This window comes from Halorubrum coriense DSM 10284 (assembly GCF_000337035.1).
Taxonomy (GTDB): Archaea; Halobacteriota; Halobacteria; order Halobacteriales; family Haloferacaceae; genus Halorubrum; species Halorubrum coriense.
Genome location: NZ_AOJL01000012.1, coordinates 1 through 57,671, shown reverse-complemented (window position 1 = coordinate 57,671; position 57,671 = coordinate 1). Strand labels below are relative to the sequence as shown.

The 57,671-nt window shown below is 71.6% G+C and carries 52 protein-coding genes, 1 tRNA gene and 1 pseudogene (1 of these 54 running past the window's edge); 30 read left to right on the top strand and 24 right to left on the bottom strand.

All coding sequences use genetic code 11. The annotated features are described in order from the left end of the window. On the bottom strand, window positions 1-297 hold the 5' portion of the coding sequence (locus C464_RS02140; RefSeq protein WP_006111856.1) for an Hsp20/alpha crystallin family protein. Its footprint begins 219 nt before the window's first position; the window shows 297 of its 516 coding nt (coding positions 1-297); it begins with the start codon at window positions 295-297; the stop codon falls past the left edge of the window. A 111-nt stretch (window positions 298-408) separates the two neighbouring features. Between C464_RS02140 and C464_RS02135 the strand changes: the two genes are divergently transcribed. The 3 genes from C464_RS02135 (at window position 409) to cysS (ending at window position 5,164) form a co-directional block, all read left to right on the top strand. Then, window positions 409-1,794 carry a cryptochrome/photolyase family protein gene (locus tag C464_RS02135; protein WP_006111855.1) on the top strand — a complete coding sequence of 462 codons (1,386 nt, stop codon included), beginning with the start codon at window positions 409-411 and terminating at the stop codon, window positions 1,792-1,794. Between the two features lie 76 nt (window positions 1,795-1,870). Continuing rightward, on the top strand, window positions 1,871-3,133 hold the full coding sequence (gene ilvA, locus C464_RS02130; RefSeq protein ID WP_006111854.1) for a threonine ammonia-lyase: 1,263 nt from the start codon (window positions 1,871-1,873) through the stop codon (window positions 3,131-3,133). A gap of 486 nt (window positions 3,134-3,619) precedes the next feature. Next, a complete protein-coding gene (cysS, locus tag C464_RS02125; RefSeq protein ID WP_006111853.1) occupies window positions 3,620-5,164 on the top strand; it encodes a cysteine--tRNA ligase in 1,545 nt (514 codons plus the stop codon). 142 nt (window positions 5,165-5,306) lie between these two features. Here cysS and pheA read toward each other — a convergent pair whose 3' ends face one another. The 5 genes from pheA to C464_RS02100 all read right to left on the bottom strand — a co-directional run bounded on the left by pheA (window position 5,307) and on the right by C464_RS02100 (window position 10,686). Continuing rightward, entirely contained in the window at window positions 5,307-6,113 is an 807-nt protein-coding gene (pheA, locus tag C464_RS02120; RefSeq protein WP_006111852.1) for a prephenate dehydratase, read from the bottom strand. Window positions 6,114-6,201: 88 nt separating this feature from the next. After that, the gene (locus C464_RS02115; RefSeq protein ID WP_006111851.1) at window positions 6,202-7,449 is read right to left on the bottom strand and encodes a DR2241 family protein; all 1,248 of its coding nucleotides are present in this window, start codon (window positions 7,447-7,449) and stop codon (window positions 6,202-6,204) included. Between the two features lie 2 nt (window positions 7,450-7,451). Further along, window positions 7,452-8,321, bottom strand: coding sequence for a CbiX/SirB N-terminal domain-containing protein (locus C464_RS02110; protein ID WP_006111850.1), 870 nt, complete (start codon window positions 8,319-8,321; stop codon window positions 7,452-7,454). A 113-nt stretch (window positions 8,322-8,434) separates the two neighbouring features. Then, the gene (locus tag C464_RS02105; protein ID WP_006111849.1) at window positions 8,435-8,962 is read right to left on the bottom strand and encodes a DUF7523 family protein; all 528 of its coding nucleotides are present in this window, start codon (window positions 8,960-8,962) and stop codon (window positions 8,435-8,437) included. A gap of 107 nt (window positions 8,963-9,069) precedes the next feature. Next, complete coding sequence (locus C464_RS02100; protein WP_006111848.1) at window positions 9,070-10,686, bottom strand: BCCT family transporter; 1,617 nt, start codon at window positions 10,684-10,686, stop codon at window positions 9,070-9,072. 184 nt (window positions 10,687-10,870) lie between these two features. Between C464_RS02100 and C464_RS02095 the strand changes: the two genes are divergently transcribed. The 5 genes from C464_RS02095 to C464_RS02075 all read left to right on the top strand — a co-directional run bounded on the left by C464_RS02095 (window position 10,871) and on the right by C464_RS02075 (window position 14,527). Further along, on the top strand, window positions 10,871-11,206 hold the full coding sequence (locus tag C464_RS02095; protein WP_006111847.1) for a hypothetical protein: 336 nt from the start codon (window positions 10,871-10,873) through the stop codon (window positions 11,204-11,206). 66 nt (window positions 11,207-11,272) lie between these two features. Continuing rightward, a complete protein-coding gene (locus C464_RS02090; protein ID WP_049910773.1) occupies window positions 11,273-11,797 on the top strand; it encodes a hypothetical protein in 525 nt (174 codons plus the stop codon). 213 nt (window positions 11,798-12,010) lie between these two features. After that, window positions 12,011-13,657, top strand: coding sequence for a thermosome subunit beta (gene thsB / locus C464_RS02085; protein ID WP_049910776.1), 1,647 nt, complete (start codon window positions 12,011-12,013; stop codon window positions 13,655-13,657). Window positions 13,658-13,866: 209 nt separating this feature from the next. After that, window positions 13,867-14,121, top strand: coding sequence for a glutathione S-transferase N-terminal domain-containing protein (locus C464_RS02080; RefSeq protein ID WP_006111844.1), 255 nt, complete (start codon window positions 13,867-13,869; stop codon window positions 14,119-14,121). A gap of 37 nt (window positions 14,122-14,158) precedes the next feature. Continuing rightward, on the top strand, window positions 14,159-14,527 hold the full coding sequence (locus C464_RS02075) for a DUF192 domain-containing protein (RefSeq protein ID WP_006111843.1): 369 nt from the start codon (window positions 14,159-14,161) through the stop codon (window positions 14,525-14,527). Between the two features lie 13 nt (window positions 14,528-14,540). Here C464_RS02075 and C464_RS02070 read toward each other — a convergent pair whose 3' ends face one another. From C464_RS02070 to C464_RS02045, 7 genes are all read right to left on the bottom strand, one after another. Next, the gene (locus tag C464_RS02070; RefSeq protein WP_006111842.1) at window positions 14,541-16,079 is read right to left on the bottom strand and encodes an ATP-binding protein; all 1,539 of its coding nucleotides are present in this window, start codon (window positions 16,077-16,079) and stop codon (window positions 14,541-14,543) included. Between the two features lie 87 nt (window positions 16,080-16,166). Next, window positions 16,167-18,764, bottom strand: coding sequence for a DNA topoisomerase I (locus C464_RS02065; RefSeq protein ID WP_006111841.1), 2,598 nt, complete (start codon window positions 18,762-18,764; stop codon window positions 16,167-16,169). Window positions 18,765-18,867: 103 nt separating this feature from the next. Then, entirely contained in the window at window positions 18,868-19,035 is a 168-nt protein-coding gene (locus C464_RS19110; RefSeq protein ID WP_006111840.1) for a hypothetical protein, read from the bottom strand. 564 nt (window positions 19,036-19,599) lie between these two features. Then, a protein-coding gene (locus C464_RS17115; protein WP_099046391.1) for an IS630 family transposase occupies window positions 19,600-20,600 on the bottom strand; the annotation gives its coding sequence in 2 pieces (ribosomal slippage) (window positions 19,600-20,108 and window positions 20,108-20,600; 1,002 coding nt in all). 525 nt (window positions 20,601-21,125) lie between these two features. Next, window positions 21,126-21,207 (bottom strand) — tRNA-Ser (locus tag C464_RS02055). Between the two features lie 27 nt (window positions 21,208-21,234). Then, on the bottom strand, window positions 21,235-21,540 hold the full coding sequence (locus tag C464_RS02050; RefSeq protein ID WP_006111837.1) for a hypothetical protein: 306 nt from the start codon (window positions 21,538-21,540) through the stop codon (window positions 21,235-21,237). Further along, on the bottom strand, window positions 21,541-21,921 hold the full coding sequence (locus C464_RS02045; protein ID WP_006111836.1) for a Rid family detoxifying hydrolase: 381 nt from the start codon (window positions 21,919-21,921) through the stop codon (window positions 21,541-21,543). Window positions 21,922-22,032: 111 nt separating this feature from the next. On the opposite strand from C464_RS02045, the gene C464_RS02040 reads away from it, so the two are divergent. Further along, window positions 22,033-22,428 carry a zinc ribbon domain-containing protein gene (locus C464_RS02040; protein ID WP_006111835.1) on the top strand — a complete coding sequence of 132 codons (396 nt, stop codon included), beginning with the start codon at window positions 22,033-22,035 and terminating at the stop codon, window positions 22,426-22,428. Window positions 22,429-22,447: 19 nt separating this feature from the next. On the opposite strand, the gene ubaA is transcribed toward C464_RS02040, so the two are convergent. From ubaA to C464_RS02025, 3 genes are all read right to left on the bottom strand, one after another. Then, window positions 22,448-23,260 (bottom strand): SAMP-activating enzyme E1, encoded by an 813-nt coding sequence (ubaA, locus tag C464_RS02035; protein WP_006111834.1) that lies wholly within the window; start codon window positions 23,258-23,260, stop codon window positions 22,448-22,450. A gap of 70 nt (window positions 23,261-23,330) precedes the next feature. Beyond that, the gene (locus C464_RS02030; protein ID WP_006111833.1) at window positions 23,331-24,647 is read right to left on the bottom strand and encodes a hypothetical protein; all 1,317 of its coding nucleotides are present in this window, start codon (window positions 24,645-24,647) and stop codon (window positions 23,331-23,333) included. Window positions 24,648-24,860: 213 nt separating this feature from the next. Then, window positions 24,861-25,451, bottom strand: a complete 591-nt coding sequence (locus C464_RS02025) for a 50S ribosomal protein L15e (RefSeq protein WP_006111832.1) — start codon at window positions 25,449-25,451, stop codon at window positions 24,861-24,863. A 355-nt stretch (window positions 25,452-25,806) separates the two neighbouring features. On the opposite strand from C464_RS02025, the gene C464_RS02020 reads away from it, so the two are divergent. The 10 genes from C464_RS02020 to trxA all read left to right on the top strand — a co-directional run bounded on the left by C464_RS02020 (window position 25,807) and on the right by trxA (window position 35,686). Continuing rightward, window positions 25,807-26,952 carry a nicotinate-nucleotide--dimethylbenzimidazole phosphoribosyltransferase gene (locus tag C464_RS02020; protein WP_006111831.1) on the top strand — a complete coding sequence of 382 codons (1,146 nt, stop codon included), beginning with the start codon at window positions 25,807-25,809 and terminating at the stop codon, window positions 26,950-26,952. Continuing rightward, the gene (locus C464_RS02015) at window positions 26,949-28,289 is read left to right on the top strand and encodes a cobyrinic acid a,c-diamide synthase (protein WP_006111830.1); all 1,341 of its coding nucleotides are present in this window, start codon (window positions 26,949-26,951) and stop codon (window positions 28,287-28,289) included. The genes C464_RS02020 and C464_RS02015 overlap by 4 nt, the downstream gene beginning before the upstream one ends. 47 nt (window positions 28,290-28,336) lie before the next feature. Continuing rightward, window positions 28,337-29,383, top strand: a complete 1,047-nt coding sequence (locus C464_RS02010; protein ID WP_239640168.1) for a CobD/CbiB family cobalamin biosynthesis protein — start codon at window positions 28,337-28,339, stop codon at window positions 29,381-29,383. Then, window positions 29,380-30,177: an adenosylcobinamide-GDP ribazoletransferase gene (gene cobS, locus C464_RS02005; RefSeq protein WP_049910772.1), complete on the top strand. Its 798-nt coding sequence runs from the start codon at window positions 29,380-29,382 to the stop codon at window positions 30,175-30,177. The genes C464_RS02010 and cobS overlap by 4 nt, the downstream gene beginning before the upstream one ends. After that, window positions 30,177-30,914 carry a GTP--adenosylcobinamide-phosphate guanylyltransferase gene (locus tag C464_RS02000; protein WP_006111827.1) on the top strand — a complete coding sequence of 246 codons (738 nt, stop codon included), beginning with the start codon at window positions 30,177-30,179 and terminating at the stop codon, window positions 30,912-30,914. The genes cobS and C464_RS02000 overlap by 1 nt, the downstream gene beginning before the upstream one ends. Continuing rightward, window positions 30,911-31,975: an aminotransferase class I/II-fold pyridoxal phosphate-dependent enzyme gene (locus C464_RS01995; RefSeq protein ID WP_006111826.1), complete on the top strand. Its 1,065-nt coding sequence runs from the start codon at window positions 30,911-30,913 to the stop codon at window positions 31,973-31,975. Before C464_RS02000 ends, C464_RS01995 begins: the two co-directional genes overlap by 4 nt. After that, on the top strand, window positions 31,968-32,732 hold the full coding sequence (locus C464_RS01990) for an adenosylcobinamide amidohydrolase (protein WP_049910771.1): 765 nt from the start codon (window positions 31,968-31,970) through the stop codon (window positions 32,730-32,732). The genes C464_RS01995 and C464_RS01990 overlap by 8 nt, the downstream gene beginning before the upstream one ends. Next, window positions 32,729-33,463, top strand: coding sequence for a cob(I)yrinic acid a,c-diamide adenosyltransferase (locus C464_RS01985; protein WP_006111824.1), 735 nt, complete (start codon window positions 32,729-32,731; stop codon window positions 33,461-33,463). The genes C464_RS01990 and C464_RS01985 overlap by 4 nt, the downstream gene beginning before the upstream one ends. Window positions 33,464-33,482: 19 nt before the next feature. Further along, on the top strand, window positions 33,483-35,138 hold the full coding sequence (locus C464_RS01980; protein ID WP_006111823.1) for a cobyric acid synthase: 1,656 nt from the start codon (window positions 33,483-33,485) through the stop codon (window positions 35,136-35,138). Window positions 35,139-35,200: 62 nt separating this feature from the next. After that, entirely contained in the window at window positions 35,201-35,686 is a 486-nt protein-coding gene (gene trxA, locus C464_RS01975) for a thioredoxin (protein ID WP_006111822.1), read from the top strand. Between the two features lie 13 nt (window positions 35,687-35,699). Here the strand turns inward: trxA and C464_RS01970 are convergent, their stop codons facing one another. Further along, window positions 35,700-36,395: a helix-turn-helix domain-containing protein gene (locus tag C464_RS01970; RefSeq protein WP_006111821.1), complete on the bottom strand. Its 696-nt coding sequence runs from the start codon at window positions 36,393-36,395 to the stop codon at window positions 35,700-35,702. Between the two features lie 130 nt (window positions 36,396-36,525). On the opposite strand from C464_RS01970, the gene C464_RS01965 reads away from it, so the two are divergent. From C464_RS01965 to C464_RS01955, 3 genes and pseudogenes are all read left to right on the top strand, one after another. Further along, window positions 36,526-37,533: a hypothetical protein gene (locus C464_RS01965; RefSeq protein ID WP_006111820.1), complete on the top strand. Its 1,008-nt coding sequence runs from the start codon at window positions 36,526-36,528 to the stop codon at window positions 37,531-37,533. Window positions 37,534-37,616: 83 nt separating this feature from the next. After that, window positions 37,617-39,731, top strand: coding sequence for a formate dehydrogenase subunit alpha (gene fdhF / locus C464_RS01960; protein WP_006111819.1), 2,115 nt, complete (start codon window positions 37,617-37,619; stop codon window positions 39,729-39,731). 117 nt (window positions 39,732-39,848) lie between these two features. Continuing rightward, window positions 39,849-41,647, top strand: a pseudogene (locus tag C464_RS01955) (methyl-accepting chemotaxis protein). A 67-nt stretch (window positions 41,648-41,714) separates the two neighbouring features. Here C464_RS01955 and C464_RS18865 read toward each other — a convergent pair. Beyond that, on the bottom strand, window positions 41,715-41,885 hold the full coding sequence (locus C464_RS18865) for a hypothetical protein (RefSeq protein ID WP_161781655.1): 171 nt from the start codon (window positions 41,883-41,885) through the stop codon (window positions 41,715-41,717). Window positions 41,886-41,986: 101 nt separating this feature from the next. Between C464_RS18865 and npdG the strand changes: the two genes are divergently transcribed. Further along, complete coding sequence (npdG, locus tag C464_RS01950; RefSeq protein WP_006111818.1) at window positions 41,987-42,655, top strand: NADPH-dependent F420 reductase; 669 nt, start codon at window positions 41,987-41,989, stop codon at window positions 42,653-42,655. A gap of 148 nt (window positions 42,656-42,803) precedes the next feature. Next, window positions 42,804-43,646: a polyprenyl synthetase family protein gene (locus C464_RS01945; RefSeq protein ID WP_006111817.1), complete on the top strand. Its 843-nt coding sequence runs from the start codon at window positions 42,804-42,806 to the stop codon at window positions 43,644-43,646. 33 nt (window positions 43,647-43,679) lie between these two features. Here the strand turns inward: C464_RS01945 and C464_RS01940 are convergent, their stop codons facing one another. The 5 genes from C464_RS01940 to C464_RS01920 are packed head-to-tail and all read right to left on the bottom strand — an operon-like array spanning window position 43,680 to window position 49,738. Then, complete coding sequence (locus tag C464_RS01940) at window positions 43,680-44,750, bottom strand: ABC transporter ATP-binding protein (RefSeq protein WP_006111816.1); 1,071 nt, start codon at window positions 44,748-44,750, stop codon at window positions 43,680-43,682. Next, window positions 44,747-46,063 (bottom strand): ABC transporter ATP-binding protein, encoded by a 1,317-nt coding sequence (locus C464_RS01935; protein ID WP_006111815.1) that lies wholly within the window; start codon window positions 46,061-46,063, stop codon window positions 44,747-44,749. The genes C464_RS01940 and C464_RS01935 overlap by 4 nt, the downstream gene beginning before the upstream one ends. After that, a complete protein-coding gene (locus C464_RS01930) occupies window positions 46,060-47,079 on the bottom strand; it encodes an ABC transporter permease (protein ID WP_006111814.1) in 1,020 nt (339 codons plus the stop codon). Before C464_RS01930 ends, C464_RS01935 begins: the two co-directional genes overlap by 4 nt. 1 nt (window position 47,080) lies before the next feature. Beyond that, complete coding sequence (locus C464_RS01925; RefSeq protein ID WP_006111813.1) at window positions 47,081-48,073, bottom strand: ABC transporter permease; 993 nt, start codon at window positions 48,071-48,073, stop codon at window positions 47,081-47,083. 30 nt (window positions 48,074-48,103) lie between these two features. Continuing rightward, complete coding sequence (locus C464_RS01920; protein ID WP_006111812.1) at window positions 48,104-49,738, bottom strand: ABC transporter substrate-binding protein; 1,635 nt, start codon at window positions 49,736-49,738, stop codon at window positions 48,104-48,106. A gap of 182 nt (window positions 49,739-49,920) precedes the next feature. Between C464_RS01920 and C464_RS01915 the strand changes: the two genes are divergently transcribed. From C464_RS01915 to C464_RS01890, 6 genes are all read left to right on the top strand, one after another. Next, entirely contained in the window at window positions 49,921-50,370 is a 450-nt protein-coding gene (locus C464_RS01915; RefSeq protein WP_006111811.1) for a DUF7529 family protein, read from the top strand. A 182-nt stretch (window positions 50,371-50,552) separates the two neighbouring features. Next, the gene (locus tag C464_RS01910; RefSeq protein ID WP_006111810.1) at window positions 50,553-51,266 is read left to right on the top strand and encodes a phosphoribosyltransferase family protein; all 714 of its coding nucleotides are present in this window, start codon (window positions 50,553-50,555) and stop codon (window positions 51,264-51,266) included. A 127-nt stretch (window positions 51,267-51,393) separates the two neighbouring features. Beyond that, window positions 51,394-52,773: an NCS2 family permease gene (locus C464_RS01905; protein WP_006111809.1), complete on the top strand. Its 1,380-nt coding sequence runs from the start codon at window positions 51,394-51,396 to the stop codon at window positions 52,771-52,773. A 101-nt stretch (window positions 52,774-52,874) separates the two neighbouring features. Continuing rightward, entirely contained in the window at window positions 52,875-54,311 is a 1,437-nt protein-coding gene (locus tag C464_RS01900; RefSeq protein ID WP_006111808.1) for a glycerate kinase type-2 family protein, read from the top strand. 20 nt (window positions 54,312-54,331) lie between these two features. Then, window positions 54,332-55,390 (top strand): alanine dehydrogenase, encoded by a 1,059-nt coding sequence (locus tag C464_RS01895; protein WP_006111807.1) that lies wholly within the window; start codon window positions 54,332-54,334, stop codon window positions 55,388-55,390. 40 nt (window positions 55,391-55,430) lie between these two features. Beyond that, window positions 55,431-55,994, top strand: coding sequence for a dihydrofolate reductase (locus C464_RS01890; protein ID WP_006111806.1), 564 nt, complete (start codon window positions 55,431-55,433; stop codon window positions 55,992-55,994). A gap of 37 nt (window positions 55,995-56,031) precedes the next feature. Here C464_RS01890 and C464_RS01885 read toward each other — a convergent pair. Then, the coding region (locus tag C464_RS01885; protein ID WP_006111805.1) for an extracellular solute-binding protein at window positions 56,032-57,671 on the bottom strand (1,640 nt) is incomplete at its 5' end.

The following is a 57,671-nucleotide window of genomic DNA, read 5'->3' as shown; positions in this document are numbered from 1 at the left end:
GCCCGCGGGCTCCTCGTCCGCGACGTGGAGTCCGGTCGACTCCTCGCGGGAGCCGGTGATCACGAGCGCGTCGTCGCGCAGTTCGACGTCGACGTCGTCGGCGTCGAACCCGGGTAGGTCGGCGAGGACGGTGATCGTCTCGTCGTCCTCGACCACGTCGACGTCGACGTCGCGAGCGCCCGGGAACCGCGGGACGTCGGGGCCGGTCCCCTCGAGCGTCCCGCCGAGTTCCTCGAACTCGCGGCCCATCCGTTCGAGCAGCTCTTCGATCTCGTCGAAGGGATCGAGTCGGGTCATACAGGTCAGGATTCGTGACGGAGCGTCTTGAACGTACTGCCGGAGCGGGCGGCTCGGGACGGTCCGGGGGACGGCCGACAGACACTATCGGCTGGGGGCCGTGGCGATCGTATGCGCCTGTTTTGGCACCGAGGTGACGCGCGAACGCGGGACAACGCCGGGCTGGCCGCCGCGGCTCGGGACGGTGAACTCGTACCGGTCTTCGTGTACGACGCCGACCTGCTCGGAACGGTCGGCGCGCGCCAGCGCGCGTTCTTCCTCCGCCACGTGAAGCGACTTGAGGAGCGGTACCGCGAACTGGGGAGCGACCTGGTCGTCCGCGCCGGCGACCCGGAGGAGGTGGTCGTCGACCTCGCCGCGGCGTACGACGCCGAGACGGTGTTCTACAACGAACACTACAGGCCGGCCCGCCGGAACCGGCAGCGTGCGGTCGAGGACGCGCTCGCGGGTGCGGGCGTCGACACGGACTCGCGGACCGACCTCGTGTTGGTCGACCCCGGGCGGCTGGAGGCGCGTTACCCGAGCCACGGCCAGTTCCACGGCGACTGGGAGGCCGTGCCGAAGCGCGGTCCGTACGCCGAGCCGGACGCGGACGCGCTGGCCGACGTGCGCGACGGGAAGACGGTCCCCGAGCCCGACGCGGACATCGAGCTCCCCGGCGCGGGGTACGGGGCCGCCCGCGAGCGGTTCGACGAGTTCCTCGACTACGGGATCACCTCGTACAACGACACCCGAGACGACCTCCCGAAGGCGGTCGAGGCCCCGACGCACGCGGTCTCGCGAATGTCGCCGTACCTCGCGACGGGGGCGATCGGGATCCGGGAGCTGTGGGCGGGCGCGAGCGACCGCTACGACGCCGTGACCGGCGGGGAGCGCCGCAACGTCGACAAGTACCGGTACGAGCTGTCGTGGCGCGAGCAGATGTACCATCTGCTGTACTACAACCCGGACCTGGCCGTGTCGAACTACAAGTCGTTCCCGAACGAGATCGCGTGGCGCGACGACGACGCGGCCTTCGAGGCGTGGACGCGCGGCGAGACCGGCTACCCGCTTGTCGACGCCGGGATGCGACAGCTGAACGAGGAGGGATACATTCACAACCGCCCGCGGCAGGTGGTCGCGAGCTTCCTGACGAAACACCTCCTGATCGACTGGCGGCGCGGCGCGCGCTACTTCACCAAGCAGCTGATCGACCACGACTACGCCTCGAACCACGGCGCGTGGCAGTGGACCGCTTCCACCGGGACCGACTCCGTCGACGTGCGCATCTTCGACCCGGTGAGCCAGATGTCGAAGTACGACGACGGCGCTCGCTTCGTGAAGGAGTACGTCCCGGAGCTGGCGGACGTGCCGGCCGGGAAGGTCGTCGACTGGCCGACCCTCTCGCGGGCGGAGCGCGAGGAGCTCGCTCCCGACTACGCGCACCCCATCGTCGACCGGAACGAGGGGTACGAGCGGGCCCAGCGCGTCTTCGAGGAGGCGCTCGGGAAGCGATAGCGGTCGCGGGCCGACGCGGGGGTACCGGCGTTCCGTAACCGAGTCCTTTTCGTGGGGCCCCGAGAACGGCTCCGCTATGTCCCCTGTCACGATCGACGACATCGAGGCCGCGGCCGAGCGGCTCGCCGGCACCGACATCGTCCAGCGTACGCCCGTCGAGCGGAGTCGGTCGCTGAGCGAGCGGTGCGGCGCTGACGTCCGGCTGAAGATGGAACACCTCCAGCGCACCGGCTCCTTCAAGACGCGCGGTGCGTACAACGCGATCTCGCGGGCGGGTGACCGCGGCGGGGCGGGACCCGACGAGCCGGCGATCGAGCGCGTCGTGGCCGCGAGCGCGGGCAACCACGCGCAGGGGGTGGCGCTCGCGGCGGCGGACGCCGGGATCGACGCGACGATCGTGATGCCGGAGTCCGCGCCGGCGGCGAAGATCGAGGCGACCCGCAGTTACGGGGCCGAGGTCGTGCTCCGCGGGAACGCGTTCCCCGAGGCGATGGCGCACGCCCGGACGCTGACCGACGACCCCGGGACGCGGTTCGTCCACGCGTTCGACGACCCGAACGTGGTCGCCGGGCAGGGGACGCTCGGGCTGGAGGTGCTCGACCAGGTCTCGGACGTCGACACCGTCCTCGTCCCGGTCGGCGGCGGCGGCCTCGCGGGCGGCGTCGCGACCGCGGTCAAGGCGCGGTCGCCCGAGACGCGGGTCGTCGGCGTTCAGACCGAGGGCGCGTCGACGCTCGCGGAGAGCCTCGCGGCCGGCGAGCTCGTGACGCGCGACGAGCCCGACACCATCGCGGACGGGATCGCGACCGGCGGCCTGAGCGACCTCACGTTCGGCCTCCTGAGCGAGCACCTCGACGGCGTGGTGGTCGTGAGCGACGACGACGTGGCGAGCGCGATCCTCCTGCTCTTGGAGCGCGCGAAGCAGATGGTCGAGGGCGCGGGCGCGACCGCCGCGGCCGCCCTGCTGAACGACGACGCGCTCGACGCTCTCGACCTCGCCGGCGAGACCGTCGTCCCGCTGCTCTGTGGCGGGAACATCGACGTGACGACGCTGAAGGAGGTGGTGACCCACGCCCTCGTCGACCGCGACCAGCTGATCGAGCTCTCCGTCCGGATCGATGACACGCCCGGGACGATGGGCGAGATCAGCACGCTGATCGGCGCGGAGCGCGCGAACATCCGGACCGTGCGCCACGAGCGCAGCCGACCGGACCTCCCCGTCGGCGACGCCGACCTCGTGTTCGAGGTGGAGACGAACGGGCCGGCGCACGTCGACCGCGTCCTGAACGCGGTGCGCGAGGCGGGGTACGCGGTGGAGTGGACGACGCAGGAGGCGTGAGCGGGGAGGTCGGTTTCTCGAAAGAGAACTGCGTGGCGCGCGCCTCCGAGCGTCCGCAGGGCGCGAGGAGCGCGCGCGAGGGAGTCGGCCGACCGGAGCGAAGCGGAGGGAGGCCGACGAGGCTGGGGAGGTGTGAGGTGCTGTGCGTTTGGGGTGGGACTCAAAGGGGCAGTCGCGAGGACGAAGCATACCGACGCAAGGACCGCAGGGAGCGAACGGAGTGAGCGACTGAGGACTACAGCGAGGTGCGCGAGTCCTCGCCGACTGGGGCTTTGGCGGTGTTCACCGGTACTTGGTAGCTACCCGCGTACAGCCGAGCGACTGGGGCTTTGGCGGTGTCCGTCGCCGATCTGCCAACAGCGTTCATAGCCGATCCGACGACGGCGTCCGCGACCGACCCGCCATCCACACCGACTCGTGATCGAATCGGAGGCGATCTGACGTGATCCGACGATTTGAAACGCTCACTCCGGCAACGGCCTCGTAATGAGTCTCGTCGTTACCGACACCCTAGGAGACGAGCGCGTCGAGTTCACGGCCGACGGCGACGTCACGCTGTACGTCTGCGGCCTGACGGTGTCGGACGACCCGCACCTCGGCCACGCCCGCCTGTGGTTCCACGCGGACGTGCTCCACCGGTGGCTCGACCACCTCGGCTACGACGTGCGCCACGTCGAGAACGTCACCGACGTCAACGAGAAGATCACGGCCCGCGTCGGCGAGCGCGAGGGTTGGGCGGCCGAGCGCGACGTGGCCGAGACGTTCACGGCGACCGTCTTCGACGCGATGCGCGGCCTGAACCTCAAGCGCGCCGAGGTGTACCCCCGCGTCACCGAACACGTGCCGGAGATCGTCGACCTCGTCGAGACGCTGATCGAGAAGGGGTACGCATACGAGTCGAACGGCTCCGTCTACTTCGACGTGACCGCCTTCGAGGAGTACGGCAAGCTCTCGAATCAGGAGGTCGACGCGCTCGAAGCGCAGGGCGAACCCGACGAGCGGTCGGAGAAGCGGAACCCGGCCGACTTCGCGCTGTGGAAGGCCGACGGCGTGAGCGAGGCCGCCGCGCGCGAACACGCGAAACACGACCACGGCGCGGAGACGCCCGACGGCGAGACGTGGGAATCGCCGTGGGGCGAGGGCCGTCCCGGGTGGCACGTCGAGTGCTCGGCGATGTCGACGACGCACCTCGGCGACACCCTCGACGTCCACATGGGCGGGCGCGACCTCGTCTTCCCCCATCACGAGAACGAGATCGCGCAGTCGGAGGCGGCCACGGGCGAGGCGTTCGCGCGCCACTGGCTCCACGTCGGCCTGTTGGAGATGGACGGCGAGAAGATGTCCTCGTCGATCGGCAACTTCTGGACCGTGCCGGACGCCTTGGACGAACTCGGCGTCAACGTCGTCCGCACCTTCTACGCCGGCGCGGCCTACCGCTCCGAGCAGGCGCTCACCGAGGAGACGATCGCGGAGGCCGAGGAGCGCTGGGAGCGGCTCTCGCGCACCTACGACCGCGCCGTCGCGGCGCTCGACTCGACCGACGCCCGCGCGAAGGCCGAAGACGACGACCTCCGCGGCGCGGTCGACGAGGCGCGGGACGACTTCGCCGCCGCGATGAACGACGACCTCAACCTCCGGGAGGCGACCGCGGCCCTTCTGGACCTCACCGACGCGGTGAACCGGCACGTGGACGCGGTCGACGAGGCTCGGGACGACGACGCGGGTGGTGACGGGAGCGCGGACGGCGACGGGAGCACGGGCGGCGACGCCGCCTACGACTACCGCGGGCTCCGCGAGGCCGTCGAGGCGTTCGAGGCGCTCGGCGGCGACGTGTTGGGACTCCAGTTCGAGTCGACGAGCGACGGCGACGTCGACCTCGCCGGCGAGCTGGTCGAACTCGTGTTGGACGTGCGCGAGACGGAGCGCGAGGCCGGCAACTACGAGCGCGCGGACGATCTTCGCGACGCGCTCCGCGAGGTCGGCGTCGAGATCGAGGACGGCCCGGACGGCGCGACGTACCGGTTCGAGTAGGACGGAGATACGGCTTTCGCTGAAGTAGCCGAGGAAGCGGTGATAGTACCGAACATTCGGGAGTTTACTAGCGACTCGTCGTCAGCAGGGCCGCGGAGAACATCTCCAAAGCCCTAGCCGCGCAGTACCGGAGTCGAACCGTTCACTCCAGCACGTGTTCGGTGTCGTACGAGCCGAGCACCTTGACCCAGCCCTTGTCGGCGATGGCCTCGACGTCTCCGACCGCCTTCGCCATGTGATCCTCGTAGAGCCCGGCGTCCACGTCGAAGTGGAACAGGTAGTCGCCGAGTCGCTCGCCGCTCGGGCGCGACTCGATCCGCGAGAGGTTGAGGTTGCGGTCGGCGAACGCCTCCAGCAGTTCCAGCAGCAGGCCGGGGTAGTTCGCGTTCGGGTAGACGATCAGCGTGGTCTTCCCGCCGGCGTCGGCCCTGGCGGACGCGGGCGCGACGACGAGGAACCGGGTCGCGTTCGACGTGCGGTCTTGGATGTCCTCGGCGAGGATAGAGAGGTCGCTACCGGCGTTATCGGGGTGGCCGATCCCGGCGACGCGGGCGTCTTCGCGGGCGCGTTCGACGCCGCGGGCCGTGGAGGCGACCGCTTCGAGGCCGGCGTCCGGGTAGCTCGCCTCCAGCCAGTTGCGACACTGCGCGAGCGCCTGCGAGTGGCTCGCGACGACGTCGAACGCGTCGTCCTGCGCGAGGAGGGCGTGGCGGATGGGCGTGACGACCTCGCGGGTGACGGAGACGTCGTACTCCGCGAGCGCGTCGAGGCTCTCCGTGACGGAGCCCTCGATGCTGTTCTCGATGGGGACGACGCCGCGCTCGAACTCGCCGTCGGCGACGGCGTCGACGATGGCGGTGACCGATTCGCGGAACGACACCTCGGCGGCGACGGCGCGCGCGGCGCGGTGCGAGTACGTGCCGGCGGGGCCCAACGTGACGGCGTTCATTGCCCCACCGTTTCAGGGGAGCCGAGAAAAGCCTGCGGGGCGCGGCGATGTTTCCGGGCCCTTCGTCAGGCGCGCCCCTCGTGGCGGGTCACTCCTCGTCCGGCTCGGTCGGCACGCCGCCGAGGTTCCCGTCCTCGTCGAACAACTTGGCGCGGAGGAACCGGGTACGGTACCGGTTCGCGCCCTCCTTCGCGTCCGCCTCGCGGATCTCGTCGGTCCGGCCGTCGGCGACCGCGTCGATGATCGCCTCGACCTGCTCCTTCTCGCTCGGGGTCAGGTCGAACTCGTAGGTCCGCGGCTGCTCGCTCTCCAGCCGCGTCCACTTCCGCGCGGCCGACACCACCACGGAGCAGGGCTCCCGGCAGGGGAACACCCCGTCGCCGCCGTCGACGTCGAGGTCCGTCTCGTCGTCGTACTGCCACTCGCGGCGCTTGAGACACTGCGAGTCGTCGCAGCACGCCTCCGCGACCCAGTTGACGTGCTCGTACCCCTCGCCGCGGTCCCACGTCTTCACGACGCCGTAGATGCCCGACTGGCGCTCCATCGTCTCGCGCCAGTGGGTCACGTCGAGGTCCCCTTCCCGCTCGCGGTGCCAGTTTGCGACGGTCGCCGGGTAGATCGTCTCCACCGTCTCGTAGAGGTCGCGCGGGCTGAGGTCTGGGAAGACCCACCCTCCTGCCAGCGACAGGGCCGTCTTGAGCGGGCGGTACCGTCCCTTCTCGTCGAACGTGACCAAGCCGCGCGCGTCGAGCGGATCGTCGTAGACGTCGAGGTCATCGACCAGGACGCCGGCGTCGTCGACGTGGCGCACGTCGTAGCGGCGCTCCCCGCGGTCGGTGACCCTGGCCGTGACCCGCAGTTCGCCCCAGGCGCGCTCGATCCCCTCGGCGAGGGCCGCGTACCGGGTCGCGACGGTCTCGCCGTCCGCGTCCTCGATCCAGCGGAGGAACGCGCGGCGCGGGCCGAACTCGCCGACGACGCGCTCGAAGACGTACCAGTCGGTGACGGCCGCGGCGCGCTCCGCGAGCGCCTCGTGGAGGTCGCCCTCGGTCATCCCCGTCGGGCGGTCGCCGTCGGCGAGGACGTACTCGTCGGCCCCGCCGGCGGGCAGGTCCTCGTCGGTGCCCTCGGTACCGCGCGCGACGCTGAACCCTTCGAACCGGACCGGCTTCCCCGGCTCGCGGTCGGCGAGCGCGTCGAGGACCGCGTCGAACGCCTCGCTCGGGAGTTCGATCTCCGGGACTGCGGGCGCGTCGGGGTCGTCGGCGGACGCGTCGCCGTCGTCTGCGGGCTCGGCGGCGGCCGCGTCCGTCTCCGCGGGAGTCGGGTCGCTCACGGTCAGTCCCCCGTGGCGACGCGGGTCGTCTCGCGCACGTCGTCGAGCGCGGTCCCGAGGTCGGCACCGGCGTCGGCGGCGCGCTCTAAGACCACGTCGGCCATGAGCGGCTCCGTCCCCACCGCGCCCGCGTACCAGATTCGGGTGCCGTCGACCGTCTCGGGCACGTCGTACCCCTCGGTGTGGTCCTCACAGAGCCCCACGTCCTCCGGGATGTCCTCCTGCGTGTGGTAGCCGTCGGCGATGAACAGCGGGACGAGGACGACGTCGTCGCTCTCGAAGTGTTCGGGGAGGTCGTCGACCTCGGGGTCTTCGTCCATGTACAGCGCCTTCACCTCGTCGAAGCGGTCGCGCTCGGCGATCCGGTCGGCGTGGTACTCGATCGCCTTCGCGCTGTTCTCGTTGCGCTCGGTGCCGTGCCCGACGACCGCGAGGCCGAACCCCTCGCCCACGTCGGCGTCGTTCGTCACGGACTCGGCGCGGCGGACGATCACGTCGGTCATCGCGCGGTGGGTCCCGACCGGTCCGCAGTAGTGAACCTCCCGGTCGATGTCCTCGGCGACGAGCGTGGCCTGGTCCGCCGAGAGGCCGTCGGAGTCCCACTCCGAGACGTCCCAGCCGGCGAGCCGGAGCTCGCGGGGGATCACCTGTTCGGTGAAGTACCCCTCCGAGATGAACAGCGGGACGACGTACACCTCGTCGCCCTCGACGGTGCGGAGCACCTCTCGGAAGTGCGGCTCCTCCTTCCAGAACCCGGTGCGGACCTCGTCGAAGGCACCGGTGGCGCGGATCGTGTCGGCGTGGTCGTACGTCGGCGCGCTCGACTCGGGGTTGAGGTGCGAGCCGTGCGCGACGATGACGAGCGACTGCATACCCGTACTGGGGCCGCGCCGCTCTTAGGGACTTCGGAGGCTGCGGGGCGGCGAGAACGTGGCCGCGCCGAGGCCGCGGGACGGGCTGAAAGGCGACCGCCGTCGGACGCGAGTCAGTTCGGGTCGGCCGTCGGCACCGCGTCGAGCGACTCCTCGACGACCCGGACCGCGTCCGGACCGTCGCGCCGGCCGACGACGCAGACGAGCGCGTCCCCCGCGACCCCGGCGGCCGCGACCTCGACGTCCCGGACGGCCAGCCGGCGGAGCGTCGCCGCGAGCGCCGCGGCGTCGACGTCGCCCGTCGCGACGATGGCCGTGCGGTCGCCCTCCGGGACGAGCGCCGCGTCGCCGACGCGGAGGAGCGGCCCGCCGGCGTCGCCCTCGGCCGCGCCGTCGGCCGCCGAGAGCCCGACGCCGCTGCGCATCGAGACGCTCGCTACGCGCGTCTCCGTGGCGTACGCGGGCAGGTCTTCCCGGAAGCGGCGGAGGGCGGCCGCGACCGCGTCCGGATCGCCGTCGAGGACGGCGGCCTCGGCGAGCCACGCGGCCGCGGCGCTGTGGTTCAGGAGTCCGGCCCGCAGCGCATCGAAGACGAACGGGCGTGATCGAACGGCCTCGCGGGTGTCGGCTGCCAGCGACATGGCTCGACGTGCGGGCGTCCGCAGCAAGCCGATTTCGATCGCCGCGGGGCGAGGCGGGGCGGAGCGGTCGCAACGACGGTAGGAGATAGTCGCGACGACGACGGAGGTCAGTCGTCGTCCTCGGCGACGGTCGCGGACGGGACCGAGGGGCTGTTCGGCGCGCGGTCGGTCTCGTCGGCCGGCAGCGGCTCCTCGGACGCCGACAGCCACCGGACGAACCCGCCCATGGCGACGAGGCAGACGAGCGCGAACGGCGCGCCGGTCACGATCACCGACGACCGGAGCGCGGTCGCGCCGCCGACGACGACGAGGACGGAGGCGATAGCGCCCTGGAGGACGCCCCAGAACACGCGGTTCGCGCCCGACGGCTCCCGGCTCCCGCCGGTCGTGAGCATCCCGACCGCGAGCGTGGAGGAGTCGGCGGATGTGAGGAAGAACGTCGTCACCAACACGAGGAACAGCAGCTGCCACAGCTCGCCGCCGGGGAACGCCCCGAAGATGACGTAGCCGGAGACGCCGTCGCCGAACTCACCGACCGCGCCGAGGACGTCGACCGCACCGGACTCCTGAAGACGGATCGAGGTCCCGCCGACGACGGTGAACCACAGCGCCGAGACCGCCGTCATCGTGCCGAACGCGGTGGCGACGACCGACCGGATCGTGCGGCCACGAGAGATGCGCGCGAGGAACAGCCCGACGAACGGGGCCCACGCGATCCACCACGACCAGTAGAAAACGGTCCACGCGGCCGTCCACCCCGCGCCTCCCTCGACGCCGCTCCCGGTGAACAGGCTCATCTCGAAGAAGGAGGTCGCGTAGGTGCCGAGCGCCGCGACGCCGACGTTCAGCACGTCGGTCGTCGGTCCGGCGACGAGCGCGACGCCGAGCAGCAGCGTCATGATCGCGATGTTGAACACGGAGAGACGGCGGATGCCGCGGCTGACGCCGGCCACCAACGAGAGGGTGAACAGGACCGTAATCCCGACGATGACCGCGACGGTCTCCGCGTCGCCGAAGGCGATCCCGGTACGGAACGTGACGCCCGTCAGGAGCTGCGTGGCGATGAACCCGAGTCCGGTCGCGATGCCGCCGATGGTGGCGATGACCGCGAGCGTGTCGACCGTCCGGGCGACGACGCCGTCGAGCCGGTCGGAACCGAGCACGGGGTACAGCGCCGTCGACACCCGGAACGGGGCGTCGTGCCGGTAGGCGAAGTACGCGACCGGAATGCCGATCGCGAGGTACCCGCCCCAGGCGCTGACGCCGTAGTGGAAGACCGTGTACGCGACCGCGGGCACCGCCGCCGCGCTCGACTCCGCGGCCACCTCGCCCGCGAACAGCGGCGGGACGGTCTGGTAGTGTAACAGCGCCTCCACGGGGCCGAAGAAGACGATGCCGGCCGACAGCCCGGCCGAGAAGAACATCGCCACGTACGACGCCGTCCCGTACTCGGGGTCGCCCTCGCCGAGGCGGACGCGTCCGTAGCGACTGACGAGGAGGTAGCCGGCGGCCCCGACCAGCGCGAGCACCGTGCCGAGGTAGAGCCACGCGAGCCCCTGGCCGAACGTGACGAACGCCGCGTCGATCGCGGCGGCGGCCCCCTCCGTGTCGGCCGCCGTGTACGCGAGGAACGCGAACGTTGCCAGCGCGCCGGCGGCGAAGGGCACGGGATCGACCTCGGATCTGAACGAGCGTATCGACTCGACGACGGAGCGTCCATTCATAAACGAGTGGGTATCGATCAACAGGGCCTCAACCGGGTTAAACCTGTTTCCGAGCGCGTCTGCGTCCGTTTTCGTCCGCGTACCGCGGTCGGAAATCGACGGCGGACCGTCACCGTCGTCGGCCGCGCCGATCCGGCGATGTGCGAGCGGCAGAGATTCGTGTCGTCGGCCCGTATCCGCGGCCGTGAACCACGTCCCGAACGAGGCGCTGGCCGCGGTCGACGCGTTCGGCGAGGGGCACCTCCGCGGCGACCCGCCGCCGGTCCGCGAGCGGCTCCGGTCGGACCTCCGAGTCAGGATCGAGGCCGACGACGACGGCCGGACGGCGCGGTGTCGGTTCGAGACGGAGTACTCGCGGACGCCGCCTGTCCTCCGCGACCGGGATTCGTTCCTCGTCACGTACGTGGACGGCGTCGACGAGCGCCTCCGCGAGTGGGGGATCGAGCCCCCGCCGGCGTACGAGTACCGCGAGACGGTCGACGGCACGCACCGGTACGAGGGGACGCTGACGCTGCCGTGACAGCGCGGTCCCGAGGCGCGGCACCGCGGGCCGGAGTTTATGTCGCCGTCGACCGGACGGAACGGTGTGCTGCTCACGACCGCCTTCGTCTTCCACGTGCTCTCCGGCGCGCTGTGGACCGGCGCGACGCTGTACGTCGTCTACGCGACCCTTCCGCGAGCGGCCGACGGGACGCTCGGCCGCGAGGCGTTCGTCGACGCCGCGCACCGCCTCCTCATGGTCACGCGGTGGACCGGGGTGGTCCTCCCCGTCACCGGCGCGTACATGATCTGGCGACTGTACGCGCCCCTGGAAGCGCTCGCGACGACCCGCCGAGGGTGGGCCGTCCTCGCGATGCTGTCGCTGTGGGGCGTGATGAACGGGGTCGTCGAACTCGGCGTCCTCCGGATGCGCCGCGAGGTCGACCCGAACGTCGGGTGGGGTCGGTACATGGCCGAGGGGTTCCCGGTCGACCGGCTCGCCGGCGGCGCGAGCGTCCCCGGATCCGCCCGGTTGGCGTCTGTCGCCCGACCCTACCTGCTGGCGAGCAGCGTACTGGCCGTCCTACTGCTCGTCGACGCCGCCCTGTTGGCGGGCGGCGTGCCCGGCTAACCGAACCGCGATACGGATATATAAACGGCATCGGATCGGCTCGCTCGAAGCGAGAGAGATCAATGCTAACTCTCCGCACGAACTGAGTGCGAACGCCGCGATGTCGGGTGGTTTCTACGGGACGCCGTCGGCGTCACCCGTGTGCGTCCGGGCGTCGCTCAACGAGACATTTATATAGAATCACAATCAATCAAACGCTGTATGAGTCAGCGAATGCAGCAGGGTCAGCCGATGATCATCATGGGCGATGACGCCCAGCGCGTCCAAGACAAGGACGCACAGGAGTACAACATCTCCGCCGCGCGCGGCGTCGCCGAGTCCGTTCGGTCGACGCTCGGACCGAAGGGGATGGACAAGATGCTCGTCAACTCGATGGGCGACGTCACCATCACCAACGACGGGGTCACCATCCTCCAGGAGATGGACATCGACAACCCGACCGCCGAGATGGTCGTCGAGGTCGCCGAGACCCAGGAGGACGAGGCCGGCGACGGGACGACCAGCGCGGTCGCCATCGCGGGCGAGCTGCTGAAGAACGCCCAGGACCTCCTCGAACAGGACATCCACCCGACGGCGGTGATCAAGGGGTTCAACCTCGCGAGCGAGTACGCCCGCGAGCAGGTCGACGAGGTCGCGACGGCGGTCGACCCCGACGACACCGAGACGCTCCGGAACGTCGCCGAGACGTCCATGACCGGCAAGGGTGCCGAGCTCGACAAGGACGTGCTCGCCGACCTCGTCGTCCGCGCGGTACAGGGCGTCACGGTCGCGGCCGACGACGGCTCCCACGTGGTCGACCTGGCGAATCTGAACATCGAGACGCGCACCGGGCGCGCGGCGGGCGAGTCCCGCCTGCTCACCGGCGCGGCGATCGACAAGGACCCGGTCCACGACGACATGCCGACCGACTTCGAGTCGGCGAACGTCCTGCTCCTCAACGACCCGATCGAGGTCGAGGAGGCCGACGTCGACACCTCCGTCAACGTCGACTCCCCGGACCAGCTCCAGAAGTTCCTCGATCAAGAGGAGGAGCAGCTCCGCGAGAAGGTCGATCAGATCGTCGACTCCGGCGCCGACGTCGTCTTCTGCCAGAAGGGCATCGACGACCTCGCGCAGCACTACCTCGCGAAGGAGGGCGTGCTGGCGGTCCGCCGCACGAAGAAGTCCGACCTGACCTTCCTGAAGAACGTCCTCGGCGCGCCGATCGTCACCGACCTCGACTCCCTGACCGCGGACGACCTCGCGGTCGGCTCGGTCGAGCGCGACGACGACGAGGAGCTGTTCTACGTCGAGGGCGAGGACGCCCACGGCGTCACGCTCCTCCTGTACGGCACCACCGACCACGTGGTCGACGAGCTCGAACGCGGCATCCAGGACGCGCTCGACGTGGTCTCGACGACCGTCTCCGACGGCCGGACCCTGCCCGGCGGCGGCGCGGTCGAGGTCGAACTCGCGCGCCGGCTGCGCGACTACGCCGACTCCGTCGAGGGGCGCGAACAGCTCGCGGTCGAGGCGTTCGCTGACTCCCTCGAACTGATCCCGCGCGTGCTCGCCGAGAACGCGGGCCTCGACGCGATCGACCTGCTGGTCGACCTCCGCGCGGCCCACGAGACGGGCGACCGGAACGCCGGGCTCGACGTGTTCGCCGGCGAGGTCGTCGACACGGCCGAGGCGGGCGTCGTCGAGACGGCCCACGCGAAGGAGCAGGCGATCGCCTCCGCGGCTGAGGCGGCGAACCTGGTCCTGAAAATCGACGACATCATTTCGGCGGGCGACCTCTCGACCGCGGGCGGCGACGACGAGGGCGGTGCCCCCGGCGGCGGCATGGGCGGCATGGGCGGCATGGGCGGCGCGATGTGAAGTCGGCCGAAAGCTGATTTCACACGCCCCGTCACCGTCTCGCCTCACGAACGCTCCGTTTTCCCCCGTTTCGACACCCCACCAGCCGGAAGGCCGCCGAAGTCGGCGGGCGCGCATAGAGCTTCGCTCGCTCGCCTCTCCCTCGCCCGTGCGCGCCGCGCACATCGACGGCCGCACCTCTTTACGCGTCCGGGTCGTATGAGGGGGCGATGGCAGATCTAACGCTCTACGAGCTCGACGGCTGTCCGTACTGCGCGAAGGTGAGGACGAAGCTGGCCGACCTCGATCTGGAGTACGACTCGGTGAAGGTCCCGCGCTCGCACGGCGACCGCACGGAGGTCGAGGAGATATCCGGGCAGACCGGGGTCCCCGTCCTCGTCGACGAGGAGCACGGGGTCGAGGGAATGCCCGAGAGCGACGACATCGTCGAGTACCTCGACGAGACGTACGGCGGCGCGAGCTGACCCCCGAACGGGAGGCTATTTATCCGCCCGCGGCGAGGTGACCCGCGTGCGACTCGTACACCGCCCCGACGCGACGGGCGACCGGAGCGAGACCGTCCTCGCGAGCGACGTCGACGTCGCCCGGTCGACGCTCGAACAGGCCCGCGGGCTGATGTTCCGGCGGTCGATCCCCGGCGACTACGCGCTGGTGTTCCCCTTCGACGAGCCCGACACGCAGTGGCTCCACATGCTGTTCGTGCCGTTCGCGATCGACGCGGTGTGGCTCGTCGACGGGGAGGTGACGACGAAAAAGCGGCTCTCGCCGTTCGTCGGGCTCGGCCGCGGGGACGCCGACACCGTGATCGAACTCCCCGCGGGGGCGGCGGAGTCGGTGACGGCGGGCGACGAGCTGCGGCTGGTCGAGTGAGCCGACGACCGGCTTAGACTCCGTCCTCGAAGTCGTCGAGCGTGAACAGTTCCCCGTCGTCGGACGATGACCCCTCGGCGGCACGCAGCGACAGTTCGACGCGGCTGCCGCCGGCCTTGCTCTCGGCGATGTCGAGGCTCCCGCCCCCGGCGGTGACGATCCAGTTCACGTACCAGAGGCCGAGCCCGCTCGCGTGGTCGAGCGGCGTCTCTTCCCCGGTGAGCACGGCGCGCTCGGCCGGCGGGATCCCCGGACCGTCGTCGGCGACGACGAGCGAGACCCACGACTCGCTGGGCAGCTCCGCGGCCGAGACCCGGACCCGCGGCTCGTCGGCGTCGTTGTGTCGTATCGCGTTGTCGACGAGTTCGGAGACAGCTTCGGGGAGGAACGCGACCGCGGAGACGGCGAGCCCGTCGGGGACGCTGACGTCGACGGTGGCCCGAGCGCGGACCGTCTGATCGAGGGATTCGAAGGCCGCGTCGACCGCGGGCGCGAGCGCGATCGGTCGCGGCGAGGGGCGCTGGGAGAGCAGCCGCTCCACCTTCCGCGAGGTCTCGCCGAGGCGCAACAGCCGCTCTGCGGTGTCGACCACGCGTTCGAGTTCGGTGACGAGGTCGGGGTCGTCGACCGCCTTGATGGCCCGCCCGGTGAACCCGGTGACCACGTTGAGGTCGTTCCGGAAGTTGTGCCGCAACACGCGGGTCAACACCGCGAGCCGCTCCTCTCTCAGCGACGCTTCGGTGAGGTCCTCGCCGACGCCGACCGCGCCCACGACCCGGTCGCCGTCGGTCACCGGCCCGATCGAGAGGCGGTACGGGAGGCGCTCTCCGGAGCGGCTGAGCAGCCGCGCCTCGCAGGAGGCGGTCTCCCCGTCGCGGTACACCTGCGAGAGCGCCTCGCTGACCGCGTCTCGCGTCGCCTCGTCGAACAGCGACGTGAGCGCCCGCCCCGACAGCGACGCCGGCTCGTAACCCGAGTCGGCGGCTAACCGGTCGTTCCACCGCGAGAGCGTTCCCTCCTCGGTACAGCGGAACAGCGCGAGCGGGACGGTGTCGGCGAGCGCGTCGACGAGTCGGCGCTCCCCGTCGCGCTCGGCCTCGGCGGCGACGCGGGCGGTGGCGTCGGAGAGGCCGACGACGAGCCACTCGCTTCCGGCGATCGTCGCCGTGTGGAGCGCGACGTCGACCCGGAGTCCCGGGTCGCCGAGCCGGAGGTCCCACTCGAACCGCTCGACCGCCTCGTTCGCGCCGTTGGAACCGGCGGAGCCGGACGCGGACGCGGCGGCCGCGACGTCCGCGATCGGGTCGCCGGAGACGGCGGCGTCGGTCTCGCCGAGGTCCGGGAGGCCCATCAGCGTCAGCGTGCCGCGGTCGTGACCGACGAGGTCGGCCGCCGGCGCGTTCGCGGCGCGGACGGCCAGCGTGTCCGGATCGCAGGCGAGCGTCGGAGTCGGCACCGCCTCGACGAACGCCCGGAGGATGCCGGTCGCGGCGGCGTCGCCGCTCGACGGCGGTCGGTTGCCGCCCGACGAGTCCGCGTCGCGGTCACTCATCTGTCGGTAATCCAGACACTCCGCGCATATGTGTTTATGGATTTATGAATCGCGCCGGAGCCGAGGCGACGGGCGGCGCGACGCCGGTCAGTCCGCCTTGGCCTGCCAGTCGCGGACGGTGTCCGCGCCCACGCCGTCGACGTCGGCCGCGAGGTCGTCCGGGTCGGCGGATTTGAGCTCGTCGACGCCGTCGACGCCGGCGTCCTTCAGCTTCGCGGCGGTCTTCTCGCCGATCCCCTCGACGGCCTGGAGCTCCGACCCCTCTTGCCGGGCGGTGAACTCGCGGTAGTTACAGATCGGACAGCCGAGCTCCCACGGCTCGTCGCCGGAGTGGACCCGGAGGTGCGGGAGGTCGTGCTCCTCGCAGCGCTCGTCGGTGACCTCGATCTCGCCGCGGCGGGGGAGCGGCAGCGAGTAGTCGCAGTCCGGGTAGCGCGTACAGCCGACGAGCCGGGAGCCGGAACGGAGGCGCTTGATGGCGAGGTCTCCACCGTGTTCCGCTCCGCAGTCGGGACAGACGCCGATCACCTCGTCCTCCTGTTCGTCCGCCTCGTCGGCCTTACACTGCGGGCAGCCGTGGACGAACGTCTTGCGGCCGGCGAGCATCTTCACGTGGCGCAGGTCGTGGTCCTCGCAGGTCTCGTCTAAGAGGAGCGGCTTGCCGGTGGAGGGGAGCGGCAGCGTGTACTCGCAGTCCGGGTAGCCGTCGCAGCCGACGAAGTACGACCCCTGTCGCGACTTCCGGACGAGGAGGTCCGAGCCGCACTCGGGACACGGCCCGAGCGTCTTGTCCGCCTTCAGCGACGTCTGGAGGTGGTCGCCGACGGCCTCGCGGGAGTCGGTGAGGTCGTCGAACACGCGCGAGAGCAGCTCGCGGGAGGCCTCGGTCACCTCGTCGTACGCCTTCTCGCCGGCCGCGATAGCCGCCATGTCCTGTTCGAGCTGGGCGGTCATCTCCTCGCTCACGATCCGGTCGGCGAACTCCTCGGCGGCCTCGACGACCGCCTCGGCGAGCCGCGTCGGGCGTGGCGGGTCGCTCTCGACGTAGTTGCGGTCGTACAGTTTCTCGATCGTCCGGTGGCGGGTCGCCTTCGTCCCGAGCTGCCGCTTCTCCATCTCCTCGATGAGCCGGGACTGCCCGTACCGCCGCGGGGGTTGGGTCTCCTTCGCCTCGGTGGTTCGGCCGGACAGCGCCAGCGTCTCGCCGACCTCGACGTCCGGGACGATCCGCTCGTCGCTGGAGCGGTACGGGTACACCTCGTGGTAGCCGGCCTCCAGCAGCCGCTTCCCGTTGGCCTTCAGCCGCAGCCCGCCGTCGGCGGCGAGGTCGGCCGGCTTCGCCGCGTCCTCGGAGTCGCGGAGCGCGGCGAGCCCGTCGGCGCGCTCCGCGATGGGTGTCGCCTCGCCGTTCGCGAGCGCGACCACGCGCAGCCGCTCCCAGGTGGCGGGGTCGGCGCAGGTCGCGAGGAACCGGCGGACGATCAGCTCGTACACCTCCCACTCGTCGTCGGAGAGGTCGGCGGCGGCGGGGAGCTCGCCGGTTGGATGGATCGGCGGGTGGTCCGTGGTCTCCTCGTCGCCCTCGGTCGGCTCGATCTCGCGGTCGTCGTCGAGCAGGCTCGCGGCGTCTTTCCCGAACGTCGAGGCCGCGGAGAGTTCTTCGATCAGCTCCTCGGGCTCCAAGTCCTCGGGATACACCGTGTTGTCGGTCCGCGGATAGGTGACGTAGCCGGCGGTGTAGAGGTCCTCGGCGAGCGACATGGCGCGCTGGGCGGAGTGGCCGAGCGACCCCGCCGCGCGGATGAACGCGGTGGTGTTGAACGGCGTCGGCGGGTCGTCGGTCTGCGTCCGCCGGGTGACGTCGTCGACGGTCGCCCCGTCGGCCGCGTCGAGCGCCTCCGTGAGCGCGTCGGCGACCGCCTCGTCCCAGACGCGCTCGCGCTCGTTGCCCTCGTCGTTCAGGTAGAAGTAGCGCGCCTCGAACGGGTCGCCGCTCGACTTCGCCAGCTCGCCCGTCAGCTCCCAGTACGACTCGGGGTCGAACGCCTCGATCTCCCGCTCGCGGTCGACGATGAGCTTGAGCGTCGGGCCTTGGACCCGGCCGACGGAGATGAAGTCGTCGCCGAGCTGGCGCGCGGACAGCGAGAGGAACCGGGTGAGCGCCGCGCCCCAGGTGAGGTCGATGGTCTGTCGCGCCTCGCCCGCGGCCGCCAGCTCGAAGTCGAGGTCGTCGGGGTTCGCGAACGCCTCCCGAACCTCGTTCTCCGTGATCGAGGAGAAGCGGACGCGGTCGACGGGGACGTCCTCGTTCACCTCGCGGACCAGCTCGTACGCCTCCTTACCGATGAGCTCGCCTTCGCGGTCGTAGTCGGTCGCGATGACGACCCGGGAGGCGTTGCGGGCGAGCCGGCGCAGCGCGGCGACGATCCCCTCCTGCGTCGGGGTCTTCGTGACGGGCGCGTCGATGAGCTCGACCGGCTCCACGTCGCGCCAGTCGTTGTACTCGGCGGGGAAGTCGACGCCGACGACGTGACCCGACAGGCCGATACACCGCTTGCCGCCCCACTCGTAGACGTTGACGTCGTTCATCCGCTCCGCGGTCGCGGACTCGCCGCTCAGGATGTCGGCGATGCGCCGCGCCGCGTTGTCTTTCTCCGTGATGATCAGTTCGGGGCCGCGACTCATTGCGGCGAGATAGGCCGCACCTCGGTCTAAAGCTTTCGCGACGGAGAATCACCGGCAGGCGCGGGGTCGAACGAGCGGTGAGGAGGGACCCGAAGGCGGCCGGTCACCGGGCCGCGTCGTCGGACTCGGCGAGGAACTCCGCGTCTGTCGCCTCCCGGTACGGTTCCGGCGGTTCGTCGTCCGCGTCGAGTTCGCGCCGTGCGAGGTGGTTCTCGAGTTGGCGGCGCTTGTTCCTCCCTTTCCGCTCGCGGCCCGATTTCGTGTCTGGCATCGTCACCCGTGTCAACAGTACCCACACATATGAATCTTGTGTCGGTGTGCGGACGGGTCCGGGACGAGCAAATCGGGCTCGATCAGGGCAGATCCGGCCGACTGCGGCGGTGTATACCCCGAAGACCCGGAAGCGACCGCGATCGCTTTTCGGAGAACGATGCGGTGGCGCGTGCCTGCGAGCGGCCGCCCCCGGCGGCCGAGAAGCAGCGCGCGAGGGAGTCAGTCGCCCGGAGCGACGCGAAGGGCGACTGACGAGGGTGGGGAGGCGTGAGGTGCGGCTGCGGTGCGGGGCGGAGCTCGCGGCTGGGGCTTTGGTGATGTTTGACGCCGTCTGTGGTCGGTCATGTTCAGAGGAGGCGGCTTCTGACCGGAAGGCGGTCGACACGGGCGACTCACGAATCGTTCGGCCGGGGGTTACGGATCGATGTGATGGACTGCGTCGGGGGACAGGAGCCGGTCAGTATAGTAGCCGTTAGAAATAATTACTCACTTTTGGAATCGAAAGCTGTTCAAGAGCGGTGTCGATCGCGGTTGTAAGCTCGTCGAGTGANTATAGTAGCCGTTAGAAATAATTACTCACTTTTGGAATCGAAAGCTGTTCAAGAGCGGTGTCGATCGCGGTTGTAAGCTCGTCGAGTGAGTCGAAGAAGCGGTTGCTGAGTGCTGCTTGGAGCTGTCTCCAGCATTCCTCGACAGGGTTCAGCTCCGGCGAATACGACGGGAGTGTCACAAATGCGAGGTCGTCACGGGCCGCGAGGTCCGTGACGGCCGATGCTTGAAAATACGGTGCGCCATCAAGAACGACTATTAGATCATCTTCGAATTCATTACATAATGCTAAAATGAAATGTTTTGCGTGATCAGCAGTAATATACTCCGTGATCCGAGAGAAAAAGCGCTCACCATCCTCGGTGATCGCGCCCAACAAGCACGTCCAGTCCCGTTGACCGGATAATTTGACGGAAGGCCGCGTGCCGCGCGGAAACCACGCGGCACGCGGCTCGACTTGCACAGATTTCTTGGTTTGATCGATACAGACTACTGTGGCGTCCATTTCCCGTCGCTTTTTTTGATCTCGTCGTGAAACGCTTCTTGATCGTTTTCGTCGGATTCAGCGGCTGAACGGCGTGGCTTTTGATAACTCAATCCCGCCTCTTTCAGTAGCCGCCGACAGCTTGGGATTGAGTACTCGACGTCGTACGTTTCTTCAAGATATTCTTTGACAAGCGCCGGCGTCCACGCCGGCGCGTCAAAGCCGATCTCTTGTGGTGATTCGTGGACTGTGTGTTCAAACTCTTGTTGCTGTTTTTCTGAGAGTTTTCGCTTTCGGCCAGATCGATGAGCATCAATAACGGCCTGTTCAAGCGGCTTGTCAGTATCGAGTCGGTTGAGCCAACTGTAGATCGTTCGTCGACCGGTGTCGTGCCACTCGGCAAGTTCAGTCTGCGTGACGCCGTTTTTGTACGCGATCGCAGCTAACAACCGTTGTGTCGGCTTGTTTCCGTCGACGTTGTCAAGCGCGTCTTGGAGTTCTTCGACGGAGATCTCGTCGAGATGATCCATTAGGTACTGTACAATCTGCCGTGCGGAAAGTTCTAACGGCTACTATAGNTCTTGGAGTTCTTCGACGGAGATCTCGTCGAGATGATCCATTAGGTACTGTACAATCTGCCGTGCGGAAAGTTCTAACGGCTACTATAGGTAATACGACCCATCCGTTCGGGAGAACGCGAACCTCGCCTCGGTGAAGCACCTGCTCCTGCTCGAAATCGCCGTACACGGTCGCGTCTTGGTAATCGATCAGATGGTTATCCGAAATTTCGTCCGGTGCGATGACCATACACCGTGAGCAGTTGCCTCGTTGATAGTTCTTTGTCGATCTGAGAAACGACCGCTTGGCGTTCTCCGACAGCGCAGTGGCTCGTCGCTGCCGCTCCTCGCTCGTAGTCGGCGTCGACAGAACGCCAAGAGAGGGATTTGAACTCCAGTCGTTCCGCTCGCTGCGCTCGCTTCACTCCCTAGTTCAAATCCCTCAGTCTCGGTTTTCGACGAACGGCTCGCTCCGCTCGCCGTGTCGTTCGTCGAAAACGCCAGGAGAGGGATTTGAACCCCCGATCCCGGATGGGAACACGCTTTCCAGGCGTGCGCCTTACCACTCGGCCATCCTGGCTCATCCGGTGATACTCCGGTGCGACTGTTAAGTCCTTCTTTTCGCTCGCAGTCGCGCCTCGGCGAGGTAGGAGAGACCGGCCGACGCGACCGCGACGGCGACCGCGACGGACACCGTCCCGCCGAGACCGACCGGCAGCGACCCGGGACCGACGAGCCGGTACCCCTGCGCGAGCGCGAGGAAGGCGAACCCGCCGACGGCACCCCACAGCGCCGCGGACCGCGCTCTGACGCGGGGCGTGGCCGGCGCGCCGACCGCGCGGCCGCCGCCGTCGGAGCCGGGCGCGTCGTCCGAGTCGGTCCCGGCGTCGGGTCCGCCCTCGCCGTCGCCCATCTACTCGACGACGGCGACCGCCTCGATCTCGACGCCGACCCCCTTGGGGAGCGCGCCCGCCTCGACCGCGGAGCGGGCCGGGGGCGACTCGTCGAAGTAGCCGGCGTACGTCTCGTTCATCTCGTCGAAGTCGTCCATATCGGCGAGGAACACCGTCGTCTTGAGCACGTCCTCGGGGGCCGCGCCGGCCTCCTCCAGCACCGCGAGGAGGTTGTCGAGCGCCCGCTCTGTCTGGACCGCGATCGGCGCGTCGTCGAGGAGTTCGCCGTCGGGCGTCAGCGGGATCTGCCCGGCCGTGAACACGAGGTCGCCGTCGGTCGTCGCCTGACTGTACGCGCCCACCGCCGCCGGTGCGTCGTCCGTGTGAATGGTCTCCTTCATGCGGACGGCCATTCGACCGGCGGCCTCAAGAGTACTCTGGAGCGGACCGGCCGAACGCGGGCGAGAGGGTCACCGTCAGACACAAGCGGCTGGAGTGGTAACACGACACATATGACGGGAGACCAGCTCCTGCCGCTCGCCGCGATCTTCGTCGGCGTGGCGGCGCTCAACCTCGCGGTGACGTGGCTGCTCGTCCGGCGGAACCGCGACCCCGCGGAGCTGTTCGGCTCGGTCGCGACCCGGTCGTCGGACGCGGACGGCGACGTGGAGGGCGTCGGGCCGGCGCTCGCGGTCGACCGGGACCCTGAGCCCGACGGAGCGGACGAGACGGACGGCGAGGACGGCCCGCCGCCGCTCGACGCCGACGGGGAGACGGTCGTCTGCCGGCACTGCGGGGCCGAGAACCGCGCCGGGTACCGGTACTGCCGCTGGTGCGCGCAGTCGGGGTTCGTCGACGAGGACGGCGGCGTCACCGCGGGGACCGCGATGGCCGACCGGTCGCTGTGAGCGCGACCCGGGGAGACCGTCAAGCGGCGTCGATCTGACAGCCGGCGGCGTAGTCGATCCCGTCGATGGTGTCGATGCCGTCGTCGCCGCAGACCGGGCAGTCGGGGTTGCGCGCGTACGGCACGGTCTCGAAGGAGAGGTCCATCGCGTCGTAAAACAGCATGCGACCGACGAGCGGTTCGCCCGCGCCGATGAGCAGTTTCACCGCCTCCGTCGCCTGGAGGCAGCCGACTGTCCCGGGGAGGACGCCGAGGACGCCGGTGCTGGCGCAGTCCGGCACCGTTCCGGGCTCCGGCGGTTCGGGGAACAGGCAGCGGTAGCACGGGCCCTCGGGCGAGAGCGTCGTCACCTGTCCCTCGAACTTGTAGATGGCTCCGTGCGAGACCGGGACCCCCTCGATGCGGGCGGCGTCGTTCACCACGTAGCGGGTGGCGAAGTTGTCCGAGCAGTCGACGACCACGTCGTGGGCCGCGATCAGCTCGCGGGCGTTGCTCGCGTCGAGCCGCAGTTCGTGGCGCTCGACGTCGACGTCGGGGTTGAGGTCCGCGACGAAGTCGGCGGCGGAGTCGACCTTCGTGCGCCCCACGTCGCCGTCGCCGTGGATCACCTGTCGCTGGAGGTTCGAGCGCTCGACGACGTCGTCGTCGACGATGCCGAGCGTTCCGACGCCCGCGGCGGCGAGGTACTGGATCGCCGGCGCGCCGAGCCCGCCCGCGCCGACGACGAGGACGCGGGCGTCGAGCAGCCGCTTTTGCCCCTCCGGACCGACATCGTCCAAGATGACGTGTCTGGAGTAGCGGTCGAGCTGGGTCGCGTCGAGGGAGAGACTCATGACTCCGACCAGTGCCGGCGCGGATATAATCGTGTTCCCGACGGCGGCCGGGACTCTCCCCGACCGACGCTCACTCCGCCGACGCGGCCACGGCGTCGGTCATCCAGCAGTCGTCGACGCCGCCGAGCGAGCCGTCGGTGGTGGCGCTCCCGCCGCCGACCCGGACGAGCCGGAACTCGTAGCGCCCGGTCACGGTGCCGTTCTCGCGCGTGACGACCTCGACCGCGGCGGTCCCGTCGGCGATCTCCGGGACCGAGTACTGCGCGGTGTCGTACGTGAGCATCGGCCCGTACCGGGCCGTCTCGAACAGTTCGACGTACTCGCCGACGGAGCCGACGACCTGCCTGTTCTGCGGCGACGCGAACGCGCGAAGGGTCCGGATGCCGTCGTTCGTCTCGTTGTCGTTGTACCGGAGCGCGTTCATCTGGATCTGGACGACCTGAAGCGCGGACCGCTCGCAGGTGGGAGACAGCGCCGTGTTCCGCGCGGCCTCGCCGGTGAGGTCGCCGTCGGCGACCGACACGGTGTTCCCGCCGTCGCCGTCCGCGGAGCCCGCTCCGCTCGCGTCGCCGCCGTCGTCCGTCGGCCCGTCCGCGTCCGAGTCCGCCGACGGCGAGTCGGTCGTCCCGTCGTCGCCGCCGCCGGCGATACCTCCCGACCCGCCGATCCCGGCGGTGCCGGCGGCGAACCCGGCCCCGGCCGCCGCGACGAGGAGCGCGGCGACGGCGACCGCGGCGAGGAGGGTCCGACGGTCCGGCCGGTCGCTCGACGCGCTGGCGGCCGAACCGTCTCCCGACTCGTCGCTCGCGCGTCCCCTAGCGGCGGGGCCGCTCGGTCGGTCGTTCGCCCGCGAGACGCTCGCCGAGGTGCCGTCGTCGCGATCGGTGGGGGCGGGGGCGGCGTTCGAGTCGGCACCGTCATTCCGCGCGTCGCCGGCGTCGGCCGCCGCTCCGTCTCCGCGGTCGTCCGCAGCGCCGGCCTCGGGGGCGACCGCGTCGTACGACTCGGACCGGACGGGGACGCCGAGGGTCCGGCCGGCGATCGCGTTCGCCTCCGCCGGCGGGACGGCGTACAGGAGTCGCTGGCGGAGGTCCTCCGGCGAGACGACCGTCGCGTCGGCGTCGAGTGCGCCGTCGTCGAGCAGCGAGTCGCTCGCGACGACGACGGCGTCGGCCGGGCCGTCGGGGAGGCGTCCGTCCGCGGCCGAGACGACGAGCAGTTCGGTCCGCCGGTCCCCGTCTCGCACCGTAACGCGGGGCGGGTCGGCGTCGGCGGCGTCGGCGGTCGCCGCGTACGCGTCGGCGACGAGCGTCGCGAACGCGTCCGCGTCGAGCGGCGCGAGCGCGGTCGCGAACTCGTCGGGCGGGATCGGCGTGTTCGCGGTCACGTGGCGATCGCCATGACTACAGTTCGTATGTGACGCGGTCTCTTTGCTCTTGCGCCGCCGCCGATCGGGGCGCGATTCGGGCGAGAGCCGGCGGGGGCGGCTGGCGACAGGGGCGTCGGGCGGTGGAATCGGCGGAGAACGAGCGCGTCGAACGGCGCGTCCGCTCGGCGGCGCGGTCGGTGAAAAAACGAGAACCGAACGTCGACGGCGGTGTTACTTGCCCTGCCGGTCGTTCGAGGTGACGCTCGGGCGCGTCTTCTCGGTGCCCTTGCCGCGCTTGCGCTGGCCGCGGCCCTTGGTACCGGCGGAGGTGAGGCCGCGGTACGCGCGGCCCTTGTGGTCGTCCGAGCAGATCCAGTTCAGGTCGTCGTCGTTCTCGATCGCGGGGTGAGCGGGGTCCACGAGGATGACCTCGTGCCACTTCTGGGAGCCGTCCTCACCGACCCAGTAGGAGTTGAGCACGCGGAGGTTGCGGTACTTCCGCGAGGCGCGCTCCTCGGCGATGCGCTGGATCGACTTGCGCCGCGAGACGCGGTTGACGCCCTGCCGCTTCGAGCGGCGGCCGGCCTTGAAGCGCTGCTTGCGCGACCCGCCCTTGCGGACGCTCACGCGGGCGACGATGACGCCCTGCTTGGCCTTGTAGCCGAGTTCGCGGGCCTTGTCCAGCCGAGTGGGGCGTTCGATGCGCTCGATCGCGCCCTCGTCGCGCCACTCCTGTTTGCGCTGCCACTGCAGTTCCGCCAGTTTCCCCTCCTTGGGGGACCGCCATGCCTCCTTGATGTGCGAGTAGAAGCTTCGTGCCATTGTGTGTCTGCGGACGGTTGCGATTCAGCCGCGAGGGGCCACATGTCGTCTCGTCCCGGGCGCGCGGCGGTCGGTCCGGCCGCGGCCCCGGCGGCGAGTGCCCGCTGTGTCCGCACCAGCGAGTTACCGAGAATTCCCGTGGTTCGCCCTTAACCGCTTCGCTCCGCGGGTCGCGTGGGGAGACGTGCCACGGGTGCGTGAGGCCGGGCGGGCGACGCCCTCGGCCGGGCTGGTCGGGAAGCCCGGAGCGATCACAGTGCGTCGATCGATTAAAGTCCACTTGTATCGATGAACCGGCAGTGGTACACTTCGACGCCGCGCCGCCGGCACGCGGGTTCGACGGAGGGGGGTCCCGGTGGGGGACGTGAGGCTCGTCGTCGTCGCGGGAACGACGGAGACGGCCGCCATCGACGGCATCAGCGCCGCGGGCGCGGATCCGGAGCTGCGCGTTCACACGCCGAGCGCCGACCTCGAGATCGTCGAGGCGGGACGCCCCGCGTCCGGTTCGCCCGTGCCGGTGAGTCCGACGGGCTGTCCGACGCCCGCGGTCGTCACCCGCGCGGTCCGCGAGCTGCTCGGTCCGGAGGCCCTGCCCGTCGAGTCCGTCGACGCCGGACTCGGAGCGCCGACCGCGGCGGCCGTCCGGGACGTCGGTGCGGCCCCCGGCGGCGACGTCCGCGACCCCGAGCCGGTCCCGGAGGCGGCGACCGTCTTCGAGCGCGCTCGCGCGCTGGCACCGGAGCTCGCCGCGCCCCCGAGCGGTGACGGACGCGGAGCCGACCCGGAGAGCGGACCGGCCGGCGAGCCCGCCGAACTGCTCGTCGCCGAGACGATCCCCGGCGGGACGACCACCGCGCTCGGGGCGTTGACCGCGCTCGGCGAGCGCGGCGCGGTCTCCTCGTCGCTGCCGGCGAACCCAATCGAGCGGAAGCGCCGCGTCGTCGACGAGGCGCTGGACGCGAGCGGCCTCGCCCCCGGCGACGCCGCCGGCGACCCGATCGAGGCGGTCCGCCTGGCCGGAGACCCCGTCCTCGCCGCGGTCGCCGGCATCGTCGTCGGCTGCGCGGACACCGGGATCGACGTCACCCTCGCGGGCGGCACACAGCTCGCGGCCGCGGCGGCGCTCGCCCGACACGCCGGCGTCGAGCGACCGCTCCCGCTCGCGACCACGTCGCTGGTCGCGGACGACCCCACCGCCGACCTCGCGGCGCTCGCCGCCGACCTCGACCTGACCCTCGCGGCGGCCGACCCCGGGTTCGGCGAGAGCGATCACCCCGCGATGGCGGCGTACGCCCGCGGGGAGGCGAAGGAGGGCGTCGGCATGGGCGGGGCGCTCGCGCTCGCGGAGCGCGCCGGGGTCGGCGACGCCGCCGTCCGCGAGACGGTCGCCGCCGTGACCGACCGACTGCTCGCGGAGCGAACGGAGACCGACGGGGGAGACGGACCCCCCGCCGTGAACGGAGACGGGCCCGCCGGGGCGAACGGAGGCGACCTGCCGTGAGGGGACTCGTCCTCGGCGGTACGGCGTCGGGCGTCGGCAAGACGGTCGCGACCCTCGCGGCGATCCGCGCGTTCGAGAACGCCGGTCGGACCGTTCAGCCCGCGAAGGCGGGCCCGGACTTTATCGACCCGAGCCACCACGCCCGGGTCGCCGGGCGGCCGTCGCGCACCCTCGACCCGTGGCTTCAGGGGGACGACGGCCTCCGGCGGAACTACGCCCGCGGCGACGGCGACGTCTGCGTCGTCGAGGGGATGATGGGACTGTACGACGGCAGCGCCGCGAGCACGGCCGGGGTGGCCGCCGCGCTCGACCTCCCTGTCGTCCTCGTCGTCGACGCGAGCGCCGGGATGGAGAGCGTCGCGGCGACCGCGCTCGGCTTCGAAGCGTACGCCGACCGCACGCCGCACGACCTCGACGTGGTCGGCGTCGTCGCCCAGCGCGCGCACGGCGGCCGTCACGAGGCGGGGATCCGGGAGGCGCTCCCCGACTCGCTCGCCTACTGCGGTCGGATCCCGCCGCGCGAGGACCTGGAAGTCCCCGACCGACACCTCGGACTCCACATGGGCGGGGAGGCTCCGCTCGCCGACGCGGCGCTCAATGACGCCGCCGAGACGCTGCGGACCGACCGGCTGCTCGATATCGCGCGCGAGCCGACGCTCCCCGCGACCGACCCGGAGGCGGGAGCGGCGGGCGGCGACGGTCGAGAGGGCGACGACGGCGGCGACCGCCCGCGGATCGCGGTCGCGGACGACGCCGCGTTCCGGTTCGTCTACCCGGCCACCCGCGAGCGGCTCGGCGAGCGCGCGACCGTCGTCCCCTTCGCGCCCGCGGCCGGCGACGACCTCCCGGCCTGCGACGGCGTCTACCTCCCCGGCGGCTACCCGGAGCTCCACGCCGCGGCGCTCGCCGAGGGGCCGGCGCTCGCGTCGGTCGCGGACGCCGCGGCCGAGGGGACGCCGGTCCTCGGCGAGTGCGGCGGGCTGATGGCGCTCGCGGAGGCGCTGACGACCGCCGACGGCGGCACGTACGAGATGGCGGGCGTCCTCCCCGCGAGCGTCGAGCGCCGCGAGCGGTATCGGGCGCTCGACCACGTCGAACTCCGCGCCCGCCGCGGCGCGCTCACCGCGGACGCTGGGGCGCGGCTCCGCGGCCACGAGTTCCACTACTCCGCCGCCGACGTCGCGTCCGACGCTCGGTTCGCGTTCGACGTGGAGCGCGGGACCGGCATCGACGGCGACCGGGAGGGGCTGACCGAACACCGCACGCTCGGGACGTACTGTCACGTCCACCCCGAGAGCGGGGCGTTCGACGCGTTCCTCGACGAGGTGGAGTCGTGACGGGCGGCGCTGCGGTCGCCGGGGTCGCCGAGCCCGCCGTCGCCGCGCTGGTCCCCTCGGCCGTCACGCTCCTCGCACCGGTCGCGCTCGCCGTCGGGTTGGACCTCGCGGTCGCGGAGCCGCCACGCCGGGTCCACCCGGTCGCGCTGTTCGGGACCCTCGTCGGGCGGTTCGACCGGGAGTGGACGCACCCGCGGCTCGTCGGCGTCGCGGTCGCGTTGGGACTCCCTCTCGCCGCGGCCGCGGTCTGCGGCGGGGTCGTCTGGGTCGCGGCCGCGCACGGGCCGCGAGTGGCCGGCGTTCCGGTCGCCGCCGTCGCCGCGGCGGCCGTCGTCTGCTTCTCGGTCGCGAGCCTCCGCATGCTGCTCGACGTGACGGGCGAGGTCGTCGCCGAGACCGAGACCGATCCGGACGCGGCCCGGGAGTCGGTCCGGGCGCTCGTCGGGCGCGACCCGGCAGACCTCTCTCCGGCCGCGCTCCGCAGCGCAGCGGTCGAGAGCGCCGCGGAGAACCTCGCGGACGGGTTCGTCGCGCCCCTCGGCTGGTTCGTCGCCGGCGCGACCGGAGCCGTCGCGGTCGCTGCGACCGGCGCGCTCCCCGAGGCCGGCGCGGTCGGCGCGACGGCCGCAGTCGCCGGACGCGCCGCGATCGCAGAGAGCGCGCTGGTCGCAGGCGTCGCGGCCGCGGCCTGGGTGAAGGCCGTGAACACCCTTGACTCGATGCTCGGCTACCGGTCGAAGCCGGTCGGCCGGGCCAGCGCCCTGCTCGACGACGCCGCGATGTTCCTGCCGGCGCGGGTCGCGGCGTGCTGCCTCGCGGTCGCGGCCAGGTCGCCGGAGAGCCTGCGGCGCGCGCGGTCGCTGGCCCGAGAGCCCGCCTCGCCGAACTCGGGGTGGCCGATGGCGACGGCCGCCGCGGCGCTCGGCGTCCGGCTGGAGAAGCCCGGCGCGTACGTCCTCGACGGGGGCCCGGAGCCGCCGTCGCCCGCGGCCGCCCGCGACGCCGTGCGGCTCGTCGCCGTCGGCGGCGGGGTCGCGCTCGCGCTCGCGGGGGCGTGGCTCCTCGCGCTCGCGGGGGTGATCGCGTGGTCGTGACGAGAGCGGTCGCGGCGCTCCGCGGCGCGCTCGGGTTCCTCTCTCGGATTCCCGTCGGGCGCACCGACGAGGACTGGGAGGCGTTCCGGCGGACGCCCGCGGCGATGCCGGCGGTCGGGTACGCGATCGGCGCGCTCGTCGCGCTCCCGGTCGCCGCGGCCGCGCTGGTCCCGGTCCAAGTTCCACCGCTCACGGTCGGCGTCGCGTTCGCCGCGTGGCTGTCCCTCGTCACCGGGATCACCCACCTCGACGGCGTCGCGGACGTCGGCGACGCGGCGGTCGTCCACGGCGACGCCGACCGCCGACGGGACGTCCTGAAGGACTCCGCGCTCGGCGTGGGCGGGACGGTCGCGCTCGCGCTGGTCGTCGCCGGCCTCGTCGCCGCCGGGGCGGCGGTCGCGGACGTTGCGGCCCGCTCTCTCGCCGACGCGGTCGTCCTCGTCGTCCTCGCGGAGGTGGGAGCGAAGGCCGCGACGGCGGCGCTCGTCTGCGTCGGCGACGCCCCTCACGAGGGGCTCGGGTCGGCGCTGACCGCGGCCTCCGGCCCCCGTTCGCTCGCGGGCGTCGCGCTCGCGGCGGTGCCCGCGGCGCTGGGCGGGCGGGCGGTCCTCGGCTCCGGCGGCGCTGGCGTCGTCGCCGGCGTGTTCACCGCCGCGGTCGTCGTCGGGGCGCTCGCGTTCGCCTGGGCGCGCTCGCGGCTCGGCGGCGTCAGCGGCGACGTGTTCGGCGCGACGAACGAACTGGCCCGGGTCGTCGGGCTCCACGCGGGGGTGATCGCGTGGACGCTCTCGTGATGTGCGGCGGCCGCGGCACGCGGCTCGACCGCGACGGCGAGAAGCCGCTCGCGCCGGTGGCCGGGCGGCCGATGGTCGACCGGACGCTCGACGCCCTCGCCGCGAGCCGGGTCGAGACCGCCTACGCGGCCGTCTCGCCGCACACGCCGCGGACCCGCGACCGACTGGTCGAGCGGAAGGGCGGAGCGACTCCCGGTTCAGGGGGGGAACCGCTCGGTCTCGTCGTCGTCGACACGCCGGGCGACGGGTACGTCGCGGACCTTCGGGCGGCGCTGGCCGAGGGTCCGGAACCGCCGGTCCTCACCGTCGCGGTCGACCTCCCGCTGCTCGACGGGCCGGCGGTCGACGCCGTCCTCGACGCGTACGCCGCGGCCGGGAGCGACTCCCTGTCGGTCCGCGTCCCCGCCGCGCGCAAGCGCGAGTTGGGCGCGAGCGCCGACGCCGCGACCCGGTACGGCGACGGTTCGGGAGGCGACGAGGCGGCCGGCGGAGACGGGGAGACGCCAGACGAGCGACTCCCGGCCGGCGTCAACGTCGTCGGAACGCTCGACGGCGCGGGGGACGAGGCCGTCCGCGCGACCCGCGACGCCCGCCTCGCGCTCAACGTCAACCGTCCCGGAGACCGTCGACTCGCCGAGCGGACCCTCGCCGGCGACCGGGAGACGCCCGCGGTCCCGAGCGGTGGGATCGCGTGGCTCGGCGGTCGGGAGCGTGCCGAGGGAGGTGACCGCCCGTGAACCGCGATCGGGCGGCGGCGCTCGGGCGCGAACCGCACGGGAGCAGCGACGACCCGGACCTGCTGGACTTCAGCGCGAACACGAACCCGGAGGTCCCGGACGGGGTCGAACGCGTCTACCGCGCGGCCTTCGAGACGGCGCGGACGTACCCCCCGGAGCCGCCGGCGGCGTTCCGGGCGGCCGCCGCCGACTACGTCGGCTGCGAGCCCGAGCACGTGGTCCCGACGCCGGGCGGACTGGCGGCGACCCGGACGGCGATCGCGCTCGCGGTCGACCCGGGCGACACGGCCCTGCTCCCCGCGCCGAGCTTCGGCGAGTACGGCCGCGAGGTCCGGCTCCGGGGCGGCGAGCCGTCGTTCGTCGACGCCGAGGATATCCTCGACGCCGACCCGCGCGGCCACGCGCTGGCGGTCGTCTGCACCCCGAACAACCCCACCGGGACCGGCTACGACCGCGAGGCGCTGCTCGCGTTCGCGGAGCGGTGCCGGGCGGCGGACACCGCGCTGCTCGTCGACGAGGCGTTCCTCGGGTTCACGGAGCGCGAGTCGCTCGCGGGCACCGACGGCGTCGTCGTCGCGCGGGCGCTCACGAAGCTGTTCGGGCTCCCCGGGATCCGGGCGGGCTTCGCGGTCGCGACGGGCGACCTCGGCGCGGCGCTGCGGGGCGCGCGCCGCGCGTGGAACGTGAGCGCCCCGGCGCTCGCGACGGGGGAGTACTGCCTCCGACAGAGAGAGTTCGTCCGCGAGACGCGCGACCGCGTCCGGCGCGAGCGCGAGCGGATACGGAGCGCGCTCGGCGAGCGCTACGACGTCGCGCCGAGCGACGCGCCGTTCCTGCTCGTCGACGTCGGCGACCGCGACGTCGACCGCGTCGTCGAGCGCGCCCGGGACCGGGGCGTCGCCGTCCGCGACGCGCGGACGTTCCGCGGTCTCGACTCGCACGTCCGGGTCGCGGTCCGCCGCCCGGCGGAGAACGACCGGCTCCTCGCGGCGCTCGGCGTCGACGGGAAGGGGGGCGGCGAGACGGAAGACGGCAGCCGAGGTGACGACGCCGATGTTTGAGGCGACCGTCAGCGAGGGCGTCCTCCGGCTCCGGCGGCCGGGGACGCGCTGGCTCTCGACCGGGTGGGACGGCGGGCGGTCGCGGGCGGCGACCGCGTACAACGTCACCGTCCCGAAGGGGTTCGCTCGGACGGACCTCGCGGCCTACCGCGACGAGCGGCTGGCGCGGGCCGGGTTCGCCGACGGGGAGGACGGCCGAGGCACCGAGGGGTTGGCGGCCGACCGCGACGGGCCGCCGACGCTGTTCACGGGCGTCTCGATGGAACACGCCCGCGGCGCGCGGCTCGGACCGGTCGTCGCGTACGCGACGGTCGGCCTCTCGAACCCCGCGATGCTACCGATAGAGCCGACGGGCGCGGACGACTCGGAGGGGTCGACCCCGGAGGCCGCCGGGTCGCCGGTCGATCCCCCCGGAACGGTGAACCTGATCGTCGGGGCGACGCGGCGGCTCGGCCCCGGAGCGGCGGCGAACCTCGTCGCGGTCGCGGCCGAGGCGAAGACCGCGACGCTGCTCGCGGCGGCGGGGGTCCCGGGGACGACGAGCGACGCCGTCGTCGTCGCCGACGACCCGGACGGCGAGCCGGCCGAGTTCTCCGGCAGCGCCACGGCGGTCGGCGGGGCGGCCCGCGCCTGCGTCCGGGACGCGGTCCGCGCGAGCCTGCGGTCGCGGTACCCGGACGGCGACGTGCCCGGGCCGGCGGCCGACGCCGAACACGGCGTCGTCACCGACGACCGGGCGGAGGTCTTCGATCCATGACCACGAACCACGACGACACATCGACCGACGAGGAGGAACCGACCGACGCCGACGAAGAGACGGAACGCGGCCGCGCCGACACTCCGGGCGGCGGCGCGGCTCCCGAGCCGGAGCCCATCGAGCCCGCGGCCCCCGAGGAGTTCGGGCTGGTCCAGGCGTTCTGGGGCGACGGCAAGGGGAAGACCACCGCGGCGATGGGGATGGGCTTCCGGGCCGCGGGCCACGGCCACCGCGTCCACATGCTCCAGTTCATGAAGGGGGGCGCGGACAGCGTCGAGGGCGTCAGAGGCGAGTACAACGCGATTTCGGCCGTCCCCGGCTTCTCCTACGAGAACGCCGGCCACTACGGCTGGCACGGCCTGCTCGACGGCTCGGCCGACGACGAGCACGAGGCGAAGGCGGCGGCCGCCTTGGACCGCGCGGAGGCGCTCGTCACGGGGGCCGCGGAGGCGGACCTGACCGAACCGCTCGCCCTCGACGGAGAGCCCGAGGCGGGCGTCCACATGCTGATACTCGACGAACTGCTGTACGCGGCCGACCGCGGGCTCGTCGACCCCGGCGACGTCGTCCGCCTCGCCGAGTCGAAGCCCGACGACCTCGAGCTCGTCCTCACCGGGAGCCACGCCGAGCCCGACTACCTCGACGGCGTCGCCGACCTGATCACGAACGTCCGGAAGGTCGCGCACCCGTTCGACGAGGGGCAGCGCGCCCGCCGGGGGACGGAGTACTGACGATGGGGGTCGCGACGCCGTGAGCGACGCCGGCGCGGACGCCGACGGCGGGGCCGACCCCGGGGGCGACGCCGACACGGTGCTGATCGCGGGCACCGCGAGCCACGTCGGGAAGAGCACGCTGGCGGCCGGGCTCTGTCGGCTGCTCGCGCGGCGAGGCGTCTCGGTCGCCCCGTACAAGGCCCAGAACATGAGCAACAACGCTCGGGTCGCGCTCGCGCCCGACGGCGAGTGGGGCGAGGTCGGCGTCTCCCAGCACGTCCAAGCGCGGGCGGCCGAGACGGTGCCGACGACCGACATGAACCCCGTCCTGCTCAAGCCGCGCGGGGGCGGCGAGAGCCAGCTGATCGTCGACGGCGAGGCGGTCGCGAACGCCCCGGCGGCGACGTACTACGAGGACCACTGGGCGGAGGCCCGCGACGCCGCGGTCGCCGCCCACGAGCGCCTCGCGGCCGATCACGACGTGATCGTCGCGGAGGGGGCGGGGAGCATCGCGGAGATCAACCTCCACGACCGCGACCTCGCGAACGTCGAGTGCGCGCGGTTCGCGGACGCGGCGGTCCTGATCGCGGTCGACATCGAGCGCGGCGGCGCGTTCGCGAGCCTCTACGGGACCCTCGAACTGCTCCCCGACGACGTTCGCGACCGCGTGTGCGGTGCCGTGATCACGAAGTTCCGCGGCGACCCCGCCCTCCTCGAACCCGGGATCGACGAGATCGAATCGCGCACCGGCGTGCCGGTCGTCGGCGTCGTCCCGCACGACGACCCGGGGCTCCCGGCGGAGGACAGCCTCTCGCTGCCGGACGCGGCGACGGCCGGAGATGGGAGCGGTGACGGCGGCGCGGGCGGAAGCGGCGACGGCAGCGGCCGCGGCGTCCTCGGCGGCGACGACGTCCCCGACGAGATGGCCGTCCGGATCGGGGTCCCGCGGCTCCCGCGCATCTCGAACTTCACCGACCTGGAGCCGCTGGCGCGCGAGCCGGGGGTCCGGGTCGCCTACCTGCCGCTCGACGGCGGGCTCGACGGCGTCGACGCGGTCGTCGTCCCGGGATCGAAGAACACCGTCGACGACCTGCTCGCGGTCCGGGAGGCGGGGTTCGACGACGCGCTGCGCTCGTTCGACGGCCCGGTGATCGGCGTCTGCGGCGGCTACCAGCTGCTCGGCGAGCGGCTCGTCGACGCGGCCGTCGAGGGCGTCGGCGACCGCGAGACGGTGCCCGGGGTCGGGCTCCTGCCCGTCGAGACGCGGTTCGCGACGGAGAAGCGCGTCGAGCGGGTCGAGCGCGTCGTCGACGGCGTCGGTCCGATCGCGGGCGCGGACGGCCGCGCGACCGGATACGAGATCCGCGCCGGGCGGACGCGGGTCCTCGACGAGGCGGAGCGAAGCGGCGGGACCGCGCCGCGCGCGACCGAGCCGCTCGGTGCCGAGAGCGTCGCCACCGACCGCGTCCTCGGCACGTACCTCCACGGCCTCTTCGAGACGGCGGCCGTGCGGAACGCCTTCGTCGAGGCGGTCTTCGCGGACGCCGGCCGGACGCGCCCGAACCCGGTGGCGGGCGGGCGGTCCCCGTACGACCGCGCCGCCGACCTCGTCGCGGACAACGTCGACCTCTCGGCCGCCGGGCTGGCGCGGCCGGCGAGGCCCGCCGACGGGCGGGGACGGGAGCGCGAGTAGTCGCCCGTCGACCGCGATCCGGTGGCGGAAGGTATATTGTTTGATGAGCCCAATATAGTCGCATGAGCGACGCAGCCGAGGCGGACGATCCGACGGGAGACGACGCGAAGACCGAGCGAGAGCGCATCCGCGAGCGGAAACGCCGGGAGCTCGAAGCGCGTCTCGGGGACGGCGAGGCGCTCGACGGTAGCGCCGGAACCGAGACGGACGACGGCGGAGCGGCGACGCCGGACGAGCCGATCCACGTGAACGGACTCGACGAATTCCGGCGCGCGGTCGACGAGCACGACGTCGTCCTCGTCGACTGTTACGCCGACTGGTGCGGCCCCTGTCAGATGATGGAGCCGACGATCGAGGCGCTCGCGGCCGAGACCGACGCCGCGGTCGCCAAGGTCGACGTCGACGCGAACCAGGCGGTCGCACAGCAGTTGGGCGCGCGCAGCATCCCGACGCTCGTCCTGTACGCGGGCGGCGAGGCGGTCGACCGGTTCGTCGGCGCGCAGGACCGCGCGGCCCTCGAATCGGCGATCGACGAACACGCCGCCTGAGACGGGCGACTCGTCAGTTCGCGGCGAGCGTCTCTTCTAGGAGCTTCCGCTGTGCGGCCGCGAGGTGTTCGGCGAACGTCGACGGGGCGATGTCGAGCGCGTCGGCCACGTCGCGCGCGTTGGCGTCGCGGGGGCGCTCGAAGTAGCCCATGCGGTAGGCCGTCCGGAGCACCTCGCACTGGCGGTCGGTGAGCCGGCCGCGGTCGACGAGGGTGCGGTCCGACACCCCGTCGCCGCGCGCCGCGCCCTGGACGAGGTACCGGACCTCGACGCGCTCCGCGGTTCCGTCGAGCGCCGAGACGACGTCCCGGAGGCGTTCGAGGTCGGGGAGGTGGAGCGTGAGGAGCAACACCCCGTCCTCGGCGCGCGCGTCCGCGATCGGGCAGTCCAGTTCCTCGATGATCCGGCAGGCACACTCGCCGTCTCGCGGACGGTCGTACCGGTAGACGCGCTCGTCGCCGAGGTCGACGACCGACGCGGGGGCCGGGACCCCCTCGGCGCGGTCGACCGCGTCCGGGTCGCGGGCGCGGAACTCCTCGGTGTGCGTGTCGCCCGCGTGCGTCCAGTTGACGCCCGTGATCGGGCCGTCGTGAGCGGTCGAGGCGGCGACGACCGGGCAGTTGGTCGTCCCGTGGATCGCGACGCCCGCGCGGACGCCGTCGGGGGCGGTCTCGGAGCCGTCGACCGGCGACTTCCCTCCGGTTCCCATCTGATCGGAGTTGGGGTGACGGACACAAAGGCCTGATCCCCGACGGGTGAGACCCTCCAGCGGACTCCGCCGAGAACACCCGCAGTACTGGGGGTCGGTCGGTATCGGTCCGCGGCCCGGAGTCGCGGCCGTGAACCGAGCGATTCACGCGGTCGGAGCGAGCGCGCTGGCCGCCGCCGGAGCCGGGATGGTCGTCGCGGCGGTCGCCGGGTTGACGATCTCGGTCGATGGGGGTACGGCGGCTGAGACGGGTCTCGACGCCGGGCCGTTCGTCGTCGCCCCCGTCGGCGCGCTCGCCGCGACGAGCTTCGGGTACACGGTCCTCGCGGAGGCGCGGCAGGCGCTGCGGGCGGACGGGTTCGATCTGACCCGGACCGACCTCGGCAACGCGGCCGCCGTGGCCGTCGCGGCCCCCCTCACTTACGCCCTCTCGGTCCGGGTCGGCGTCGGGCCGGTCGTGGCGTCCGCGCTCGTCGGCCTCTGCGCGCACCGCCTCACCGAGACGCGCGACGCCCCGGCGTACTGCGGCTCGTTCGTCGGGATGGCGACCCCCGCGGCCGACGCCGACTTCGGCTCGGTGGTCGCCGCGGGAGCCGCGACCGCCGTCGTCTTCGTGCTCGCGAAGCGCAGCTTCAACGGCTTCGGCGGGAAGCTCGGCACCACCGCGTTCGTCGGCTGCCTGTCGGTGGGCGCGGTCGGCGGGCTCGCCCCGGGAACAGGGTCCGTCCCGGAACCGACCGCGGCGGCGGGGCTCATCGTCGCGGCCGCCGTCGCCGCGCACGCCACGTTCGCCGTGAGCGTGCGGCTCGGCCGCGGCCCCGTCGTCGGCTCCGCGGTCGTCGGCCTGATCGCGGGCGTCGTCTGCCCGCCGCTCCTCGCCGGCGGCGACGCGGTCGCGGCCGTCGCCTTCTGCGCGTCGTTCGTCGGGATGACCGCGCCGGAGCGGATCCCGACACCCGGCGCGATGCTGCTGGCCGGCGGGGCCGCGGGCGTCGCGTTCGTCGGCTCGGCCCCGTACTTCGTCGGGTTCGGCGGGAAGCTCGGCACGATCGCGTTCGCCGCCTGCCTCGCGACCGCGGGCCTCCTGTCGCTCGGTCGTCTGCTCGCGCCGGCGGGGAGCGACGCGGTGACCGGGTGACCGCCGCCGGAGCGGAGCGACGTTTAAAACACCACGCTACGCCGGGAGTGTTCGGAGGGTCGTGGAGCACGTACCGAGAACCGATGTCCGACCCCACCGAGACGCCCGAACGGAACTTCGAGCCGAACCCCACGGTCTGTCCGTTCTGCGGCGTCGGCTGTCAGATCGAGTACGCCGAGCGCGGCGGCGCGACCGGCGTCGAGGGGCCGGTGAACGCCCGCGGGGAGATCTGTCCGAAAGGGGCGGCGGCGTTCGACGTCGTCGACCACGAGGACCGCCTGACGGAGCCGCTCGTCAGGCACGGCGGGCGCTTCGTCACCGCGCCGTGGGCGGAGGCGCTCGACCGCGTCGTCGACGGGATCGGCCGGGTGGTCGACGAGCACGGGCCCGACGCCGTCAAGTTCTTCGCCTCCTCGAACTGTACGAACGAGGAGAACTACGTGCTCCAGAAGCTCGCGCGCGTCCTCGGCACGAACAACGTCGACAACTGCGCGCGGCTCTGCCACTCCTCGACCGTCGCCGCGATGAGCGAGCGGTTCGGGGCCGGCGCGATGACGAACACGCTCGACGACCTCGGGGAGACGGACTGCCTGTTCGTCAACGGGGCGAACCCGGCCGAGCAACACCCCGTGGCGTTCCGGTCGTACCTCCTCCCCGCGATCCGCGACGGCGCGACGCTGGTCCACGTCGACCCGCGCGCAAACGACACGACCGAGGCGGCGGATATCCACCTGCCGCTGCGCCCCGGGACCGACATCGAGGTGGCGAACGCGATCGCGGCGGTCCTCGTCGAGGAGGACCTCGTCGACGAGGCGTTCCTCGCGGAGCGCACGACCGGCTTCGACCGGCTCCGCGAGCACCTCGCCGGGGTGGACGTCGCCGCGAACGCCGAGGCGGCCGGCGTCGAGCCCGAGGCGATCCGCGAGGCGGCCCGCGCGTACGGCGAGGCCGACCGCGCCGCGATCGTGACGGGGATGGGGACGAGCCAGCACCGCTGCGGCACCGACAACGTCCACGCCCTGCTCAACCTCGCGCTGCTGACCGGGAACGTCGGCCGGTCCGGGACGGGCGTGAACCCGCTGCGCGGGCAGAACAACGTCCAGGGCGCGAGCGACGTGGGGGGACTGCCGGGCGTGCTCCCCGGCTACGAGTCCGTGACGGACGCGGCCGCCCGCGAGCGCCTCGCCGACGAGTGGGGCGTCGAGCCGCCGAGCGACCCCGGCCTCACCGAGGTGGAGGCAACCCACCGCTTCGGCGACGAGGTGCGCGCGGCGGTCGTCTTCGGCGAGAACCCGGCGGTCACCGAGCCGAACGCGACGGCGGTCGCGTCGGCGTTCGAGGCGCTCGACTTCTGCGTCGTCATCGACCTGTTCGAGACGGCGACGGCGAAGCACGCCGACGTGGTCCTCCCCGGGAGCGCGTGGGCCGAGAAGGCCGGGACCGTGACGAACACCGACCGGCGCGTGATGCGGATGCGGCCGAACGCCGACCTGCCGGGGAACGCGCGGCGCGACTTCGACATCCTCACCGACCTCGGCCGGCGGCTGACCGATCACCCGGACGCGTTCGACTACGAGGGGCCGGAAGCGGCCTTCGACGAGCTGGCCCGCGTCGCGTCGATCTACGAGGGCATGAGCTACGAGGGGATCGGCGACGGCTACCAGCAGTGGCCGTTCTCTGCGAGCGACGGGACCGGCACCGACGTGTTACACGCCGAGACGTTCGCGACGGGCGAACGCACCGCCCCGCTCGCGGTCGTCGACCCGGTCCCGCCCGCGGACGATCTCGAGGCCGGCGAGCTGACGCTGACGACCGGCCGCGCGCTCCAACAGTTCAACAGCGGGGCGCTCAGCCGGCGCTCCGACCGCCTCATGGCGATGCGGGGCGAAGACGAGCTTCAGATCCACCCGGCGGACGCGGCCGAGCGCGGGATCGACGACGGTGACCGGGTGACCGTCTCGAACGAGCGCGGCAGCGTCGAGGTGGCGGCGGCCGTCACGCCGGCGGTGCGCGAGGGCGTCGCGTTCTGTACGTTCCACTACCCGGAGCCGCTCGCGAACGCGCTGACGGGGGACGCGCTCGACCCGGAGGCGAAGATCCCCGAGTACAAACACTCGGCCGTCGCGGTCGAACCGACGACCGACGGCGGGGGCGACGACGACCGGACGGCCGGCGACGACGCGGCCGGCGACGACTGAGCGGCCGTCGATACCGCGTATCGGCCGTTTCTGCCGAGAGACTGGCCGTAGAGCAGCGATATCAGGCGTGAGACGCGGGTGTGGCCGTTTATATAACCCAAGCGGAGAGGCTTCGGTATGGCTACATCTGGAGAGTACGGCCGACACGACTTCGGTCAGGGCGGCATGAACGAGGGGCTCGACGTCGACGAGCTGGTCGACGAGATCGGCCTCGACGGCGACGAGATCGCGTGGCGGAAGGAGTTCATCGGCTTCGACGCCGAAGACGAGCGGCGGCTGAGCCGGTACGAGGAGGCGTTCGCGGAGAACGCGGAGCAGATCGCGGACGACTTCTACGAGAACCTCACCGCCCACGATCAGACGGCCGAGGTGATGGGGCGGTCGGAGAAGGGGCTCGAACGGCTCAAGCGGACCCAGTCGGCGTACCTCGTGACCCTCGCGGGGGGCAACTACGGGACGGAGTACTTCGAGGACCGGGCGCGGATCGGCAAGATCCACGACATGCTGGAGATGCCGATGAAACACTACCTCGGTCAGTACGGCGTGTACTACGACCTCATCCTCCCGCTCATCGGCGACCGCCTCGTCGACTCGCTCACCGACCGGCTGGCTCCCGACGCCGCCGGCGCGGCGGTCGACGACGCGACCGCGGCGGCGGTCGAGGAGGAGGTCGACGACGCGATCGAGGACCTGCTCTCCGTCCTCCGGATCGTCAACCTCGACATGCAGGTCGTCACGGACACGTACATCCACTCGTACAGCGAGAAGCTCTCGGCGGTCGTCGACCTGTCTCTTATACACANGTCAACCTCGACATGCAGGTCGTCACGGACACGTACATCCACTCGTACAGCGAGAAGCTCTCGGCGGTCGTCGACCGGAACGAGCGGCTGATGGCCGAGGTGGAAGACGAGGTCAAAGAGCCGATCGGCGACCTCCGCGAGTCGGCGGGAGACGTCGCCGAGAGCGCCGCCGAGGTGGGCGACGCGGCCGAGGACCAGTCGGAGCGGGTCGCGGAAATCTCCTCCGAGGTCGCGAACCTCTCGGCGACGGTCGAGGAGGTCGCGTCGACCGCCGACGAGGTCGAGCGGACGAGCAGTCGGGCGGAGACGCTCGCCGAGGACGGCCGGGACGCGGCCGACGACGCCGCGTCGGCCATGGACGACATCGGCGCGGCCGTCGACGAGGTGGCGGACGACGTCGAGGCGCTCCAAGAGCGGGTCGAGGAGATCGACGAGTTCGTCGACGCGATCAACGGCATCGCCGACCAGACGAACCTGCTCGCCCTGAACGCCTCGATCGAGGCGGCGCGGGCCGGCGAGGCCGGTGCCGGGTTCGGCGTCGTCGCCGACGAGATCAAGTCGCTCGCCGGGGAGTCACAGCGGCACGCGAGCGACATCGAGTCGATGGTCGACGGCATCCGCACCGACACCGAGGAGACCGTCGAGAGCCTCGCCGAGACCACGGGCCGGGTCGACGAGGGGAGCGAGCGCGTCGGCGACGCGACGGAGAGCCTCACCGCCATCGCCGAGGCGGTGACGGAGACGGCCGACGGGATCGACGAGGTCTCCGACGTGACCGACGAGCAGGCCGCGGCCGCCGAGGAGATCGCCGCGACGATCGACGGAGTGGTCGAGCAGTCGAACCGGATCTCGGAGCGGATGGGTGAGCTCGCGGAGGAGAGCGAGCGCCAGTCCGCCGCCGTCGAGGAGGTGGAACGGAGCGTGCGCCGGCTGTCCGTCGACGACGATGGCGGGGGCGACGACGAATTCCGGGCGGCGTCGGTGACGGACGGCGGCCGGTCGATCCCCGCGGGGCTTCCGGAGGGCATCCCCGAGTTCGTGATCGACCGCCTCTCCGACGAGGAGCTGCGGGCGATCGCGGCCGGCGAGCTGGAGATGGACGACCTGCTGTGAGCCGGCCGAGGTGACCGGCGCGCGGGAGGCGGACCGGAGGCTCGGGAGCCCCGTCTCGCGGGGGGACTCAGGGCGCGAAGTACGCGTCAGGGCCCCGCACGTCGGAGAGTTCGCGGAGCGCGCGGGCCCCGCACCGGTCGCAGGCCTCGGGCTCCGCGTCGGCGTCGGCCCGGGCGAACACCGTCTCGCAGGCGTCGCAGGCGACGTAGCGGAGCGCGAGCGACGGGGTGTCGGTCATGGCCGCGATAGGCGGCCGACGCACTTGAACCGACGCCCCCGAACGGTGGCGAGGACGGCCGGTCACGCAACCACTAAGGCGCGAGCGACCGCACAGATCGTATGAAAATCGCCATTCTGGGCGGCACCGGAGACATCGGCGAGGGGCTCGCGCTCCGACTCGCGGCGGACACCTCTCACCGGATCGCGATCGGCTCGCGAGAGGCCGAGAAGGCCGAGAACAAGGCCGAGGAGTACACGACCGAACTGGAGAGCCGCGGGCTCGACGCCGCGGTGACCGGCGGCGAGAACGCCGCGGTCGCGGCCGAGGCCCGGATCGTCGTCCTCGCGGTCCCGCCGTACCACGTCGGCGACACCGTGGAGGCGGTGGCGGAGGCGCTCGACGACGGCGATGTCCTCGTCTCGCCCGCGACCGGCATGAAACGCGACGAGGAGGGATTCCACTACCACAAGCCCGGCGCGGGCTCGGTGACGGCGATCGTCGCGGACGCGGCCCCGGAGGGCGTCGACGTCGTCGGCGCGTTCCACAACCTCGCGGCCGCGCGGCTGGCGAACCTCGACGCCGACCTCGGCGTCGACACGCTCGTGATCGGCGACGACGAGGACGCGAAGCGGACGGTCTCGGACGTCGCCGAGGGGATCGAGGGGCTCCGCGCGCTCGACGCCGGCGGGATCGCCAACGCACCCGAGATCGAGGGGCTGACGCCGCTGCTCATCAACGTCGCGTCGAGCAACGACGGGCTCGACGACCTCGGCGTGCGGTTCCAGTAGCGGGCGAGCCCGGGGGCGGCCGAGAACGACCGGACGGCGAGGGCCGAGCGGCGACGAAGCGCGGACCGATCGCGTCGCAGTCGGTCGAATCCCGCCCGCGGACGGCGTTCCGTTAGGCCTTTGCGCGCCGGGCTCCTCCGGACAGTAAATGGAGTATTTGCAGCGTCGGGTCGGGCTGGTCGAGGACCGCATCGAGTCGGTCATCGACGACGTCGAGCCCGACGAGCTGTCCGAAGACGTCGGGCACGTCGTCCTCGCGGGCGGTAAGCGGGTCCGGCCCGCGGTGACCGTCCTCGCCTGCGAGGCGTTCGACGGCGACCCCGAGGAGGCGGTCGACTTCGCGGCCGGGATCGAGTTCGTCCACAACGCCTCGCTCGTGATCGACGACATCATCGACCGCTCGGAGGTCCGGCGCGGCACCCCCGCCGCGTGGGCGGAGTTCGGCTACGGCCCCGCGATCATCGCGAGCGACGGCCTGCTCGGCGAGGCGTTCGGGCTGTTCTCGACGGACCCGCGCGCGATGCGGACCGTCGCCGAGGCGATGGTCGAACTCGGCGAGGGGGAGGCGACCGAGCTCGCCGCGCGCCCGACGAACGAGGCGGAGTACATGGAGCTCGCGCGGCGGAAGACGGGCGCGCTGTTCCGCGCCGCCGCCGAGCTGGGCGCGGTCGCAGGCGGCGCGGACCCCCACGCCATCGACTCGTTCGGCGAGTACGCCGAGCGCGTCGGCGTCGCCTTCCAGATGCGCGACGACGTGTTGGACGCCACCGCCGACGCCGACGACCTCGGCAAACCGACCGGGCAGGACGCGGAGATGGACCGTCCGAGCGTCCTCCAGGTCACGTCGCTGACGCCCGAGGAGATCAACGAGCGCGCGCGGTCGGAGTCCGAGCGCGCGCTCGCCGCCCTCGACGACGCCGACCCGCCGGAGACCGAGGCGATCGAGTACCTGCGAGACTTGGCGGAGTTCGTCGTCGTGCGGGAGCGCTGAGACGCGCGAAGGCCGGGCGGAGCCGCCGGCCGGTCAGTCGTCCGCCGGCTCGCCGGTGTCGGCCGCCCCTTCGGCCGCCGCGTTCTCGCCGATGGGCTCGCTGTCCCAGTAGGCGTGGTCGTCGTCCGTCCGGAAGCAGGTCGCCGTCCGGCCGTCGCCGAGGTCGTACGCCGGCGGTGCCGACTCCCGGCAGGCCGCGCGCGCCTCCGGACAGCGGGTGTGGAACCGACAGCCCGCGGGCGGGTTCCGCGGCGAGGGCACGTCGCCGCGGAGCGTGGTGAACTCCTCCTCGCGAGCGTCCGTGTTCGCGCGGGGGACGCTCGACAGCAGCGCCTTCGTGTACGGGTGCGCGGGGTCGTCGAAGATCTCCTCGACCGGCCCGATCTCGACGATCTCGCCGAGGTACATCACCGCGACGCGGTCGCAGACGTGGCGGACCACGCCGAGGTTGTGCGCGATGAAGAGGAACGTGAGCCCGAAGTCGTCTTGGAGGTCTTCGAGCAGGTTCAGGATCTGCGCCTGGACGCTCACGTCGAGCGCGGACACCGGCTCGTCGAGGACGACGAAGTCGGGGTCCAAGGCGAGCGCCCGGGCGATCCCGATCCGCTGGCGCTGACCGCCGGAGAACTCGTGGGGGTACCGGTCCATCTGGTCGGCGGAGAGGCCGACGCGTTCGAGCAGGTCCTGAGCCGTCTCGCGGCGCTGCTTCCGGTCGGCCACGTCGTGGATCCGGAGCCCCTCGGTGACGATGTCGCCGGTGGTCATCCGCGGGTCGAGACTGGAGAACGGGTCCTGAAACACGATCTGCGCGCGCCGCCGGAACTCCGTCAGCTCGCGGTCGGTCATCCCGCGCACGTCTCGCCCGTCGAAGCTGACCTCGCCGGCGGTCGGCTCGCGGAGCCGCAACACCGTCTCGCCGGTCGTCGACTTGCCGCAGCCGGACTCGCCGACGAGCCCGAGCGTCTCGCCCTCGCGCACGTCGAAGGAGACGCCGTCGACCGCCTTCACGCTCGCCGACTCCTGCCCGAGCAGGCGGTCGACGAGCGACGGGTCGTTCGCGTAGTACTTCTTCAGCCCGTCGACGGAGAGTAGCGGGTCGCTCACTCGCCGTCACCCCCGTCGGTCGCGGCGGCGTCCGCCTCGAAGCGGTCGTCGGCGAGCGCGTCGGCCGGGTCGTACTCGCGGTCAGCGAGCACGCACTTGACGCCGTGGTCCGCCGCGGCGTCGACCGTCGCCTCGGGCGGCTTGTCGAGGCACGACTCCATCGCCTTCGGGCACCGGTCGGCGAAGTAACACCGGTCGCCCATCTCGGCGTCGAGGAGGCTCGGGACGTTTCCCGCGATGGGTTCGAGCCGCGCTCGCGGGTCGTCCACGTCCGGTATCGAGCCGAGGAGGCCCTGCGTGTACGGGTGAACCGTGTCCTCGAAGACGGAGTCGAGCGTGCCGCGCTCGACGACCTCGCCGGCGTACATCACGCAGACGCGGTCGCACATCTCGGCGATCACGCCGAGGTCGTGGGTAATGAGCACGATGCTCATGCCGCGCTCTTCTTGTATCTCCGTCAGCAGGTTCAGGATCTGCGCCTGGATCGTCACGTCGAGCGCGGTCGTCGGCTCGTCGGCGATCAACACGTCGGGTTCGCCGGCGAGCGCCTGCGCGATCATCGCGCGCTGGAGCATCCCACCGGAGAACTGCCCGGGGTACTCGTCGACGCGCTCCTCGGGGTCGGGGATCCCGACCTGCCCGAGCAGTTCGACCGCCCGGTCCATGCTCTCCTCGCTGGTGTAGTCGCGGCCGGGGACGATCCCGTCGAGCAGGTACTTCCCGAGCCCGTACCCCTGCGTCCGCGAGCGCGTCGAGCGGGGGTTCGCCCGCGCCCGGCGCTGGACCTCGACCGCCTCGGCGATCTGCTCGCCGACCGTGATCGAGGGGTTGAAGCTGCTCATCGGGTCCTGGAAGATGACGCTGAACGAGGGCCCGCGCAGCGACCGCCGGACGCCGGGCGGCACGGTGCGCAGGTCGACGTGGTCGTCGTCGACCCGCACCGCCTCCGTCCCGCGGAACTCCTCGGCGAGGTCGGGGTCGCGGTACCACACCTCGCCGGCGGTGATCCGGCCGGGCGTCTCGACGAGGTCGACGAGCGACAGCGCGGTCACGGACTTGCCGGACCCGGACTCGCCGACGACGCCGAGTATCTCGTCCTCGCGGAGGTCGAACGACACCGACTCCACCGCGTTGATCTGGCCCTCCTCGGTGAAGAATCGGGTCGAGAGGTCGCGGACCGACAGCACGTCGTCGGCCCCGGGAGCCCCGGTCGGCGTCGCGTCGCCGACCCCGCGGGTCTCGGTCACCGCGGCGTCGCTCGCGCCGCCGTCGGTCGCCGCGGCCCGGTCGTCGCTTCGCCCGGCGTCGCTCATGCGGCACCCCCCTCGCCCTCGATACCGGGGTCCAAGGCGTCACGCAGCCAGTCGCCGAGCAGGTTGATCCCGATCACCGACAGCATGATCGCGAGCCCGGGGATGGAGGCGATCCACCACTGGCCGGAGGAGACGTAGTCGCGCCCCTGCGCGATGTCGAAGCCCCACGACAGGGTGGTCCCGGAGAACCCGAGGAACGACAGCGAGCTCTCCAGGAGGATGATCGCCGCCACCTGTACCGTCCCGAGGACGATGATCGGCGTGATCGCGTTCGGCAGGACGTGCCGGAGGATGATCGTGTTGTCGTCGGCCCCGAGCGCGCGCGACGCTTTCACGTACTCCTGCCCCCGCAGGGAGAGCGCCTCCCCGCGGGCGACGCGGGCGAACCACACCCAGTTGACGAGGCCGACGACGATCACCACCGTTATCGGCAACACGAAGCTCTCCGGCATCTCCGGCGCGAGCCCGGCGACGACGAAGGGGTCGGGGACGTTCACCGCGGCGCGGCCCCACAGCCCGATCAGCGCGACCGCTAGCACGAGCGAGGGGAACGCGAGGCTGATGTCCGCGATCCGCATCAGCGCGTCGTCGACGCGCCCGCGGTGGTAGCCGGCGAGCAGGCCGACCGGGACGCCGATCGACGCCGCCAAGAGCGTGCCGAGCACGCCGACGACGAGCGAGGTCCGCGCGCCGTACACCACCCGCGAGAACATGTCGCGGCCGAGCCCGTCGGTTCCGAACACGTGGTCCGGGTCCGGGGTGATCTCGACCTCCTCGGTGACCGTCTGGATCTCGCCGTCGACCATCTCCGAGGAGGTCCGCTCCGTCGTCTCCGAGAAGCCGATCGGCGGCAGCTCGCTCTGGTCGAGCTGTTGTTCGGTGGGGTCGTGGGGCGCGACGAACGGGGCGAATACGGCGGTCAACACGATGACGACCACCAGCGCCAACCCGAGCTTCGCGAGCCCGCTCTGTCTGAACTCCTTCTTGAGATTGCGGATGACACGTGACGAAACCATGTTAGTCGTTCACCACCTCGGGGTCGAGGTAGGCGTACACCACGTCGACAAGGATGTTGACGAGCACGAAGCTCGTCCCGATGACGATGAGGCTGCCCTGGAGCGCCGGCCAGTCGCGCTGGTTGATGCTCTCGATGACGAGCGTGCCGAGCCCGGGCCACGAGAACACCGCCTCGGTGATCACCGCCCCGCCGATCAGCGTCCCGAGCTGGAGCCCGAGGACGGTGATCACGGGGATGAGCGTGTTCCGGAGCGCGTGTTTGTACCGGATCAGCGTCCGCGGGAGCCCCTTGGCCCGCGCGGCCTGAACGTACCCCTTGCTGAGCTCGTCGAGCATGCCCGACCGCGTCAGCCGGGTGATGAGCGCCATGAAGTACGTGCCGAGGGCGATCGCCGGGAGCGTGATGTACGCGAGCCACGTCAGCAGCGTCCCGGCGAACGGCTCGGCGTTGATCACCGAGAGGGCGACGTCGCCGACGTCGACCCCGCGGCCGCTGGTGTTGAAGACGTTGAACTCCACGGCGAAGATCAGGATGAGCATGATCCCGAGCCAGAAGTTGGGCGTCGAGATGCCACCGAGCGACAGGAGCGTCGCGCCGTAGTCGACGGGCTCGTTGCGCCGGGTCGCGCTGATCACGCCGAGCGGGATCGCCAAGACGATCGCCACGACGCTGGCGGCGAGGGCGAGCTCGACGGTGGCCGGGAGCCGCTCGAACACGAGCGTCGTGACCTCCTGCCCGCGGATGTACGAGCGACCCATGTCGCCCTGGAGCAGGTCGAAGACGTACTGGCCGTACTGGACGTACAGCGGCTGGTCGAGTCCCAGTTCTGCGGCGATGGCCTGTCGGGTCTCCTGTGAGGCGTCGAGCGGCGCGACCGCGTTGATCGGGCTGCCCGGCGTGACGAACCGGAGCGCGAACACGACGGTGACGACGCCCCAGACGACGCCGATCCCTTGGAGGCTTCTTTTGAGTGCGAATCGTCCGAATGACATTACTAACGATGTAGGGAGATGGCGGTCGCGTTACTGCTGGGTCGCCGTGTCCGGGTCGATGAACTCGTCGGCCCGCGGCTCCCAGGAGATGTCGCTGGAGACGCCGTAGACGCTGAACTGCTGGTGCATGAACACCCACGGCGCGAGGTCGTGGGCAAGCTGGTTGGCCTCTTGAAGGATGTCGACGCGCTCGTCGGGGTCCTCGGTCGCCTCGGCGTCCGTGAGCAGTCCGTCAAGCTCGTCGTTTTCGAGGACGGTCAGCGCGCCGCTCGACGAGAGCAGCGGCGTCATGGTCTGGCTGCCGTCGAACTCGCCGTTCCCCCAGCCGAGGAGGTTGAAGTGCGGTCGGTCCTCGATGTTCGGCGCGGTGACGTCCTGAACGAGCGAGGAGAACTCGCGCTGCTCGACCTCGCAGGTGACGTTCGACAGCGAGTTGATCTGGTTGGCCGCCGCCTGAGCGATCTCCACGTCTCGGAGGTACCGACCGATCGGTGTCTCCAGAGTGATCTCGACGCCTGCGTGGCCGGACTCCTCGACGAGCCGCTCCGCCTCCTCAGGGTCATACGGGTACGGGTCGATGTCGGGGTTGTAGCCGACGTGCCCGTCGAGGGTCGGCTGGGCGGTGATGTTGCCGAACCCGTTGAGCACGTTCTCGATGATGCTCTCGACATCGACCGCGTGGTTCATCGCCTGCCGGAACTGTTGGCTGGAGAACGGCTCCACGTCGTAGCGCATCTGGAGGAAGATGATCCGCGCGCTCGCCACGGAGTTGATCGTTGCCACGTCGGAGCTGTTGACCCGCGAGACTTCGTTCGGCGGGACGTTCGTCACGATGTCGGTCTCCTCAGCAAGCAGCTGGTTGACCCGCGTGCTCGACTCGCTTGAGGCGCTCATGGTGAGCTCGTCGACCGCGGGCGCGCCGTCCCAGTACTCCTCGTTGGGCTCGTAGACGACCTGGTTCCCCGACTCGTAGTTCGTGAGACGGAACGGCCCCGTCCCGTTGGCGTTCCGGTTAATGTAGTCGCCGCTGTTCTCCTCCACCCAGGACTGCTGGACGATCTCGCCGTTGGTCGCGAACAGCTGGAACGCAATCGGGTTGTACCCCTCGAAGGAGACCGTCACCTCGCCGTCGCCGGTCGTGACCTCGTCGACGACGCCGAGGTCGTTCGCCTGCGGGCTGACGATGCCGACATCCTCGAAGACGATCCGGCGGATACTGAACCGGACATCCTCCGCGGTCAGCTCGTCGCCGTTGTGGAACGCGGCGCCGTCGCGCAGCGTGAACCGGACGCTGCCGTCGTCGGTGCGCTCCCACTCGTTCGCGAGGCCGGCGATGATGCCGCCCTGCTTGTCACGGTCGAGGAGTCCCTCGTACAGCTGGCCGACGATGATCTCGGTGTTCGTCTCCGCGTGGTCCTGCGGGTCGAGCCCGGAGTCCATCTGCCCCATCGTGACGCCGAGTTCGAAGGCGTCGCCGCCGTCGGAGCCGTCGCTACCGTCGGAGCCGTCGGAGCCGTCCATTCCGTCGCTGCCGTCGGACCCGTCGGAGCCGTCACCGCCGTCGCCGCCGTTTCCGGAACAGCCCGCGAGACCGACCGCACCGGCCGTTCCAGCGTACTTGAGCACCGTCCGCCTGTCGACGTGGGTGTCGTTGTCAGTAGGCATAGGCGATCTCATACGACAGAGCGTTATGAACCTACCGACAGACGCGGTCCCCTTTGCGCCGACTGCTAGCGATCTGCTGACAGGGGCGCGCCCCGGATCGAGGGGCGAACACGGAGCCGACGGGACGCGAGGCGAGCCGAAAACCGACGCTTATGTAGGAGCGTGGGCGGTAGGCGAGGGAAATGGACGATCCCGGACCGCGGTGGGCGGCGGTCGAGGAGGACGCGGAGTCGACGGCGGCGGCGTACCGAGAGCGCGGCTGGACCGCGGTCGCGGGCCACCCCGGACAGGTGAACCCGATCGCGGACGACGCGCGGATCGACGTGCTGCTGCCCGGCTCGGAGTTCGACGCGGCGCTCTCGGCGGTCGACGAGGCCGCGATCGACGGCGTCGACGTGTACGCCGGCGCTGCCGGTGGGGTCGCGTACCGGCTGGTCGTCGCGACCGACGACGCGGCGCAGGTGGCGCTCTGCGTCCCGACCTACCTCGGTGACGAGGTGCTCGCCCCGCTGCGCGCGGCCGCCGAGGCGTCTGGGACGCTCACCGTACGGCTGCGGCCCCTCGACGACCGCGACCACGTCGAAGTCGCGATCGACGACCCCGCGGTGTTCTTCGACGCGCCGGAGGCGTGAGGCGGTCGCGGCGATCGCTGCGAGGCGCGAGCGCGTCGATCCGAGGGCCGTGGAGCGCGTCGATCCGAGGGCTGTGGAGCGCCCTCCCGAGAGCCCGAGAGCGTCCCGAGACCCACGCTCGTGTGTATCGATGCCACGATCTACTTCGACGTATTCATGGTTGTGCGATCGCGATCATCGATATGAATCGCGCAGAGAAGGCGGCCCTCCAGCTACAGGCGGTCGCCGTGTTGCGGATGTTGAAGCAGACGCGAACCTACGAGGAGCTGTCCGACGTGACGGGGCTGCCCGCGGGCGACCTGAACCGCTACGTGAACGGCCACGTGCTGCCCGGCACCGACCGAGCGAGCGAGGTCGTCGAGTCGGTCGGTCGCGACGCGCTCGCCGACGAACTGGTCGCGCGCGTCGAGTTCGACCACGAGGGGTACGTCGACAACTCCGGCGTCGTCTTCGACCAGTCGTTCCTCGACCTAGTGGCCCCGGTGGCCGCGGAGACGTTCGAGTTCGAGTCGCCGGACGTGGTGTTGACGGCCGCGACCGACGGGATCACGCTGGGCGCGGCGATGGCCTCCTTCTTCGACGCGCGGCTCGCGTACGCCAAGAAGTCGAAGGAGACCGCAGTCGAGGAGTTCATCGAGTCGCGCCAGCGCCTCGCGTCCGGCATCGAACTCACCTACTACCTCCCCGCGAGCGCCGTCAACGCCGGCGACACGGTCCTCGTCGTCGACGACCTGATCCGGTCCGGCGAGACGCAGGAGCTCCTCTTGGACATCGCCCTCCAGGGCGACGCCGACGTCACCGGCGTGTTCGCCCTCATCGCCGTCGGCGACGAGGGGCTGGAGCGCGCGCGCGAAATCACCGACGCCCCCGTCGGGGCGCTGACGACGTTCGAGTAGCCACGTTCGCGCATACTCTTCGGTAAAAAAAACCGTATTAACACCTTTTTGATCCACATATACGGATCATAACTGGCTGCGTTCAGCAAGGCTTATCACTCGATCACGGGGAACACTCACCCGTTCAATGGGCCTTTCAGACACGCTGGCCGCGCGGTTCGACGTGGAGTCGCACGGGTCGGACGTCCGGACGGAGCTGGTCGCCGGGCTCACGACGTTCCTCGCGATGTCGTACATCATCGTCGTGAACCCGTTCATCCTGGCCGACGCCATCCAGATCCCCGGCTACGAGTTCTTCGAGGTCGTCCAGATGATCGCCATCGCGACCGTCCTCTCGGCCGCGGTGGCGACCGGGGTGATGGCGCTGTACGCGAACCGCCCCTTCGGACTCGCGCCGGGGCTCGGCCTCAACGCCTTCTTCGCGTACACCGTCGTCATCGGGCTCGAGATCCCGTGGGAGACGGCGCTCGCGGCGGTCTTCGTCGAGGGCGTCCTGTTCATGCTCTTGACCGCGGTCGGCGCGCGCGAGTACGTCATCCGCCTGTTCCCCGAACCGGTGAAGCGCTCCGTCGGGGCCGGTATCGGGCTGTTCCTGCTGTTCATCGGACTCCAAGAGCTCCAGATCGTCGTGCCGGACGACGCGACGCTCGTCACGCTCGGCGGGGTGTTCGCGAACCCGTGGGCGATCCTGGGGATCTTGGGGCTGGTGTTGACGTTTGTGCTGTGGGCGCGGAACATCACCGGCGCAATCGTCATCGGCGTCGCGACGACCGCGATCGCCGGGTGGGCGCTCACGCTCGGGGGCGTCTTCGACCGCGGGACGGTCACCCCGGAGACGCTCCCGGCCGCGCAGTACGACATCACGCCGCTCGCGGGCGCGTTCGTCGAGGGGCTCGCCGACATCGACCCGCTCACGTTCGTGCTGGTCGTGTTCACGTTCTTCTTCGTCGACTTCTTCGACACCGCGGGGACCCTCATCGGCGTCTCTCAGTTCGGCGACTTCCTCAACGAGGACGGCGACCTCCCCGACATGGACAAGCCGCTGATGGCCGACGCCGTCGGGACGACGTTCGGCGCGATGGTCGGCACCTCTACCGTGACGACGTTCATCGAGTCGTCGGCCGGGGTCGAGGAGGGCGGTCGAACTGGGCTCACCGCGCTGGTCGTCGCCGCGCTGTTCCTCGCGTCGCTCGTCCTGATTCCGGTCGTCGCCGCGATACCGTCGTACGCCTCGTTCATCGCGCTCGTCGTCGTCGGAGTCATGATGCTTCAGGGGCTCGTCGAGGTCGACTGGCAGGACCCGGCGTGGGCGGTCTCCGCCGGGCTCACGGTCACCGTGATGCCGTTCGCCTACTCCATCGCGGACGGGCTGGCGGCGGGTATCATCGCTTACCCGCTGATCAAGGTCGCCGTCGGCGAGGCCGACGAGGTCGCGCTGGGCCAGTACGTCATCGCGGCGCTACTGGCCGGCTACTACGTGCTCCAGACGCGCGGCGTCATCCTCTGACGCCGGGAGAAACGGCTCGACGGCGGATCGTTTTTTACCGACGGATCGCTTTTCGACGGCGGAGCGCTCTTCAGGCGTCGGGACGCAGACGGGAACGACCGATGCCGGACGACTCCGTCGACCCCGCCGTGACCGTCGCCGACCGCGAGCGGCACGCGAGTGACCCGGCACGCGAGCTCGCGCTCGACTGCGTCACCGCCGGGATCGAGGCGGCGCACCCGGAGCGGGTGGTCGCGGACGCGCTCTCCCTCGGCGACGAGCGGCTCGCGGTCACCGGCGTCGACGGCGCGACGACGACCCGCGACCTCGACGCGTACGACCGCGTGCTGGTCGTCGGGACGGGCAACGCGGCGGGCCACTTCGCGGCTGCGGTCGAGCGCCTCCTCGGCGGCCGGATCGACGACGGCGCGGTCGTCACGGACGATCCCGTGGAGACGGAGCGGGTGTCCGTCCTCCCCGGCGACCACCCGACCCCGAGCGAGGCGGGCGTCGAGAGCGCTCGGCGGGTCCGCGCGCTCGCGGCCGACGCCGGCGCGGACGACCTCGTCCTCGGGCTGTTGACCGGCGGCGGGAGCGCGCTGCTGGCCGCGCCGGCGGCCGACGTCGGGCTCGACGACCTGCGCGAGACGACCGAGGCGCTCCTGGCCAGCGGCGCGACGATAGCGGAGGTCAACGCGGTCCGGAAGCACCTCTCGGCGGTGAAGGGCGGTGGGCTGGCCCGGGCGATCGCGCCCGCGGACGCGCTGGGGCTCGCCGTCAGCGACGTGACCGGGGACGACCCGGCGGTGATCGCGAGCGGCCCCCTCTCGCCGGATCCGACGACGCACGCGGACGCGCTCGGCGTCGTCGATCGGGACGAGATCGACGCGCCGGCCGCCGTGACCGACCGCCTCGAACGCGGCGCGGCGGGCGCGGTCGCGGAGACGCCGAAGCCGGGCGACCCGGCGTTCGACGGCGTCGCGGTCTCGGTCGTCGCGAACGCGCGCACGGCGTTGGACGCGGCCCGCGAGGTCGCGGCGGCGCGGGGGTACGAGCCGCTCGTCCTCTCCTCGCGGGTGCGCGGCGAGGCGCGGGAGGCGGCGAAGACCCACGCCGCCGTCGCCGAGGAGTGCCGGGCGGTCGGCGACCCGGTCGAGCCGCCGGCGGTCGTGCTCTCGGCCGGCGAGGTGACGGTGACGCTCGGCGACGACCCCGGGCGGGGCGGGCCGAACGGGGAGTTCGCGCTGTCGGCGGCGGTCGAACTCGCCGACTCGGGCGCGGCGGGCGACGGCGTCGTCGTCGCGAGCGTCGACACGGACGGGATCGACGGGGCGACCGACGCGGCGGGCGCGCTGGTCGACGACCGCCTCGTCGGCGACGGCTCCGAACGCCCCCTGAGCCGCGACGCGACGGTGAGGGCGCTCGACGCGCACGACGCGTATCCGGCGCTCGACGGCGCGGGCGCGCTGCTCCGGACCGGGCCGACCGGGACGAACGTCAACGACCTCCGCGTGTCCGTAATTCCGGCCGGCGAGTCGCGTTCGGAAGGGACTAAGTAGCGGCCGGCAAATCCTGCGACATGCAGACGCTGCTCCTCAATGCGGACGACGTCGACGAGAACGCCGAGATGGACCGCGTGATCGACGCGGTCCGCGGCGCGTTCACGGCCTACGAGCGCGGCAACGCAAAGATGCCGGCGAAGTCGTACATCGACCTCCCCGAGTACAACGGCGACTTCCGGTCGATGCCCGCCTACCTCGACGTCAACGAGGACGACGTCGCCGAGGAGACGGCGACCGGCGACGGCTGGGACGCCGCCGGGATCAAGTGGGTGAACGTCCACACCGACAACCCCGCCGACCACGACCTCCCGACCGTGATGGGGACAATGATCTACTCCGACCCCGAGACGGCGTTCCCGCTGGCCGTCCTCGACGGCACGACGCTGACGATGAAACGCACCGGGGCGGCCGCCGCGGTCGCGACCGACCACCTCGCCGTCCCCGACGCGAACTCGCTGGGCATCGTCGGCGCGGGCGTCCAGTCGTACACGCAGCTGGAGGCGATCGCCGCGGTGCGCGACATCGAGGAGGTCGTCGTGAGCGACCTCGACGAGGAGCGCGTCGCCGACTTCCTCGACGCCTTCGGGGACCGGTTCGACGTGCGCGCCGGCTCCGTCTCGGAGGCCGGCCACTGCGACGTCCTCTCGACAGTGACGCCGGTCGAGAGCCCGATCGTCGGCCCCGAGGACGTGGGCGACCACACGCACATCAACGCGATGGGCGCGGACGCGGAGGGGAAACACGAGCTCGCGGACGACCTCCTCGTCGACGCCACGGTCGTCATCGACGACCATGAGCAGTGCACGCACTCGGGCGAGATCAACGTCCCCTACGCCGCGGGGACGCTCACCGACGACGACATCTACGGCGAGATCGGCGAGATCGTCGTCGGTCACCGGTCGGGGCGACCCGGTACGCCGGGCACCCCGGCCGACGCCGACGGCGTGAGCGGCGTCAGCGTCTTCGACTCGACCGGCCTCGCGATCCAGGACGTGGCGGCCGCGCGCGTCGTCTACGAGCGCGCCGACGAGCTGGACAACGGGTACCCGTTCGACCTGCTCGGCCTCGACGACTGAACGACGGGCCGCTTTTGCTTCCTCGCCGCGTACGTCGACCGTGAGACTCGTCAGCGTCGCGGCGCTCGCGGAGAACCGGGTGATCGGGAAAGACGGCGAGGTGCCGTGGTCGCACATCGAGGCGGACGTGCGGCAGTACCGCGAGCGCGTCGTGGAGTCGCCGGTGATCCTCGGTCGGCGCACGTTCGACTCGATGCGCGGCGACCTGCCCGGGAGTCGCCAGATCGTCGTGAGCCGGAGCGTCGACGCGGTCGACGAGCCGACGGCGCGCGTCGCGAGCGGCGTCGAGGAGGCGCTCGCGGTGGCCCGCGACCTCGTCGGGAGCGCCCCCGCCAAGCGTGAGCGCGTGCCCGCGGAGACCGGTCCGGCGTCGGAGCGGATCGAAGCGTCCGACGAGGGGGACGAGACGGTCTACGTCCTCGGCGGCGGCGGCATCTACGAGCTGTTCCAGCCGCACCTCGACGGGATGGCCCTCAGCCACGTCGAGGGCGCGTTCGACGGGGACACGTACTATCCGGAATGGGACGGGAGGGAGTGGGACGTGACCGAAGAGACGGCGTACGACCGGTTTACGCTGCGCGAGTGGGTCCGACGAGGGAGCTGAGCGGCCGCTCGCCCGACCCCTCGGCCGACCGCTGCGGCTACGACCCGCCGTCGCGCTCCGCCGCGTACCGTTCGAGCTGGACGGCGGTGCTGTCGGCGAGCCGCTGGACCGCGGACTCGACCCCGTGTTCGCGGGCGTCGACCGACGCCTGCGCGGCGAGGGTCCGGACCGTGTCGAACGGGCCGATCCGAGCGCCCGTCGTGGCGGTCGTGTGCTCGGCGTCGAGCAGCTGGGTTATCGCGGTGCGGTAGCCGGGGTTCTCGTCGAACCACCCGTCGCGGTCGAGCCGGTCGACCGCGCCCTCGTGGACCGGGAAGTAGCCGGTCTCGCGGTGCCAGCGCGCCTGTCGCTCCGGGGCCGCGAGCCACCCGAGGAACGCCGCAGCGGCGCGCTGCTCGGCCGGCGACGCGCCGTCCGCGACCCACAGCGACCCGCCGCCCACGACGACCCCGTGGCGCTCGTCCGCGACCGGGAAGTAGCCGACGCCGACCGGGAAGGGAGCGCCCTCGCGGACGTTGACCATCGCGGAGGTGGAGCCGACGAGCATCCCGGCGCGCCCGTCTTGGAACGCCTCGCGGGCCTGTCCGCGGGCCTCGATGCCGGGGTCGTGGTACAGGCCGTCGGCCGCCATCTCGGCGATCCAGCCGTAGATCCGCTCGCCGACCGGGCCGTCGAACCGGCTCTCGGTCGGCGCGCCGGCGCGCCCGTTGTCGGCGTCAACGAGCGGTTCGCCGGCCTCGGCGAACCACTGCTCGACGAACCACGAGTACGTCGCGAACGTGACCCCCGCCTCGGTCGCGCCGCTCTCGACGAGCCGCTCGGCGCAGCGGCGGACCTCGTCGAACGTATCCGGCGGGTCGTTGGGGTCCAGCCCGGCGCGCTTGAACGCCGCCCGGTCGTAGTACAGCACGGGCGTCGACGCGTTGAACGGCATGGAGTGGAGCACCCCGTCGGTCCGGTAGTAGTTCGCGACGGGATCGAGCAGGTCGTCGGGGTCGAGGGCGACGCCGGAGCCGCTCGCAGCGGCGTCGCGGCCGACGCGGCCGGGTTCGCCGTCGAGGAGTCGCTCGACGGGCGTGAACGCCCCGCTGTCGAGGGCGCGCTGGGTACCGATCTCGTAGAGGTGAGCGATCGCCGGCGGCTCGCCCCTGTCCGCCGCCGCGAGCGTCGCCTCGAACACGCCGCGGTAACTACCCTTCGAGGCGGGCCGGACCGCGATCCCCTCGGTCTCGGCGGCAAACTCGGCCGCGAACTCGTCGAGGAGCCGCGCCTTCCGGCCGCCGAACGCGTGCCAGAAGTCGAGGACGACCGCGTCGTCGGCGGCGGTCCCGTCGGCGTCGTACGCGTCGAGCGCGTCGTCGAGCGTGCCGGTTCGGTCGGCGAGCGTCGACGCGCCGGCGGCCACCTCCGCCAGCGACGTCTTCTGGGCGTGCGCGGCCGCGGTGGCGTCGCCAGCGTCCGCGGCCGTCTCCTCGGCGAGGTCGCCGACCGACTCGACGGCGTCGACCACCGCCTCGATCGAGGTCGCCTGGTCGTCGGTGGCGTCGCGGATCTCCGCGACGCCGCTCGTTGTCTCCGAGACGTCGTCGGCGAGGTCGGTGAACGCCTCCAAGGCCGCCTCGGCGGTGCGGATCCCCTCGTCGGCGCGCTCGCGCATCTCGGCCATCTCCTCGACGG

Coding starts and splice junctions, on each gene's coding strand:
- thsB (WP_049910776.1), top strand. CDS start 12,011: ATGCAGCAGGGTCAGCCGATGATCATCATGGGCGATGACGCCCAGCGC.
- C464_RS01925 (WP_006111813.1), bottom strand. CDS start 48,073: ATGTCATTCGGACGATTCGCACTCAAAAGAAGCCTCCAAGGGATCGGC.
- C464_RS02100 (WP_006111848.1), bottom strand. CDS start 10,686: ATGAATGGACGCTCCGTCGTCGAGTCGATACGCTCGTTCAGATCCGAG.
- C464_RS02065 (WP_006111841.1), bottom strand. CDS start 18,764: ATGAGTCGCGGCCCCGAACTGATCATCACGGAGAAAGACAACGCGGCG.
- C464_RS01935 (WP_006111815.1), bottom strand. CDS start 46,063: ATGAGCGACGCCGGGCGAAGCGACGACCGGGCCGCGGCGACCGACGGC.
- C464_RS01905 (WP_006111809.1), top strand. CDS start 51,394: ATGGGCCTTTCAGACACGCTGGCCGCGCGGTTCGACGTGGAGTCGCAC.
- C464_RS02070 (WP_006111842.1), bottom strand. CDS start 16,079: ATGAGTGACCGCGACGCGGACTCGTCGGGCGGCAACCGACCGCCGTCG.
- C464_RS01915 (WP_006111811.1), top strand. CDS start 49,921: ATGGACGATCCCGGACCGCGGTGGGCGGCGGTCGAGGAGGACGCGGAG.
- C464_RS19110 (WP_006111840.1), bottom strand. CDS start 19,035: ATGCCAGACACGAAATCGGGCCGCGAGCGGAAAGGGAGGAACAAGCGC.
- C464_RS02040 (WP_006111835.1), top strand. CDS start 22,033: ATGACGGGAGACCAGCTCCTGCCGCTCGCCGCGATCTTCGTCGGCGTG.
- C464_RS02050 (WP_006111837.1), bottom strand. CDS start 21,540: ATGGGCGACGGCGAGGGCGGACCCGACGCCGGGACCGACTCGGACGAC.
- C464_RS02025 (WP_006111832.1), bottom strand. CDS start 25,451: ATGGCACGAAGCTTCTACTCGCACATCAAGGAGGCATGGCGGTCCCCC.
- C464_RS02080 (WP_006111844.1), top strand. CDS start 13,867: ATGGCAGATCTAACGCTCTACGAGCTCGACGGCTGTCCGTACTGCGCG.
- C464_RS02045 (WP_006111836.1), bottom strand. CDS start 21,921: ATGAAGGAGACCATTCACACGGACGACGCACCGGCGGCGGTGGGCGCG.
- C464_RS01920 (WP_006111812.1), bottom strand. CDS start 49,738: ATGCCTACTGACAACGACACCCACGTCGACAGGCGGACGGTGCTCAAG.
- pheA (WP_006111852.1), bottom strand. CDS start 6,113: ATGAACGCCGTCACGTTGGGCCCCGCCGGCACGTACTCGCACCGCGCC.
- fdhF (WP_006111819.1), top strand. CDS start 37,617: ATGTCCGACCCCACCGAGACGCCCGAACGGAACTTCGAGCCGAACCCC.
- C464_RS01910 (WP_006111810.1), top strand. CDS start 50,553: ATGAATCGCGCAGAGAAGGCGGCCCTCCAGCTACAGGCGGTCGCCGTG.
- cysS (WP_006111853.1), top strand. CDS start 3,620: ATGAGTCTCGTCGTTACCGACACCCTAGGAGACGAGCGCGTCGAGTTC.
- C464_RS01990 (WP_049910771.1), top strand. CDS start 31,968: ATGTTTGAGGCGACCGTCAGCGAGGGCGTCCTCCGGCTCCGGCGGCCG.
- C464_RS02135 (WP_006111855.1), top strand. CDS start 409: ATGCGCCTGTTTTGGCACCGAGGTGACGCGCGAACGCGGGACAACGCC.
- C464_RS01970 (WP_006111821.1), bottom strand. CDS start 36,395: ATGGGAACCGGAGGGAAGTCGCCGGTCGACGGCTCCGAGACCGCCCCC.
- C464_RS02000 (WP_006111827.1), top strand. CDS start 30,177: ATGTGCGGCGGCCGCGGCACGCGGCTCGACCGCGACGGCGAGAAGCCG.
- npdG (WP_006111818.1), top strand. CDS start 41,987: ATGAAAATCGCCATTCTGGGCGGCACCGGAGACATCGGCGAGGGGCTC.
- trxA (WP_006111822.1), top strand. CDS start 35,201: ATGAGCGACGCAGCCGAGGCGGACGATCCGACGGGAGACGACGCGAAG.
- C464_RS01945 (WP_006111817.1), top strand. CDS start 42,804: ATGGAGTATTTGCAGCGTCGGGTCGGGCTGGTCGAGGACCGCATCGAG.
- C464_RS01985 (WP_006111824.1), top strand. CDS start 32,729: ATGACCACGAACCACGACGACACATCGACCGACGAGGAGGAACCGACC.
- C464_RS01930 (WP_006111814.1), bottom strand. CDS start 47,079: ATGGTTTCGTCACGTGTCATCCGCAATCTCAAGAAGGAGTTCAGACAG.
- C464_RS01900 (WP_006111808.1), top strand. CDS start 52,875: ATGCCGGACGACTCCGTCGACCCCGCCGTGACCGTCGCCGACCGCGAG.
- ubaA (WP_006111834.1), bottom strand. CDS start 23,260: ATGAGTCTCTCCCTCGACGCGACCCAGCTCGACCGCTACTCCAGACAC.
- ilvA (WP_006111854.1), top strand. CDS start 1,871: ATGTCCCCTGTCACGATCGACGACATCGAGGCCGCGGCCGAGCGGCTC.
- C464_RS02105 (WP_006111849.1), bottom strand. CDS start 8,962: ATGTCGCTGGCAGCCGACACCCGCGAGGCCGTTCGATCACGCCCGTTC.
- C464_RS18865 (WP_161781655.1), bottom strand. CDS start 41,885: ATGACCGACACCCCGTCGCTCGCGCTCCGCTACGTCGCCTGCGACGCC.
- C464_RS01895 (WP_006111807.1), top strand. CDS start 54,332: ATGCAGACGCTGCTCCTCAATGCGGACGACGTCGACGAGAACGCCGAG.
- C464_RS02110 (WP_006111850.1), bottom strand. CDS start 8,321: ATGCAGTCGCTCGTCATCGTCGCGCACGGCTCGCACCTCAACCCCGAG.